General features: G+C 55.4%; 38 protein-coding genes and 14 pseudogenes (1 of these 52 running past the window's edge). 8 read left to right on the top strand and 44 right to left on the bottom strand.

The features are described from left to right. A pseudogene (locus K0F75_RS21820) lies at positions 1 to 213 on the top strand (transposase); the annotation flags it as partial. 156 nt (positions 214 to 369) lie between these two features. Next, positions 370 to 510 (top strand): transposase, encoded by a 141-nt coding sequence (locus K0F75_RS25935; RefSeq protein WP_257604461.1) that lies wholly within the window; start codon positions 370 to 372, stop codon positions 508 to 510. 423 nt (positions 511 to 933) lie between these two features. Here K0F75_RS25935 and K0F75_RS21830 read toward each other — a convergent pair. Together K0F75_RS21830 and tnpB are read right to left on the bottom strand one after the other, a co-directional pair. Next, positions 934 to 1287 (bottom strand): annotated as a pseudogene (locus K0F75_RS21830) (transposase); the annotation flags it as partial. 17 nt (positions 1288 to 1304) lie between these two features. Further along, the gene (gene tnpB / locus K0F75_RS21835; protein WP_257604462.1) at positions 1305 to 1664 is read right to left on the bottom strand and encodes an IS66 family insertion sequence element accessory protein TnpB; all 360 of its coding nucleotides are present in this window, start codon (positions 1662 to 1664) and stop codon (positions 1305 to 1307) included. Between the two features lie 301 nt (positions 1665 to 1965). On the opposite strand from tnpB, the pseudogene K0F75_RS21840 reads away from it, so the two are divergent. Further along, positions 1966 to 2912, top strand: a pseudogene (locus K0F75_RS21840) (IS30 family transposase); the annotation flags it as partial. 48 nt (positions 2913 to 2960) lie between these two features. On the opposite strand, the gene K0F75_RS21845 reads toward K0F75_RS21840, so the two are convergent. The 4 genes and pseudogenes from K0F75_RS21845 to K0F75_RS21860 all read right to left on the bottom strand — a co-directional run bounded on the left by K0F75_RS21845 (position 2961) and on the right by K0F75_RS21860 (position 6033). Continuing rightward, on the bottom strand, positions 2961 to 3434 hold the full coding sequence (locus K0F75_RS21845) for a hypothetical protein (RefSeq protein ID WP_219064055.1): 474 nt from the start codon (positions 3432 to 3434) through the stop codon (positions 2961 to 2963). 375 nt (positions 3435 to 3809) lie between these two features. After that, positions 3810 to 4568: pseudogene (locus K0F75_RS21850) on the bottom strand (transposase); the annotation flags it as partial. A 105-nt stretch (positions 4569 to 4673) separates the two neighbouring features. After that, a pseudogene (locus K0F75_RS21855) lies at positions 4674 to 5457 on the bottom strand (transposase); the annotation flags it as partial. A gap of 378 nt (positions 5458 to 5835) precedes the next feature. Further along, the gene (locus K0F75_RS21860) at positions 5836 to 6033 is read right to left on the bottom strand and encodes a hypothetical protein (protein ID WP_219064056.1); all 198 of its coding nucleotides are present in this window, start codon (positions 6031 to 6033) and stop codon (positions 5836 to 5838) included. Between the two features lie 83 nt (positions 6034 to 6116). Between K0F75_RS21860 and K0F75_RS26345 the strand changes: the two are divergent. Beyond that, positions 6117 to 6350: pseudogene (locus tag K0F75_RS26345) on the top strand (transposase); the annotation flags it as partial. Between the two features lie 17 nt (positions 6351 to 6367). Continuing rightward, the gene (locus tag K0F75_RS25940; RefSeq protein ID WP_257604463.1) at positions 6368 to 6685 is read left to right on the top strand and encodes a hypothetical protein; all 318 of its coding nucleotides are present in this window, start codon (positions 6368 to 6370) and stop codon (positions 6683 to 6685) included. 257 nt (positions 6686 to 6942) lie between these two features. On the opposite strand, the gene K0F75_RS21870 is transcribed toward K0F75_RS25940, so the two are convergent. The 10 genes and pseudogenes from K0F75_RS21870 to K0F75_RS21920 form a co-directional block, all read right to left on the bottom strand. Further along, complete coding sequence (locus tag K0F75_RS21870) at positions 6943 to 8406, bottom strand: mannose-1-phosphate guanylyltransferase/mannose-6-phosphate isomerase (RefSeq protein ID WP_219064058.1); 1464 nt, start codon at positions 8404 to 8406, stop codon at positions 6943 to 6945. Positions 8407 to 8856: 450 nt separating this feature from the next. Next, positions 8857 to 10340: pseudogene (locus K0F75_RS21875) on the bottom strand (MBL fold metallo-hydrolase RNA specificity domain-containing protein). Positions 10341 to 10675: 335 nt separating this feature from the next. After that, positions 10676 to 10918 (bottom strand): lipopolysaccharide assembly protein LapA domain-containing protein, encoded by a 243-nt coding sequence (locus tag K0F75_RS21880; RefSeq protein WP_219064059.1) that lies wholly within the window; start codon positions 10916 to 10918, stop codon positions 10676 to 10678. A 24-nt stretch (positions 10919 to 10942) separates the two neighbouring features. Then, positions 10943 to 11239: an integration host factor subunit beta gene (ihfB, locus tag K0F75_RS21885; RefSeq protein WP_219064060.1), complete on the bottom strand. Its 297-nt coding sequence runs from the start codon at positions 11237 to 11239 to the stop codon at positions 10943 to 10945. 165 nt (positions 11240 to 11404) lie between these two features. Next, on the bottom strand, positions 11405 to 11686 hold the full coding sequence (locus tag K0F75_RS21890) for a hypothetical protein (protein WP_219064061.1): 282 nt from the start codon (positions 11684 to 11686) through the stop codon (positions 11405 to 11407). A gap of 1130 nt (positions 11687 to 12816) precedes the next feature. Beyond that, positions 12817 to 12969, bottom strand: coding sequence for a hypothetical protein (locus tag K0F75_RS21900; RefSeq protein ID WP_219064062.1), 153 nt, complete (start codon positions 12967 to 12969; stop codon positions 12817 to 12819). A 275-nt stretch (positions 12970 to 13244) separates the two neighbouring features. Continuing rightward, complete coding sequence (locus K0F75_RS21905) at positions 13245 to 13781, bottom strand: hypothetical protein (RefSeq protein WP_219064063.1); 537 nt, start codon at positions 13779 to 13781, stop codon at positions 13245 to 13247. A 183-nt stretch (positions 13782 to 13964) separates the two neighbouring features. Continuing rightward, a pseudogene (locus K0F75_RS21910) lies at positions 13965 to 14938 on the bottom strand (IS3 family transposase); the annotation flags it as partial. A gap of 38 nt (positions 14939 to 14976) precedes the next feature. Next, a pseudogene (locus tag K0F75_RS21915) lies at positions 14977 to 16506 on the bottom strand (IS3 family transposase). 79 nt (positions 16507 to 16585) lie between these two features. Beyond that, positions 16586 to 16782, bottom strand: a pseudogene (locus K0F75_RS21920) (IS3 family transposase); the annotation flags it as partial. A 674-nt stretch (positions 16783 to 17456) separates the two neighbouring features. On the opposite strand from K0F75_RS21920, the pseudogene K0F75_RS25945 reads away from it, so the two are divergent. Continuing rightward, positions 17457 to 17787: pseudogene (locus tag K0F75_RS25945) on the top strand (DUF4158 domain-containing protein); the annotation flags it as partial. Between the two features lie 71 nt (positions 17788 to 17858). On the opposite strand, the pseudogene K0F75_RS21925 reads toward K0F75_RS25945, so the two are convergent. The 12 genes and pseudogenes from K0F75_RS21925 to K0F75_RS21980 all read right to left on the bottom strand — a co-directional run. Then, positions 17859 to 18063, bottom strand: a pseudogene (locus K0F75_RS21925) (IS630 family transposase); the annotation flags it as partial. Between the two features lie 76 nt (positions 18064 to 18139). Then, the gene (gene bcsC, locus K0F75_RS21930; protein ID WP_219064064.1) at positions 18140 to 21706 is read right to left on the bottom strand and encodes a cellulose synthase complex outer membrane protein BcsC; all 3567 of its coding nucleotides are present in this window, start codon (positions 21704 to 21706) and stop codon (positions 18140 to 18142) included. Between the two features lie 32 nt (positions 21707 to 21738). Then, complete coding sequence (gene bcsZ / locus K0F75_RS21935; protein WP_219064065.1) at positions 21739 to 22875, bottom strand: cellulose synthase complex periplasmic endoglucanase BcsZ; 1137 nt, start codon at positions 22873 to 22875, stop codon at positions 21739 to 21741. Next, on the bottom strand, positions 22865 to 25174 hold the full coding sequence (gene bcsB, locus K0F75_RS21940; protein WP_219064066.1) for a cellulose biosynthesis cyclic di-GMP-binding regulatory protein BcsB: 2310 nt from the start codon (positions 25172 to 25174) through the stop codon (positions 22865 to 22867). The genes bcsZ and bcsB overlap by 11 nt, the downstream gene beginning before the upstream one ends. A 7-nt stretch (positions 25175 to 25181) precedes the next feature. Continuing rightward, a complete protein-coding gene (gene bcsA, locus K0F75_RS21945; RefSeq protein ID WP_219064067.1) occupies positions 25182 to 27758 on the bottom strand; it encodes a UDP-forming cellulose synthase catalytic subunit in 2577 nt (858 codons plus the stop codon). After that, positions 27755 to 28477 (bottom strand): cellulose biosynthesis protein BcsQ, encoded by a 723-nt coding sequence (bcsQ, locus tag K0F75_RS21950; RefSeq protein ID WP_219064068.1) that lies wholly within the window; start codon positions 28475 to 28477, stop codon positions 27755 to 27757. Before bcsQ ends, bcsA begins: the two co-directional genes overlap by 4 nt. Then, complete coding sequence (gene bcsR, locus K0F75_RS21955; RefSeq protein ID WP_219064069.1) at positions 28474 to 28734, bottom strand: cellulose biosynthesis protein BcsR; 261 nt, start codon at positions 28732 to 28734, stop codon at positions 28474 to 28476. The genes bcsQ and bcsR overlap by 4 nt, the downstream gene beginning before the upstream one ends. Next, positions 28704 to 30350, bottom strand: coding sequence for a cellulose biosynthesis protein BcsG (gene bcsG, locus K0F75_RS21960; protein WP_219064070.1), 1647 nt, complete (start codon positions 30348 to 30350; stop codon positions 28704 to 28706). Before bcsG ends, bcsR begins: the two co-directional genes overlap by 31 nt. Further along, positions 30337 to 30561: a cellulose biosynthesis protein BcsF gene (gene bcsF / locus K0F75_RS21965; RefSeq protein WP_219064071.1), complete on the bottom strand. Its 225-nt coding sequence runs from the start codon at positions 30559 to 30561 to the stop codon at positions 30337 to 30339. Before bcsF ends, bcsG begins: the two co-directional genes overlap by 14 nt. Continuing rightward, entirely contained in the window at positions 30558 to 32108 is a 1551-nt protein-coding gene (bcsE, locus tag K0F75_RS21970; protein ID WP_219064072.1) for a cellulose biosynthesis protein BcsE, read from the bottom strand. The genes bcsF and bcsE overlap by 4 nt, the downstream gene beginning before the upstream one ends. A gap of 648 nt (positions 32109 to 32756) precedes the next feature. Further along, a pseudogene (locus tag K0F75_RS21975) lies at positions 32757 to 33812 on the bottom strand (IS630 family transposase). A 95-nt stretch (positions 33813 to 33907) separates the two neighbouring features. Continuing rightward, positions 33908 to 34982 (bottom strand): annotated as a pseudogene (locus tag K0F75_RS21980) (IS630 family transposase). A gap of 823 nt (positions 34983 to 35805) precedes the next feature. Between K0F75_RS21980 and K0F75_RS21985 the strand changes: the two are divergent. Further along, on the top strand, positions 35806 to 36993 hold the full coding sequence (locus K0F75_RS21985; RefSeq protein ID WP_219064073.1) for a glycosyltransferase family 1 protein: 1188 nt from the start codon (positions 35806 to 35808) through the stop codon (positions 36991 to 36993). Between the two features lie 72 nt (positions 36994 to 37065). Here the strand turns inward: K0F75_RS21985 and K0F75_RS21990 are convergent, their stop codons facing one another. Then, positions 37066 to 37266, bottom strand: coding sequence for a transposase (locus tag K0F75_RS21990; protein WP_374029160.1), 201 nt, complete (start codon positions 37264 to 37266; stop codon positions 37066 to 37068). 356 nt (positions 37267 to 37622) lie between these two features. Here K0F75_RS21990 and K0F75_RS21995 point away from each other — a divergent pair, with 356 nt between their 5' ends. Then, the gene (locus K0F75_RS21995) at positions 37623 to 38702 is read left to right on the top strand and encodes a hypothetical protein (RefSeq protein ID WP_219064074.1); all 1080 of its coding nucleotides are present in this window, start codon (positions 37623 to 37625) and stop codon (positions 38700 to 38702) included. 527 nt (positions 38703 to 39229) lie between these two features. Here K0F75_RS21995 and K0F75_RS22000 read toward each other — a convergent pair. From K0F75_RS22000 to K0F75_RS22070, 15 genes are all read right to left on the bottom strand, one after another. Then, positions 39230 to 41587 (bottom strand): DUF4214 domain-containing protein, encoded by a 2358-nt coding sequence (locus tag K0F75_RS22000; RefSeq protein ID WP_219064075.1) that lies wholly within the window; start codon positions 41585 to 41587, stop codon positions 39230 to 39232. Between the two features lie 197 nt (positions 41588 to 41784). Further along, positions 41785 to 42579, bottom strand: a complete 795-nt coding sequence (locus K0F75_RS22005; RefSeq protein ID WP_219064076.1) for a SapC family protein — start codon at positions 42577 to 42579, stop codon at positions 41785 to 41787. 11 nt (positions 42580 to 42590) lie between these two features. Then, complete coding sequence (locus K0F75_RS22010) at positions 42591 to 42851, bottom strand: DUF6447 family protein (RefSeq protein WP_219064077.1); 261 nt, start codon at positions 42849 to 42851, stop codon at positions 42591 to 42593. Positions 42852 to 43235: 384 nt separating this feature from the next. Continuing rightward, the gene (locus K0F75_RS22015; protein WP_219064078.1) at positions 43236 to 45074 is read right to left on the bottom strand and encodes a hypothetical protein; all 1839 of its coding nucleotides are present in this window, start codon (positions 45072 to 45074) and stop codon (positions 43236 to 43238) included. A 382-nt stretch (positions 45075 to 45456) separates the two neighbouring features. After that, the gene (locus K0F75_RS22020; protein ID WP_219064079.1) at positions 45457 to 46644 is read right to left on the bottom strand and encodes a site-specific integrase; all 1188 of its coding nucleotides are present in this window, start codon (positions 46642 to 46644) and stop codon (positions 45457 to 45459) included. A 275-nt stretch (positions 46645 to 46919) separates the two neighbouring features. Continuing rightward, the gene (locus K0F75_RS22025; protein ID WP_219064080.1) at positions 46920 to 48632 is read right to left on the bottom strand and encodes a bifunctional DNA primase/polymerase; all 1713 of its coding nucleotides are present in this window, start codon (positions 48630 to 48632) and stop codon (positions 46920 to 46922) included. A 604-nt stretch (positions 48633 to 49236) separates the two neighbouring features. Beyond that, complete coding sequence (locus K0F75_RS22030) at positions 49237 to 49416, bottom strand: hypothetical protein (RefSeq protein ID WP_219064081.1); 180 nt, start codon at positions 49414 to 49416, stop codon at positions 49237 to 49239. A 1-nt stretch (position 49417) separates the two neighbouring features. Further along, positions 49418 to 50002 (bottom strand): hypothetical protein, encoded by a 585-nt coding sequence (locus K0F75_RS22035; RefSeq protein ID WP_219064082.1) that lies wholly within the window; start codon positions 50000 to 50002, stop codon positions 49418 to 49420. Between the two features lie 168 nt (positions 50003 to 50170). Continuing rightward, positions 50171 to 50560, bottom strand: a complete 390-nt coding sequence (locus K0F75_RS22040; protein ID WP_219064083.1) for a hypothetical protein — start codon at positions 50558 to 50560, stop codon at positions 50171 to 50173. Positions 50561 to 50794: 234 nt separating this feature from the next. After that, entirely contained in the window at positions 50795 to 52558 is a 1764-nt protein-coding gene (locus tag K0F75_RS22045) for a hypothetical protein (protein ID WP_219064084.1), read from the bottom strand. Positions 52559 to 52816: 258 nt separating this feature from the next. After that, a complete protein-coding gene (locus K0F75_RS22050) occupies positions 52817 to 54004 on the bottom strand; it encodes a site-specific integrase (protein ID WP_219064085.1) in 1188 nt (395 codons plus the stop codon). Between the two features lie 551 nt (positions 54005 to 54555). Further along, positions 54556 to 56067 (bottom strand): virulence-associated E family protein, encoded by a 1512-nt coding sequence (locus K0F75_RS22055; RefSeq protein ID WP_219064086.1) that lies wholly within the window; start codon positions 56065 to 56067, stop codon positions 54556 to 54558. Between the two features lie 575 nt (positions 56068 to 56642). Further along, the gene (locus K0F75_RS22060; RefSeq protein WP_219064081.1) at positions 56643 to 56822 is read right to left on the bottom strand and encodes a hypothetical protein; all 180 of its coding nucleotides are present in this window, start codon (positions 56820 to 56822) and stop codon (positions 56643 to 56645) included. Between the two features lies 1 nt (position 56823). Then, positions 56824 to 57201, bottom strand: coding sequence for a hypothetical protein (locus K0F75_RS22065; protein WP_219064087.1), 378 nt, complete (start codon positions 57199 to 57201; stop codon positions 56824 to 56826). 344 nt (positions 57202 to 57545) lie between these two features. Further along, a protein-coding gene (locus K0F75_RS22070) for a hypothetical protein (RefSeq protein ID WP_219064088.1) crosses the window boundary here: on the bottom strand, positions 57546 to 57671 show its 3' end. The gene runs 264 nt beyond the window's last position; 126 of the gene's 390 nt are visible here — the last part of the coding sequence; the start codon falls outside the window, past its right edge; it ends in the stop codon at positions 57546 to 57548.

Genomic DNA, 57671 nt, shown 5'->3' on the forward strand with positions numbered 1-57671 from the left:
TTCCTCAAGAAAATCAACAAGGAAACGCCCAAACACCTCCAACTGCATCTGATCGTGGATAACTACGCGGCGCACAAACACGCAAAAGTGAAGGCTTGGCTGGCGAAACATCCGCGTTTCCATGTGCACTTCACTCCGACCTCAAGCTCCTGGATGAACATGGTCGAGCGGTTTTTCAGGGACATTACTGTGTTCTTGCGCGACGGTAGTTTCTGCGTAACCGGCCGGTAAAGTCACCTACCTGATCCCAGCCATAAGGGCGATGTTCTGTATCCGTCCGGCCAAGTCATCTAGCCCGCTCAACAAAGCCAAGACATGGTGTGCACTTTAAAATACGTGGACACCATCGCCCTTATCGTCAGGATTGCCATGCGCCAACGAAGCTCTTATTCCAAATCTTTTAAAACCCAGGTCGTTCAGGAATGCCTGCAACCTGGCGTCTCGATCGCCAGCGTAGCCTTGCGGCACGGCATCAACGCCAACCTGGTTCGCAAATGGATAACCGCCTGATTGCGGCACAGCTCGAGAAGAGTTGGGAAGCGGCACTGCGGCGGGTGCAAGACTGCGAGGTGCGATTAGAGAGCATAAACACACCGATGTCAGGCGCCGACACTCCTGACTTTGTCGGACTAGCCAAAGACCTCCAGGCAGCATGGAACGCACCGGGCGTTACCATGCGCGCACGTCAGCAACTGACGCGCACTTTGATAGCCAATATTGTTGCCGATATTGACGAAGAGAATCGCGAAGTCATTTTGACCATTCATTGGCAGGGAGGTCAGCACTCACAGTTGCGAGTACGCAAGCCAAAATCAGGCGAGCATGGCTGTCGCACGCCAGATGAGGCGCTCGCGGTGATCGGCAGTATGGCAGGCCGATGGTCAGATCAAGACATTGCTGCGTCGTTGAACCGTATGGGAATGCGCTCAGGGCAGGCAATTCGTGGATGACTTCGATACGCGGCAGATCAGCAGATAGTGGCTTGCGTTTGCCACGGCGTGGAGCTGGAGCAACGACTTCTTCATCGGCATCCTCGACGGCGGGCATCGGTTCACTTTCGGGCTCGTTGAACAGCGCCAATTGCGGCGTGTTGGGCTCGACCGTTTGTTCGGACTTACGGCCAAATATACGGTCACGCAGCAACTTGATCTGCTCTTTCAGATCAACGATATGGGTCTGGTAAGCTTCTTTGACTTCCTGATCACGTGCACGCGCTTCGTACTTCTCAAGCAGCATCTGCTTGAGAAGCACTGGGTCATCAGGAAGGTTGTCAGGCATGGAAATCATGCCGCGGATTATGACCTTCAGGCGACAAATCTTGGAGTCAAAACCTGATAGGGGCGGTTACCCCACAGATCAAAACCGTCGAGTAACCTGTTCAATTCCTGGACGCTTAACACGATGGCCTCGTCGGTGGCATCGGGTGATGTTTTGAAACGTTCCGACTCTAGGCGCTTGAGCCAAAGGCAAAAGCCATTGCGCTCCCAATAAAGTATTTTCACTCGGTTACGGTGGCGATTCAGAAAGACAAAAAGCACGGGGTCGAACACGGCGACTTTAATATCAAGTTCGACCAAGGCGGCCAGGCCATCAATGGATTTTCGGAAGTCCACAGGCTTGGGGTAGAGGTAGACTTTTTCGACTTTGGCGTCGGGTCGCATCATGACGTGCTGGCTCCTGAGAGAATTCGGGAGTACAGCATCGGAGATCAGATGACGGCTTTGAATGTGGGGTTCATGGATCCCTTACGAACAAAAGATGATGTGAACGGCCAACCGGCCTGACGAAGATCCTGACCCGAAAATCGGCTTTTGAAGCCGCGTCAGTTTTAAGGATCGCCAGGCGCGACTCTCATCGTGGCGCGGGGCAAGCCCCAATTGGACGCCGGATAGATTTAAGCAAGCCAACCACTTCATCCGTTAATCAGTATTGCAAAAAATGGGGTGACCATAGATTTTCGGTCAGCGGCAACACTCTACTATCAGCCGCGAGCTTCGTCGTAATCGGTCCATCAATGGGGGTTACGTTGCCCACGTCGCATAAGCTCACACTCACGAGCACCGTACAGTTTGCCGCCCCGCCAGAAAATTGGTCATGGGCAATGAACGTTTCGAGCTGGTGCTTCATTTGCTTCGAGAACGCTTTTCTCCAGAACAAATCGCGGGCAAGCTGCGCGTCATGAAGATCAATTTCGAAGAAGCCTACGTTTGCCGGGAAACCATCTATAAAGCGATCTATGCGATGCCCGTCGGGGGAGTTGCGCAAGGACCTGGTGCAGTGTCTGCGACAAGGCAAGAGTACACGTGGACCGCGCTGGGGGCGTTGACCGTCGCGGCCAGATTCCCAATATGGTCAGTATTCATCTGCAGCCGCCGGAAGTTGAAGACCGTTTGATGCTGGGGCATTGGGAGGGCGACTTGATCAAGGGGAAAAACAACGCCTCGGCGGTCGGGACGCTCATTGAACGCTCCAGCGGCTATTTGATGCTGGTGAAAATGAATGACGCGACGGCGGCGGTCGAAGGGTTTAGCGCGGCGCTCAATGGCATGCCGCTGGCAGCTCGTAAAAGCATGACGTATGACCAGGGTAAGGAAATGGCCAAACACGCCGAACTCACTCAAAAGACGGGCATCGCTGTTTACTTTGCTGATCCGCACAGCCCCTGGCAGCACGGCACCAACGAGAACACCAACGGCCGTGTCCGCCAGTTTTTGCCTAAGGGAACCGACCTGTCCAAGTACACCCAAGAGGAGTTGGACAAGTTTGCGTATTTGCTGAACATCCGATCACGCAAGCGATTTAGCTGGCTTTGTCCGATCGAGGTATTCACTCAGCTGATGGGCTTGCAACATGAGGCTCCTATAGCCGTGTTGCGCTCAGCTCCTGCAACCGCCCTTCAATCGGGCACTTGAAGTCAACGCGTTTATGATGGCAAAGCTATTTATCCTGCGTGCTTGCCCTCATGTTTGGTGGCCAGTGCTTTCCGCTGTGAAAGCACTATTATGGCAGGAGTCCTCTAAATTAAATTCTGAAATCAGTCGTTCAAGCTCATAGTTTTCGTTTACCCAAGACACAACTACATGCGCGATAATGTGTTTCATGGGAATTCGATGTGTCGATGCTATTTTTTTCAGCGCGCAATGTAAATCAATAGGCAGTCGAAATATAGTTTTTTCCAGTCCGGTGATTTCAATACGGTGGTAGTGGATATTATGGAGAGCCGCTGCAGTACGTTTAGCGCCAATATTTTTTGACAAGGATTTTTTTAAGATCTTAAATTTAAAGCTTCCACCGAGATAGTCGACAAGCGCAACAATAAACTCCGCATTTGCACTGCGGTAATTTAATTTAGCAAGATCTTGCAATGCATCTATAAGCTCTGGCTGCATAATGGCAATAAACGGCTTGACTTTAGGCCCCAACGGACTTTCCACAGGTTAACTCTCCGGAAACTTGTTGTTTATTATACTAATTTTCATGATGCACACACAGAGTGTACTATTTCCTAAATAATTTTTCTGCGGCCTTGTCTACGCTTCTTCTTTCATTCCGCGCTGTGAGGAGCGTAAGTAACCCCCAACATATTGTTCTCAAACCAGAAGAGCAAGCCGTATGCTCGGCTGCGATCATCTGCGGGTGCCAGCGTCAAGAAGCGTCGCCGAGGACGTAACCCCGCCCTTTAGGCCGAAACGATCCGTCGCGTACTCGGCCGTTCACCGAGCCCAGTATTGGCGAACCCCGCTGAAACTGCCAAAGTATGGTCTATGCAGGCGGCGCCTCGCAAGGTAGTTGTTGCATAATCCGTAGTTTTATGCTGCTACTTTCAGTGTTGACAGCTCCCTCTCTGGATTGAGCGTGACGGCCCCGGCGGGCTGCCAGTTGCGCGTCACACCTGACCAACGATGTGGATGTTGATTACGAGCTTGCTGATACAGGGCATGACGCTTGGCCAAGATCTCTTGATCCTCGCCTCGATGACGCTACGCAGGGGTCACGAAACGGATGCGGCTGTGGCGGTGCTGATGGTTGTACCAGCGGATAAAATCACGCATCCAGCGGCGAGCCCCATCCACATTTGCAAAACCATTCGTGGGCCATTGCGGGCAATATCTCAGGGTTCTAAACAGCGATTCTGAGTAGGGATTATCGTTGCTTACCCGTGGTCGTCCGCGTGACGGGGTGATGCCCAAGTCGTACAGTTTGCTCAGCAACGTCACCGACGTTCATCGGCGCGCCGTTGTCCGAATGCAACACCAAGGGTCGCCCGGCGTAACCTTCGGCGAGTACGGTGCGCTGCATCAGTTGCGCCGCCAGCTCGTCGCTTTCTTGCTCGTAAACCTCCCAGCCCACGGCCTTTCGGCTGTAGATGTCCTCGATCAAATACAGGTAGTAGTACTTCCCACGTACCGGCGATGGCAAGTAGGTGATGTCCAAGACCAGACCTGATTGGCGATGGTTGCTCTGTGAGTAGTTGGCGCAGCATGTTTGTGCGGTATATGGCTGCGGCCACGTCGATGCTGCTGATTAGCCTCTTTGATGACTCGGTAAAAGGTCGCCCCTGAAGCTAGTGTGCAGTATCAGAATAAAGTCATTTTTCATCTTGGCTTTTCTTCATAAAAATCAGATGGATATGACCGCCTTGCGGGAACGTTTATTTCGAGATAGCACACTAGGTAACGGCCTTGATCGGCCAATATCGGGACGATCTGACTGGGCGGCAGGCTGACGAGTGGCGAGCTGTTGCAGACATCCAAAATAGCACAATGCTCCTGTTCACTTAGGGCATTGGGCTGTCGTGGGCGTAATGTGGTGGTGCGCACATCGGCCTGCATAACAGGTGTCAGGGCCCAGCGTTGCAGACTAGTCCGATCTCTGCGCTGGCGAGCATTTTGCGCGCACCAGAAGCCACCGCTAGGTTAAAACGCTCAAGGAGTTGTTGCCGTTCTGCCAGCGAGGTCAGACGTCCTCGCTGTCGTTTTCCCAGAAGGCATTCATCTTTTTTCGCAGTACCAGAATCGCGGCGGTTTCCGCCAACGCCTTGTCTTTGCGCCGCAGTTCGCGCTCCAACTCGGCAATACGTTTCTTGTCGGCACGAGCCTGTTCTCGCTCGGACTGACGCTGTGCCTGGGCTGAGAGCTGGCCACTGATGCAGGCCTGCCGCCAAGCGCTGATTTGCTCGGGGTCAAACCCTTGCTGCGACAGTATTCGCTGAGTTCGATCTCGCTCGGCGCGGCCGTGTGCAACACCGCTGCGAACTTGGCGTCGCCCGACCAATTATCGGCGCTGCTTTTATCTCCTGGCACCACTGCGCCTCCTGCTTTGAGCTTGGAACGCCAAGCATACAGGGTGGCTTGGGAGATGCTTATTGACGCGACAACTCGGCTACGGACATGTTTTGAGCGGGCAGTATAATTTGTTGATAAGGGCGGCTTTATGCTCAGGTGAATAGCTCGACATTGCAGGTCTCTTTTACGCCCCCGATCTATCGTTTTGATAAATCAGCTCATGCGACAACTAGCCTGACACCGGGGGACTCCCAAACACCTCCAGCGGCCCACCGGCCTGGTAAAGAACCTGTGTTGAAAATCGGCTTTTGAAGCCGATACACTTTTAAGGATGGCCGGGCGCGACTCCCATCGTGGCGCGGAGCGTGCTCCAACCAGACGCGGGATAGATTTAGGCAAGCCAACTAATCATCACTGATCAGTGTTGCAAAAAAGGAGGTGACCATAGACTTTTCAACTTTGGCGTCTGGACGCATCACGACGGTGCGGCTCCAGAGAGAGAGATCGGGAGCATAGCGTAAGGCTTTAATTGGTAGTTGGAGTGTGGGTTTTATGGCGCGCTTACGTTAAAAACACACAAATCCGTGCATACATAAAATTCTTGGGTGTACGCCACCGGAAGGTCAACAGCATTCCTGCCAAAGCCAATATCGAAGCTGAGAAAAAATTCCATGACGATCAACTGCAGCCCCTGCTGACGCAAGCCAAAGAGGGGAACCGGGATCTGTACTTTGTCGACGCGGCGCACTTCGCGCCTCAGCGCCTTTCTCGGTTACCTGTGGAGCTGTACCCGTATGTTTGTGAAAACACCAAGTGGACGACAACGCTTCAATGTATTGGGGCGTAACATACCATCACCAAAGAGCTCCACACGATCACGAACGATATACTTTCATCACGTCAGTGCAAGTGTGCCAGCTGCTCCGGGAGGTCGCCCAAAAGGCGACGCTCCCTGTCACGCTCGTTCTCGACAACGCACGGTATCAGCGATGTCATTTGGTAATGAATCTTGCGAAGGAGTTGGGCGTCGATTTACTGTTTCTCCCGCCATATTCGCCGAACCTCAATCTCATTGAACGGCTGTGGAAGCTCGTCAAGAAAGAATGCCTGTATTGCGTTTATCACGAAAATTTCACGCTATTTCAAAAAAGCATCACGACATTTCTAACGATCATGAATCATACGCATCAGGAAAAATTGCAGTCGTTTCTTACCCTAAATTTCCAGTTTTTTTCGCCGGAGCAATTTCAACACACCGCCTGATCTATCGCTATAGGATAAAGGGTTCGCATGTCGTCAACGCGGCCTCGAATGTCCCCTCCCATTTCCCGTCTGAAAAAGGGGACAGCGAATGGCGCTCATCGCTGTATGTAAACAACGCCAAACTCCAACTATCTTGATGGAAGTGGCGCAAGCGACATAAGGGAAATAGTCGGTCATCTCCCCCTTTCAATCGTATCCACGTAACAAAATTGGGTTTTTAAACCGTAGACTCCGCTGCATTCGCGGATACCACTCGCGCGTACTCGCGAAAGTCTCCGCCTGCTGGCGGAGAGCATCGTGAATTTGTGGCAGAATCTCGTTCCCACCACTTTGCGGATCGTATACCCAAGGTGCCATGCCCGTGGGCTGGCATAATTGACAACTTAAGGAAACCTCAACTGTGACCGCGCGCGGTATAGCTGTCGACCCGACCATAGACATCTTCAAAACGAACGATATCGTCTTCGCCCAGATAATCACCGCTTTGTACTTCGATCAAAACCAAGTCTATGACACCAGGGTTCTGCAAACGATGCCTGCGTCCTGCACGAATGAACGTCGATTCATTGGTGTTGAGCATTAGCTCTTCCTGGTCGTTTATCACCAAGGCCATCCCGCTGACGACAATCCAGTGCTCACTGCGGTGATGGTGCATCTGCAGGGAGAGAGAAGCCTGCGGCTTGACCACAATACGCTTGATCTTGAACCGCTCACCGTTTTCCAGTGTAGTGTATGTGCCCCACGGGCGATGGACTGTGCGATGCAGCAGATGCGCGGTATGGCTGCTTTCCTTCAACTGCTTGACGATATGCTTCACATCCTGAGCATAATTCTTGTGAGCGATCAGAACAGCATCGGGCGTATCTATGATGAGCAGGTCTTCGACGCCAACCAACGCGGTTAGCCGATCTTCGCTGCTTACGTAGTTGTTTCGCGAGCCGTGTGAAACGACCTCGCCTTCGAAACGGTTGCCATTTTCGTCTGGGGCGGTCAGCTCACTCACCGCATTCCATGAGCCGATGTCACTCCAACCGATGTCGCACGGGATGGTCGCTACCTTGGCGGAGCGCTCCATCAAGGCATAGTCGATTGAAATGTCTGGAACGCCAGCAAAAGCCTCTGGGTCAAGCGCAAGGCAACGGTATTTCTTGGCAGAGGTCAGGCGCGATTTTTCCAATGTATTGGCAACAGCTGCCACCACGTCAGGGGCGTGCTGCCTTAACTCTTCAAGGACAGTACCGACCCGAAAGCAAAACATCCCGGAGTTCCAGTAATAGTTGCCAGCACTGACATAATTCTCGGCAGTTTCAAGATTTGGCTTCTCAACGAAGCGCGCAACCTTCAGTCCACCGTTCAGCCGAGCGCTTTTGTCAGCCTCAATGTAGCCGAAGCCGGTCTCGGGATAAGTCGGTTGAATACCAAACGTGACTAACCAGCCCTCGGAGGCCAGTGCCATCGCCTTGACCACGGCAGCGGCAAAGGCTTTCTCATCCTGGATCAGGTGGTCGGCAGCCAAGACCAGCATGTAGGCGTCGGCACCATAGGTCTCTTCTAATTGAAGAGCAGCAGCGGCAACAGCAGCAGCGGTGTTACGCCCGAAGGGTTCGAGAATGAAACCTTGAGGATGTTTGGCAGCATTCACTGCGCCGTATTCATCCTCAGTTTTGAACAGAAGCTCACGATTAGTCACAGTGAGAACTTCAACCACCCCTTCCAGTCGAGATGCACGCAGGAAGGTTTTTTGAATGAGGTTCTGCCCATCCGGCAAATACATGAACGGCTTGGGATGAGCCTCGCGAGAAACCGGCCACAGCCGGCTACCTACTCCGCCAGACAAAATTACGGGAATCAATTCCATTTCAAAATCCTTGATCCTTCTTCAGGAATGTAAACACCCAAAGAGGTATGAGTTATATAACCGTGATCTAGACGCAGCTTTTACGACACGAAACACACAAAATGCGTATCGTGGAAAACTTTAGCCTGTCAAGAGATTCGCAGCACAGGTATGAGCGCTGATATTTGGGGAAGCATTCTACAGCTAGCGCTAGATTTTACTAATGTCTCGGGAGCGCCTAAAGCTATTTCCCAATGAATTCAGACAGGTAGCACAACATATTGATGCCAAAATAACATCAACCAATGCCTCCATCAATTTTCGGTTTACTAGAATCAGAACAGGACAACATGGCACCTTAGAAAAACCCCTATAGCTGCTGCAATCTTCGAAATGGATTCCACACGACAGGCTTCTCGGAAACCAAACTCCAGCCAGGACCTTTCAGGTAGCCCCGCTGGAGCGTCATCCTCAACTACCCGGTATCACCACCTCGAGGTTACGTTTCGCTAGCAGGTACTTCCTTTGCAAAACATTGCTCAGGGCCTTTTTCGCCTGATCTTCGCCATGCAACAGCCGCACCTCTGCTATTCGCTCATACCGGTGACAAAATCCACCAGCCCTTGCTGATCGGCGTGAGCGGAGTAGCCACCTAGGGTGGTAACGCCTGCGCTGATAGCAAAGCGCTTACTATCAAGCTCGACATATCCAGCCTTTGGACCATGGGCCTGAATCGTTGCGCCTGGCGTGCCTTTGGCCTGATAGCCGACGAACAGCACATTGTGCCTGCTGTCACCGAGCATGGCTTTCAGGTAGTTGACGATTCGACCACCGGAGCACATGCCGCTGCCCGCGATGACAATATCGGGTCGGCCGGTGCTGGCGAGGTAGTTGACCGTTTTCAGGTGCTTTGCGTGACTGTCTATGGTGATAAGTTGGTCGAAGCATAGAGGTAGACGGCAATTGTCTAATCGCTCCGTGGCTTCAGCATCCCAGAACTCATCAAGTTCCTGATAGACCTTGGTAAACCGGCTGACCAACGGTGAGTCGAGGATAATCGGCAGCTGAGGCCAGTTGATCGGCAGTACCCGGCTTTCTGGATATTGCTCAGACGCTGGACTTCCCGCAGCCCTCCCCTCGCTGTCTGAATCCTTACTCAGAAGTGCTTTACGGTGAAGGATGTTTTCGATTTCGTAGAGCAGTTCCTGGGTTCGCCCTATGCTGAACGCCGGTATCAATACGGTGCCATGGTCAGCCAGAGCCTTATCAATGACGTCTTCGAGCCCCGCTTGCCGTGTGCTGCGTTCTTCATGCAAGCGATCACCGTAAGTGCTCTCCAGCACAAGCACGTCTGCCCTTTCGGGTGATTTTTGGCTTGGTAGCAATGGGGTATGAGAGGCACCCAGATCGCCGGAGAAGACCACACGTCTATTGCGATTTTCGGCGGGGTATTCGATGTCGCATTCCACGTAAGCCGAACCGAGGATATGCCCGGCACGTTGCAGACGAACACGACAGGAAAGCTCTGGGGGTTGCGCCAGGCTGAACCACGTGCCGAAGGGAAGCGCGATCGTCCGCTGCTCGATGAGTTTGAGATAACGCTCAACCTGCTTTTCATCGCGGCCATGTTCGAGTTAAAACGCATCCTCCAACACCAGCGGTAACAGCTTGGCCGAAGGCTCGCTGCACAGAATCGGGCCTTTGAAGCCAGCGGCCAGCAGATTCGGGATACGCCCCACGGGATCGGCATGCACGTGGGTGATGATCAGGGCCTTGACGGTTTCTACGGAAAAATCGACAGCCATTGAGTTGGCGGCCACATTCCCTTGTTTATTTTCCTCCCCCTGGGACAAGCCGCAGTCGAAACAGACTGGTCACTGCATCCACTTGCAGCCGATGGCATGAACCGGTGACACCTCAGTGGCGCCGTGATGAATTATTTCCGGGTAGAGCATGAGAGCTCCTCTCGATATTGCTGAGTAAAAGACGATCTCCGCCGTATCCGCCCACAAAAAGCGCGCAAGCATAGCCGGACCCCACGCTTGGACGAGTCTTTAACGTTTTACAAATTCTTTCGGTGGTTATCTGAGGTTTCGCTTATCTGGTGAGAGCTGACGCGCTTAAGTGTCAGCAGGTTTTATGCGTGGGGCGGGAGGACACTGGCGAGCCATGGGAAGGGGACGGCTCGGGGATTTGGATGAGCGTTTTTTAGACGCTAGACATTTTGAAACTGTTCACAGGGGTAATCGCTGCGTATCGCGATTTACGTAGCGATTAAACACCGTCCGACTCAGACAGCTCTGATGGTTTTTTTGCTCTTTTTACTCAGGGACATGACCCAACCCAGAAAGGGGCCGATCATCATCCCGATCAACAAGGCCACAATCACGGGGACAGCTACCGACAGCTCTGGCGCTGACCAGCCGAGAAAGACCAGGGAAACGGTTTTTTGATTTTCCAGCACGAACACCACCGTCGCCAAAACGATCAGCAGGATGATTACAACCAACATTACGCGCTTAAAGTTCCACATCTGCCACTCCTTTTGTTGGAGGCGTTAGAGGCCCTCTTCTTCGTCTTCGTTGACCCGATCACGCAACTCTTTACCCGGTTTGAAGTGAGGGACGAATTTGCCGTCCAAGCTCACGGATTGGCCGGTTTTTGGGTTGCGCCCTACGCGAGGTGAGCGGTAGTGCAAAGAAAAGCTGCCAAAGCCCCGAATCTCGATGCGATCACCGGTGGCGAGGCATTGAGACATTTGCTCAAGCATGGTCTTGATAGCCAGCTCGACATCCTTGGATGAGAGCAGCCCTTGATGGGTAACAATTCGATCGATCAACTCCGACTTCGTCATATTTTTCCCTTCTTTTTCAAGCAGCTAGATAAGCGCTCCGAAGGTTTTAGCATGACTGGAAGGATTTGAACAGTCCGAGTATTGACTTACATGAAGGATGATTGGTGGACCGTGAAGTTCCCTTCATTTATGACATTTTCTGGTGCATATCCAGAGTTCAAACGGTCAATTACAGACCACAAGCATACGCCGGGTGAAATAGCCGGCCGGGTTCCACCCGAATGGATAGTCGTCCGGATCTTCTTTGACGTCGCTGGATTTGCTGAGGACTTTGAAGCCACCGGGGTTGCATACACGGGTCGCGCGGGCGTAGCACCTGTCCCAACTGGAGGTCATCCCGGAGCATTCGACCATCAATCCGCTTTGGCCACGTATTACTTTGGTTTTATGGGAGGTGGCACAGCCTGTGAGGGCGAGTATGGCGAGAACAATGATGATACGGCTCATGTATTTCCTTATGCGGGTCGAGTGCCCTGCGACAACTCGTAGATACGTCAGTCTAGCCGTGACTCGGAGGGCTTGTCTTGTTAGAAGACAGGAGGGGTGATGTGTTAATCGTACGTATCAATACCAGTCCAAAACTGACCCACCCTGCCGAAGTAAATGACCCACCACGACGGGTTTTAATTTGACGCGAAAGCCATGGTGCGTTTCATGGCGAAAACCACCTGCGGCAGGAGGTTGGCCAGGATTGAGGTGCGGCAGGTGGAGAGTGTTGGATGGTCTTCGCAGACGAGTCAGCTTCCACGCCCTCCGGGCAGAATCGAGACCCCGGTTGCAGCGCGACAATGCGTAAGCTGCTGCATATCGTTTATGTTGTGCTTAAGTCAGGGAAGCCGTTTGACCCTAAACTGACGCTTGCTCATTGAGGGTCAAGAGGGTATCTCCGCCCTCCGGGCAGAGGCTGGGACAGTGAGGGCAATGCTTTTGATGTGTATATAGGAGATTCTATGGTGGTGATCAAGCCATAATCGCTTATGTGGACTCATCCTCATTGCAAGCCCCTTCGCTTTGGCGCCCGTGCCGACCGCACACGTATATTCGGCCTCTAAATACGGCATCGTTTCGATGCGGGGCCATGATGGGCTATTCGCGCGACGGCTCCCGATCGCTTTTTCGTGCTTTTCGCACTTGGACATTCGAGGGTTTTGCCGACGCCGGTTCGACCGGTTTGCCATCGTTCAGGTTGCTTCGCAATCGTGGTTAAGAGTTGTTTTTCTCGTAGAACACGTCGGGTAAATAGATCAGGCCGCTGTCTGATTTGGTTGGTAATCAGTGCCTTGACGCAGCATCGCCCAAGCCGTACGTGCAGTTTTGTTGTCCAGCGCAATAGCGGCCACATTGGGATGCGATCGCTCGGCTAAACGAATGGCCCACTGGCTGAGTCGATCCTCTTTGGATTTGGCTGTGGGCAGCGCCGAGCGCTGCACCATGCACCATCAATGTTCGCAGATACGCATCACCGCGCTTGCTGATACCGAGCAGTCGATCCTTAGTGTCTTCACACCTATATTAGTAATTAGTACGACCTCGCCCCAACGGATTCCCCAGCCCATTCCCCAGCTCACGAACGCTCATCAGTAGTCCATCCATTCAGCCTTGAAGACGATACCGGCAACCAGCGCTACCTGCGTGCCAACGTACAACTTGTCGCCAGCTTCAAGACGGATCGGCGTGGACTCGCTGATGTTACTGAATGAAGTTTCAGGAATGGCTGTGGTGGTCGCCATCGTGTAGGCCGGAAGAAGCTCGGAGTCGATCGTCGAATAGACAGATGGAGTTGCCGATTTCGCCAGAAACAGAACCAGCGATGATACTGTGGCAGTTGCCCGAGGCAAGGCCATCAGCTTAGTGACAATGGAGCCATCCGCGCCGCCGTAGCTACAAGGACGGCACCTGTAACCGTACCAGTGCCAATCCCGCCAAGCGCAGCAGTGACTACCGCAGCTAACGACTTTGAAGTTTGTGCGTAGTGTGCGGTGAATGTCTTGGACATGATAACTCCTTAGAAAGAGAGGGCGACTGCGTGCATGGCTGCCAGCTGGGGGGGGGCTGATACCGGCTTGTTTACGTCGCGGGCGTTGTCTACGCTGCCCAGCCCGATATCGCCCTTGATCAGAACGACGACGCCGGTTTTCGCACTGACGCTGGTTACCGGCCCACTTGAAATTGAGGCTGCGGAGTTTGCAACGGAAGTAGCGCTATTGGCTGCGTTAGTTGCACTGGTCGAAGCTGCCGTCGCTTTAGTTGTTGCGGTGGTCGCCTGCGTAGTGCAGTCGATGCACTCGTCGATACCTCTGAAGCCTTGGTAGTTGCAGTGGTTGCCTGCGTATTTGCTGTGGCGGCGCTTGCAGCCAGAGGTTGCGCTTATAGCTGCGGACGCCTTTGAGACATCTGCTGCCATGGCGCTGGAAGATACCGAGAAGATAACGCTATTCATCTCAACCGAGAATGCTGGAAGTTGCGTTCCGAAGAACGTATCGGTATCGGTTTTGAACGTCGCTGCCGTGCGGTCAAGCACTGGTAATGGAGTTACTGGCATTAGCTACTCACCATTGGATAGGCGAGAAAAAATGCTGTCACTGGTGCCGGTGCCCGCCCCGAAAATAAGGCCTCCCGTTGCGTAGCCCGGAACCTTGAGCTCACCGTTTGCGACTGTTGTATCCCGAATGGCTGCTACGATCTGCCGGCGTTTTGCAAGGTAGTTGCCGCGTCAGCTGTGTTTTTATGCGGCTATTTTCAGTGTCGGCAACTCCCTTTCCGGATTGAGTGTGACAACGCCGATGGGCTGCCAATTGCGTGTCGCACCCGACCAGCGGTGTGGATGCTGATTGCGTGCTTGTTGATACAGCGCATGACGCTTGGCTAAGATCTCTTGATACTCGCCTCGATGACGCTGCGCCGGGGTCACGAAGTGGTTGCGACTGTGGCGGTGCTGGTGGTTGTACCAGCGGATAAAATCGCGCCCCCAGCTACGTGCCGCGTCCAAATCTGTAAAACCACCAGTAGGCCATTGCGGGCAATATTTCAGGGTTATATACAGCGATTCTGAGTAGGGATTATCGTTACTCCCCCGTGGTCGCCCTCGTGACCGAGTGATGCCGAGTTCGTACAGTTTGCTCAGCAGCGTCACCGATTTCATCGGTGCGCCGTTGTCCGACTGCAGCACTAAGGGCCGTCCGGCGCAGCGTTCGGTGAGGGCCGTGCGCTGCATCAGTTCGGCCGCCAACTCGCCACATTCTTACTCGTAAACCTCCCAGCCCACAGCCTTTCGGCTGTAGATGTCCTTGATCAAATACAGGTAGTAGTACTTCCCACGCACTGGCGATGGCAAGTAGGTGATGTCCCAAGACCAGACCTTATCGGCTGTGGTTGCGCGGTGAGTAGTCGGCGCAGCATGCTTGTGCGGTGCATGGCTGCGGCCACGTCGGTGCTGCTGATCAGCTGCCCTAAAGACGCGGTAAAAGGTTGCCTCTGAGGCCAGATAACGGCCTTGATCGGCCAGTATCGGGACGATCTTGCTGGGCGGCAGGCTGACGAATGGCGAGCTATTGCAGACCTCAAAATAGCGCAACGCTCCTGTTCACTAAGGGCATTGGGCGGTTGCGGGCGTAATGTGGTGGTGCGCACATCGGCCTGCATAACGGGTGTCAGGGCCCCGCGTTGCAGGTTGCGCAGCGACAGCCCGATCTCCGCACTCGGCGTGTTTCAAGGTACTTGTCGCATCAACCGTCTAACTATGCCGCTCTTTTCTCGTCCTGATCCTCCCGATCCGGGTTCAGCATCACCGTTCCTATTGGCTCCCAGTTTCGCGTCTGACCTGACCAGCGTTCCGGGTTCTTCTCCAGGGCTCGTTCGTACAGGTCATGCCGTCGAGCCAGGATCTGATGATCCACCCCGCGATGGCGCTCTGACGGCGTGACGAAGCGGATACGGCTATGCCTGTGTTCGTTGGTTGTACCAGCGCATGAAATCCCTCACCCAACCTCGTGCAGCGTCCAAACTGGCAAAGCCACCCTGCGGCCATTGCGGGCAGTATTTTAGCGTTCTAAACAGCGATTCCGAGTACGGATTATCGTTGCTCACCCGCGGTCGGCCGCGCGAAGGCGTGATGCCAGTTCGTACATCTTGCTCAACAGCGTCACCGACTTCATCGGCGCGCCATTGTCGGAGTGCAACACCAGCGGCTCGCGTAAACACTGCTCGCCGATCACGCTGCGTTGCAGTAACGCAGCGGCTTTCTCGCCGCTTTATTCTTCGTAGACCTCCCAACCCACGGCCTTGCGGCTGTAGATATCTTCGATCAAATTCAGGTAGTAATACTTGCCGCGTATCGGCGACGGCAGATACGTGATGTCCCACGACCACACCTGATTGGGCGCTTTGGCGGCATGCGTCGTCGGCGCCGCGTGCCGTCTGGGTCGCTGGCCACGGCCTCGATGCTGTTGTTGACCCGCCGCCCGCAAGACGCGATAAAACGTCGCTTCCGACGCCAGATAACGCCCTTGATCGGCCAGGCGCGGCACAATCTGGCTCGGCGGCAGATGGGCGTACTCGGGGCTGTCGCTCAGCCTCGTTCAGCGCATTACGCGGCGTTGGTCGCACGGCTGTTGTTCGAGCATCGGCCTGAACAGTCTGGGCCTCGGTCCAGCGTTGCAGGGTCCGCTGCGATAGACCGACCTCCTCGCAAGCCCTGATTTTCCTCGCCCCGGCGACGATGACTTCGATCAACCACGTCACGAGCAACTGCCGTTGCGGTAAAGACGTCAGTTGTCCTCGTTGTAGGTCCCCCAGTAGTCGTTGAGCTTTTTTCGAAGCACCAACAACGCGGCTGTTTCAGCGAGCGCCTTGTCTTTGCGATGCAGTTCACGCTCAAGGTCCTGGATGCGTTTCTTGTCTTTGCGAGCTTGTTCGCGATCAACCTTTTGCTGGGTCTGAACGGTTTGCTGGCCGGTGATACACGCCTGACGCCAGGCACTGACCTGTTCAGGGTAAAGGCCTTTGCGCCGGCAATACTCGCTCAGCTCGATCTGCGACAAGCTGGCGGTTTCAAGGACAACAGCGAATCTGGCTTCGGCCGACCAGTTCTCGGAGGGTTGCTTGTTTTCTGACACTGCGATTCCTTCAGCACTGACCTTCTTGCGCCAGTTATACAAAGATATCTCGCTAACCCCTTCGCGCCGAGAAACCTCGGCCATCGACAGGTTAAACGGGGGAAGCAGCATCTTCAGCAATGCGGCTTTGCGTTCGGGTGAATAATACGTCACGACCAGACTCTTTCCGCCCCCGATATGCTTTTTCAGGAAATTTCGCAGAGGCGACAACTATCCTGACACCGGGGGCACTGGCAATAGTTTTGCGTGCACCAGAAGCAACGGCTTGGCTAAAACGTTCAACGAGTTGTTGCCGTTCTGGCAGCGAGGTCAGACGTCTTCGCTGTCGTTTCCCCAGAAGGCATTCATCTTTTTTCGCAGCACCAGGATCGCGGCGGTTTCTGCGAGTGCCTTGTCCTTGCGCCGCAGTTCGCGCTCCAACTCGGCCACGGACATGTTTTGATGGGGGCCGCAATTTGTAGATAAGGGCCGCTTTACGCTCAGATGAATAGCTCGACATTACAGCTCTCTTTGAGGTCCCTGATCTATCGTTTTGATAAATCAGCTCAGGCGACAACTAGCCTTACACCGGGGGCCCGTTGGGCCATAACGTTTTTCTATGTTGCGGCACGTAGCGCAAACGACGGGCCCACATACTGCACGTTCGGCGGCTACCCGCAACTTGTGACCCGAAAAGGCGATGGAAAATAGAACGAAAAAGATGAGGAGGATGCACCGGGTAATAAGGTCATCTTGGGTAAGATCATTTCCTGAAACTCCCAGCGCCAGCGCATCTCCGAATGTCGAGCCAGAAGTGATTAGGGAAACAAACAGCCAGCAGCACAGTAGGATGGCTATCAGCGGGATGACTAGTTTGGTGCCGCTCCATAGGTCAACGGCGATACGAATTACGGTTTTCAATTTCGGGCCCGGGTTCTATATGGGTTTCGGAAATGGGATTTTATCTTAACCAAATTGCTGCGCGCGAACCAACCCTTCGAGAGCAAGAAAGCCTACCTCTGTGCGACATCCCGCTTTCCGGTTAAGCCTACTGAACGTCTGTTGCAGGCTGTCTCATGCGCATTATGTCTCTGGCCCTCAAGCATCCGGTGCTCATTTAGTAGGTGGAGCGACAGGTTCAGGCAGCGCCCGAAAGTTGGGCGAAGTACGGTGAGCACGATGTCACCCCCCGTGAACACGCCTAGGAGCTGCGTACCTATCTGGGCTTGCTACCGTTAGGGCTGTCGGACTTTATCGTATTGGTACGCGAGTTCCCCGACCTAGCCAAGCAGACCGACAAAGATCTGTTACTGGCCGCGCAGGCCCTGGAGAACCTGCGTCAGCAGCGGGTGATGGTGATCGAGCCTACTCCGAAACCGTGTCGAGTCTATCGCGCTTTGTAACAAGCCTGATGAGCTGCTGACCACCAAAGCGGGCAGCAACAGCACCTGGTTATGCGCTGGCCGCGGCTGGTGAGATGCCGACGACTCGCGCCCTGGCTTGTAGATCAAACCGTCTAGTTGCTATTCTTGAAAACGCTGACACCAAAGAGTGACCGAGCTCAGAGAGAGAGCCCAACCAAGCAGGCTACTTCACCCGCGAACAACCTTCGGCGGCCAACAGGATCACTCCGGCGCGACGGCCGTCACGCTGACTGATGGTAGCAGACCATGTACGGCGACTTAGCTCAGTGTGTTCTTCGGGACGCGGGACAATATCTTGGGTGCTCATCTGTTCGCCTCCAAGGATGTGATAACCAAGAAGCCGTAGCCAATTCTCCGAAGAATTCATTTTAAATGACCGCCCTCTAACGCATGTCCGCATAGGGCGTGACCGGTTCGATTGGCATTGACAGATTGCCTTGCCATTCATCGAATGTGTAACGCAAGTAGAGCATAGCGCGGCTTGGCGCATAGCCCTCGCTGTGCTGCCAGGCCACGCCACTACCGAGTACAATGTGGTCGGAAAGGCGGCGCTCGATCAAGCCTTGCAAACGCACACCGATGCCGCTGCTGCTACTTCCGACTTTGCTCAGGTTAGTGCTCTCGTCGATCTCCAGACCGGCCGCGCTGATCTGGCTGAGCAACTTTCCGGCCGGGCCATCCAGAGGATAAAGGTCGCTGCCGCGGGTACGGGACCAGGACCAGCCCACCGAGCTTTCCAGTGAGACCGACCAGTTCGGGTTACGCCAGGCATAATTGAGGGGCACGCCGATCGAGTAATACTGCTGCGGGCTGTAATAACCACCCTGCCCCAGGGTGTATTCGCTAAGGTCTTTGTCATAGCCCCAATACATCAGGGTCAGACCGGTACGCATGCGTTCGTCGGCGCGGTCGATAAGCTTATAGTAGTACCCGGCCATAGCCGAGCGACGCTGGTTGTCGACGACATTTTCGCCGCGCAGCCAATGGGCGCCGAAACTGGCCCAGACGCCGTCCACCCCTCCTTCGTCGTGGCTCAGGCTCAGGGTCACGCCGTTGGTAGTGACGCCGCCCCAGCGGACACCGGTCACCGGGGCGACCGCACCGGCGTAGGACACCACCGAGTTTGTCATCGGCCGACGCGATGCGGTCAACGTCCAGCCCAGGGACTTCCAGTCGCTGCTGTAGCTAACGCCACCCAACCAGTTGCCGACTTCGAAACCCTGCGGCGAGTGCCCCAGATCGAACGCCCACAGTGCATTCTTCCAACCCATCGCCAGGCTCGGACCGCTGGTGCTTTGCGAAGTACTGGGACAACCGTTGTGCACCAGCGTTCCGGTGGCGCGATCACGAAGCTGCACGGCGCAGGTGCCAAACGCTTCGCGGTGCAAACCGTCGGCGTCGGTGTCGTAGCGGCTGACCTGCAGATCGACCTGCTCGGCCTGCACAAAGCCCTGCCCCTGAGCGAGCGGCGCGTCAATGCGCAGGATAGTGGTCTGGGTCGTCAGGTCGGAAATCCCCGGCGACGTGTTGTCCGTGCGCCAGGCGAAGTCGTGATAGAGATTCACGGTCGGGTTCTGCTGTTGATACAAAGTATCGACATCGCTGCGCAGGCTACGCGGCATCCAGGTGTCGTTGTCTTTGGCGCGACTGGCCGTGGTCATGGTCATGGTCATGGTCATGGTCATGGTCATGGCAATATTGTCGCGGGGGCTTCCCTGCGCAAGCGTAATTAACCCGGCGGCGACCATGCTGCTGGCGTAATTATCCAGTGCCTGTTGTGGCTGCTCTTTGGCCATCAGGCGTGCGGCATCGCGATAGATCAACGGATCGGTCTGCGGCGTTTGCAGCATTTTCGCGAACAGCGCGCTGGCCTTGTCACGCTCACCCACGGCCGTCCAGGCATTGGCCAGCCGACGTTGCCAGGCGGCGCTCGGCGCTGCGGGCGGGGTGATTTTTTCCAGTACCTGATGCGCCCGTCCGGCATGGCCGCTGGCAATCAGGGTTTCGGCCAGGCCCAGTTGCGCCTCGGCGTTGTCCGGTTCGCGTTTCAAGACTTTGCGGTAGAAGGCTTCGGCCTGGACCTGATCGCCACGCTGGAAAGCCCAATCAGCCAGGGTCGATAGGTCATCGGTGGTCGGGTTGCGCGACAGCAAGGCAATGGCCTCGGGTTCGCGTCCGTTGTCACGCAACTTCCCGGCCTGCGCCAGCAGTTGGCGGCGCTGCACCCGAGCGGCCAGTTCGCGCATGTTGTCGGTCCAGGCTGGCGCCGGAATCTTTGCCAACGTCTGCAAGACATCGCCGTCGCGATTTTCGGTTGCCAGATACAAACCATGGGCATAGCGCGCCTCAGGGTTTTGGCCCTGACGCTCCAGCAGCTGGCGGAAGCTGTCATCGGCGTCCCGGGGCAGACCCAGCATGAGCTGAGCATTGGCCAGACGGTATGTCAGCCATGGATTGTCCGGGTCCAGTACGCGGATTTTTTTCAGCAGCACCACCAACTGCGCCCAATCGGCGCGTTGCGTGGCGGCGTCGGCTTGCAGGTTCAAGCGGGCAAGTTCAATGCTCTGGCGCAACGCGGTAAATTCGACCTGATTGGAGGCTGGCAGGGTATTCAAAAAAGCTTCGGCCTTGTCCGTGGACTGCGCCTGATACAACCGCACCAGCGCCCGCACCACGCTGCCATTGCCCGGCTCGACCATACGCGCCTGTAACAACAGCGGCTCGGCAGCGATATCGTCGGCTTCGGCGAGGGCAACATTGGCCAGCCCGATCAGTGAATCGGCATCCGTGGGCTTGAGCTTGCGCGACTGTTGATAGGCCTGGCGAGCCGCCGGGTAATCCTTGCGCTGCAATGCCTGATCACCTTTTTGCAAGAGCATCCAATTGCGGGTAGCGGCCAGCAAGTCCTGCCATTTGCTGATGAAGTCGGTGTCCTGTTCCTTGGCCAACGCAGTGGTGAACGCGTCGTACGCCTGTGGGTATTTGCTCTGGCGCATCAAGGCCGTGCCCAGCGCGCCATACAGGCTCGGGTCCTGGGGGTAGCGTTTCAACGCCCGGCGCAGCAGGCTTTCGGCGTTTGCGCTGTCGTTGGCGTTGCCCTTCTCCAGCAGCGCCTTGGCTTTTACTCCCGCCTGCCAGGCCGGGTCATCGAGCAATTGCTGCTGACTTTGCAGCTGTTTGTTGGCGTCGTTCTTTAGCGGCGAATAGGGGTAATAACTGGCGAATGTCTTCCAGGCGCGTGCACTGTCTGGCCCCACCGGCAATTTGATCAGGTAGCTGTATTCGCGCTCGGCGGCATTGTTGCTGGCTTGAGAGTCAGCGGCCAATTGATGCAGGACGACCAGCGCCTCGGCGGGACGATTCTCGGCGAACAGCAGCCCGACTAGGGTCTGGCGCAGCGCGGCGTTACCTGGGTATTGGCGGTCCAGGTTGCGCAGTTGTTCGATCACCGCCCCACGTTGCCCAGCAATGTTACTGCGCGCACCCCAATATTCAAGGGCGCTGACCAGGTCCGGCGGCTCGCTGCCGAACAATTGTTCATAAGCCTTGGCCGCTTCCTCGAAGCGCCCGGCAGCGGCCAGCAGTCGCGCTTGTTGCAACTGACGCTGACCGTCCACGCCTTGCAGTTTGATCAGCGCCACTGCCTGACGCAGCGCTGGCGAATCGGCTGACTGCTGGCTCAGTTGGGTCAGCAATTGTTCGGCCCACGGTTGATTTTTCTGGGCCAGAGCCTGACGAATTTCAGCCACCAGCACCTGCGGGTGATTGGGGGCGATCAGTTGCAGGCGCGCCAGAGAATCACGCGTCAGATCATCCCGTGATAGCGCCTCACCAATGCGCATCTGCTCCACCAGCCACTGCTGTTGCTCCGGCTGAGTAAGCGGCTGCGCACCCACCGTGGCCGCCCATAAACAGCTCAACAACGGTCCGCTCAGCAGCATCCACCGCATCGCAAGCCTGTTCCGCACAGTTTTTTGTACGGCTACTTTTTGCATAGACTCATCCAGTTCGGTAGCAGCCGTCCATCCTTGTCGAAGCGGTATCGCTGCTCGTCCCAACCCAGGCCGAACATCAGCAGGGATTGGTTGTAATAGACATCGGCCGGCGGCGACGACTGGTGTACCTTGTCGCGTTGTGCGACCAAGGTCGTGTTGGCCGTGGCATCGCTAGCCAGCAGTGGCAACAACGCCGCAGAGAAACCCACCGTCCCCCTGCCGCTATCAGTGCCCGATGCGGTATCGACATGTTCCGGCACATAACCAAGCCGGGCGGTCGCGTCCAGCATCGGCTTGAAGCGTTTGATTAATACCGCCCGCCCCGGCGCATCGTCGGCCAGCATGCCAAGCCACAAATAGACGCGTATGGCGTCATAGCTGCCATCCGACCCTTTGCGGGTGTCCGGCGCCCAGCCTTGTCCGGCCTGCCACAACAGCCAGTCTGGAGCCAAGCCCTTGGGCAAACCTTCGAGCAACAAACGCTGGGTGTTGTCGGCAAGTTCGGCCCAAATTGGCGCAATCTGCGCGAAGCGCGCCAGCAATTGCGGTGGTAGGTAACTGGGGTTCAGGCGCCAACCTTGCTCTGATTCGAAGCCCGTATCCCCCGGCAGCAGCATCAAGCCCAACCCCGGCAGCTTGCGCAAGGTTTGCGCCGCGCTGCGCCAGAGCAGGTTACGGCCCAGGGTTTCGTAATCGGGCTGATGCCACAGACGCCCGGCTTCCAGCAGGCTGTAGGCCATCCATAGATCGGCATCGCTGGCATTGTTGGCATCAAGCACCTGCCACTGTCCGTCCTTGGCACGGCCCCATTGCCAGGCGGGCAACTGACGATTCAGATCGCCGCCCGCCAGATTGCTTTGGGTCCAGCGCAACAGCCGGGCGAAAGTAGCATGGTCGTTGGCTAGCAAAGCGAAAAACAAGCCGTAGCTCTGGCCTTCAGAGGTGGTGATCGACTGCGTGGAGGACCGGTCGATCACCCGACCGTCCTCGCTCACCAGCGTCTGTTTGTAGTTATCCCAGGCAGGCCAGGCGCATTGAGGCGCGGCCTCTGCCGTACCCGACATATTGGCCAGGATGACCGTCAGAGTCAGCGCCAAAGCTGTTTTCACCCGCTTATTGCTCATAAGCCAGGCGACGATGTGCCGCCCAACGTAGGGCACGCCACAATAGGAACCCACCGAGCAACACGCCTGATACTGCCATCAGCGCAAGCCAGAACGGATGTTCAGACAGCTTGTACCAGAGCAACAGCCACCATGGCAGGTTGCCGACAAAATAGTGCTCGCCGACCATTTGGCCGTTGACGCCGCTGCTGCGGATCAGCACCACAGACCCCGCCACAGCGTCCAGTTTTCCGCTGTCGTTGAAGACTTCGCGTAGCAATTGAAAGTCAGCGTCTTCGCTGGCGAGCAAAGCGACGATGCTGCGTTGGTCATGGGACGGCGATTTCATGCCGATAATCGCTGCAATCGGGCCTTTGGCCGAGACTTCGACCCGATTAGCGGCCTGATCATCTTTATCATTGACGTTTGCGCTACGTATCACATCCCGGTTTAGCTGGGTATTGGCGGCTTGGCGCAGCCAGTCGCGTGAGCGATCGAGTAACAGATTCATATCGCGGTTATCACGCATGTCCGGTTCGAAGGTGCCAAGCACCAACAGGTCGGCGTCAAGCTTCGATGCCTGACTCCAGTCGTCACTCACGCGCAGGCTCATGCCCGGGTAGCCTGTGCGGGCGGCAATCCCGGCGACCGCTTCCAGGTAGGTACTGATCTGGATCGCGCTCGGTTTAGGCGGTAAAACCACCACGGTTTCTGAGAGGTCGGCCATGCGACTGTACGGGAAGCCGCTACGAACGAAGGCGCTCAGGTTCGGCATGGCGATGTAATGGTGATAGCCGGACATATCAATGGTCGACTGATCGTCGATCACAGCCTGGGTATCGACCGGCAGCGAGGTCTGGCAGTGGTCGCGCTGTGCGCTGCCATAGGTGGTGGTGAAGTTGAAGTTGAAGCGCAGGTTGTTGCGATCACCTATTTTCAGCGCTGGCACCAACAGCCGTTCACTAGTATTGGCCGATTCATTGGAGAGGACTGCCAGACGCAACTCTTCCAGACGGCTATTGCTGCTTGGCAGCAACGGCAGACTGGTGATGAACTGGTTGTTGAGGCTGATGTTCATGCGCGAACCGTCGTTGGTAATCGGTGGCGTGTAGCGGTATTTGGTTTGCAGCGGGATGCCCTGGTTACGCCAGACGAACAGGTCTGGCGGCAGGTTGATTTCCAGATTGATCGGCAAGGGTTGCAGGCCTGTAGTCTGCAATTGCTCTGGGTATTTGATCAGCTCGGCGAAACGTACCGGGCGGTCAGTGCGCATCCAGTTCGGCGCGTCGTAAGGCACCCGCGGCTGCAACTGCTGGACCTTATCCACAATCACCCGTGTGCCGCGAAACAGATCGCCGCCCAAGGCCAGGGCGCGGGCAGCCATAACCAGATCGTCTTCATTGCGGCCCAGCACCAGCAACACTTTACCGTAGCGGTCGTTGGGGTTGTCGATCAACTGCACGACCGGCGCTTCAACGGCCGGAAACTCCTCCATGTCCGCCAGAAATTGTGGCCTGTGCTCATTGGTGGCAAAGACGATGGACGAGGTTGCCAAGTTGTCAGCCGTGGTCGCAGGCAACTGGTCGAGCAGCACCGGGAACCGGGTCCCGCGCCAAGCTGCCAGGGCGCCAAAATAGGACGCCAGAATGCCCGCAGCCCGTTGTTCGCCAACGGTCGGCGAAGCCGCGAACACCATACTCAGCACCGACTTGTCATAACCCCGCGCATCAAAGAATGGTATCGGGAAATAGGCCAGATCGTTCTTCAGGGCCAGCGCCTGTTCCTTTATAGACACCTGGCTGGTACGGCTGATATTGACCCACAACGCACTGTTGGACGGGTCTTCGCAGATATCGGTGTAATGACCAACGAACTCCACACGCACCCGATTAAAGTCAGTGATCAGACGCGGATCAAGGGCCACCTGTTGCGTGTTTTTTTTGCCCAGTTGATCTTTATCGATAGGCAGCACACTCATCAGCACGTCATTGAGATAGATCCGCAGGTGCGACAGCGTTGGCAGCAGAGCCGGAGACGGCGTGTATTCGAGTTGCAGCTTCGCATCGCTGGCGATGCGATCGCGACGCATAGTGAATTCGAACTGGTCGGTATTGTGGCTGCCCAGCAGGAGACTGTCGGCGGGACGGCCCAGTTGTTCGAAATTACGCGCTACATCCCAGCCTGGCACGCTGCTGGCCAATGGCGCTAAAGCCGCCATAACCACCGGTTTGGGTTTCTGGGTTGGGGTCTGCCCTTGGGCGCCACCAATGGCAATAAGCACCAGGCTCGCTAACAGAGAGTTTATGAAATAGCGGCTCATGATGTGCTCACCGGTCAAAAGAAGAGGAAGAAGCAGCCGGGAAGCGCGGCAGATAACTGCCCACCCAGCCAAATACCCGCGCTACTGGACTGACCAGTACGTGCGTCCAAGCAGGCAGGTATTGATAGAGGCGTACGTAACCGGTGGTCCCCAGTTGGAGCACGCCGAAAAAGCTGTGCAGCGGCCGGTCTGGCACGAATTGTTCGTTCCAATTCAACCATGCATCAGCGCGGGCGAACGTGCATTGCACGTAGTCGATTTTTTGCTGTGCAGACAGCTCGTTGAAGCGCACACCGATAAAGTTGTGCTTGCTACGAATGACGATGCCAGGGAACAGAAATTCGCGCTGGCCGCGCTGCATCATCAAATAAATCTGCGTACCTATTGGCAGAGACAGGGCAACATTGAGTTCAACGCCTACGCCGCCATCGGAATAGTCGATCAGCATGCCAGGGTAGAAATGCCCGTTTGCCAGTTGCACAGCCGAAGGCAATTTGGCCTGTACCCGTTGAGTTTGGCGTATTTGGCGCACCTCGGCGGCAATCGCAACAGCCGTGCCTATGATCAGCAGATTGTAGATAACCCACAGGCTGCTGACCAGGATCGTTCCGATCTCGTTGCTCGGCCCATAGAGCAGACGCCATACCGCAAAACCCAAGCCCGCGATGTTCAGGGTGGCCAGCACCAGATACGGCTGGGCAATTTTCCAGTCGAACTCGTTCTGTTCCACCAAACCGCCCTTGGCTGTCACGTTGAACTTGCCCTTTTTCGGATTGAACAGGGCCACCGTGGTCGGCCGGGCGATGTACCAGGCCAGCACCGTTTCGTAGACCTCGCCCCAGAACGTCAGGCGATATTCGCCCTGCATCCGTGAGTTGGTCAGGCTAGCGTGGACCATGTGCGGCAGTACATACAAAACGATCATCAGCGCCGGAGCGTAGATGATATAGGCGTGTATCAACAAGAAGGCCAAGGGCGCCGTGAGAAACACCAACCGTGGCAGGCCTGAGAGAAAGTGCAGCATCGCGTTGGCATAGCAAATGCGTTGGAATATCGACAGGCCTTTGCCCAAAATCGGATTATCCACTCGAAAAATCTGCGCCATGCCCCTGGCCCAGCGAATCCGCTGGCCGATGTGCGCCGACAGGCTTTCGGTCGCAAGACCGGCTGCTTGGGGGATGCGCACATAGGCTGAGTTCCAGCCGCGACGATGCAGTCGCAGCGCAGTGTGGGCGTCCTCGGTAACGGTTTCCACAGCAAAGCCGCCGATATCGTCCACCGCCACACGCCGCAAAACGGCACAAGAGCCGCAAAAGAACGCGGCGTTCCACATGTCGTTGCCGTCCTGCACCAGCCCGTAAAAAAGTTCGCCTTCATTTGGACGCAGACGGAAGGTGCCTAGGTTGCGTTCGAAAGGGTCTGGGGACAGGAAGTGATGCGGTGTCTGCACCAGAGCCAGCTTCGAATCACGCAGGAACCAGCCCACCGTGACTTGCAGGAATGAACGCACCGGCACGTGGTCGCAATCGAAAATCGCCACCAACTCGCCATCGAGCTGAGTCAGCGCATAATTAAGGTTGCCAGCCTTGGCGTGCAGGTTATTGCTGCGGGTGATGTAGTTGACCCCGACCTGCTCGGCGAACAGGCGAAATTCTTCGCGCTTGCCGTCATCCAGGATCGAGATACGCAGCTTGTCGTGCGGCCAGTCGATGCCCAGTGCGGCGTAAACCGTACAGCGCACGATGGAGATGTCTTCGTTATAGGTCGGGATCAGTAGATCGACTGTCGGCCACAAACGGGTATCGTCAGGCAATTGCGCCGGTGGACGCTCCAGCGGCCAACAAGTCTGGATGTAACCCAGCAGCAATACCAACCAGGAAAAGGTTTCAGCAACCAGCAATAGCACGCCTAAGGAAAATTCCAGAGGGTAGTCCCAATTCAGCGTCGCGGTATAGCGCCACCACAGATAACGACAGGAGACGATCATTGACAGCACGACGAGCAGCAGCGTCGAGAAGCGGCCCGGCACACGACGCAATAACATCGCGACCGCCCACAGCAGCAACACGAACGTCAACTGCGCCAAATAACTGAATGGTTCGGTGATGGACACCACCACCAGCCCAAGCCCCACCGCACCGCAAATACCGTTCAGCCAGCGCTGCTGGTATAGCGTCAGGCTGCGCCACCAGCGCGCGCCCGCACGCAACCGGGGGCTATCGCGCGTCTGAGCTGGTAGTTTATGCAAGACCGTATCCACTCGCGCCCAGAGCTTTCGGTTAGAGCGGCCAGCATCGAGCAGCCAGTTTGGCACGGCTCGACGTTGCCGTTTTGGCAATGGCCGAACCAGCATCAACCACAGGCTTTGCAGGGTATAGCGCAACGGATCGCCCAGGCTCGGCACCTTATTCGCCAGCTGCGGATACCAGCGTTGCGGCTGAGCTAGCAGCGCTTGCCAAGCTGGTGACTCCAGACGTAAAAACAGCCCGGCCAGAGCTGTGAACGAGGCCAGGAGCAGCGCCGTCAGCGGGTGGCAATGGTCGTGATGACGAAGCTGCTTATAAGGGAAAAAGCGCAAGATCATGCCGCCTCCCGGCGTCGACTCAAGCACAAAGTCGCTAGGCTCAGCACATCCTGAGCCCCCAGACTGGCCGCAGCATAGAGCCCCGCCGGCTTTTTGCACGCCAGGGCTTCGCGCATCGCTTCATCGTTGTGCACCGTCAGCGGCAGCATTCGCGAGGAGTAATGCTGGCGCCAGATCAGCAGCAAGTCGCGCTGCAACTGGCTGCCCGGATCAAAGCGATTGACCAGCACCAGCCCGTCGGCGTCTTCCTGCTCTTGCAGCAAGACATGGCACGCGGCATCTGCTTCCACTACTCGAATCTGAAAATGACAAGGGCCGACAGCGGCATGCCCTGGCAAGCGCTGTGGCAAGTCGAACAGCAACCAGTCATAATTCACGGCCAGGCTTGCCTGACGATCGGCCCACAGGTCGGGCTGCGAGTCCAACTGCTGTTCGATTTTCCGGTACTCGCGATGGCTCAGGCTACCGTAGGGCAACAGGTCCAGGGTCGGGGTCAGACTCCATGCCTGCTTGTACCAGTCCTGGCCGTCGAGCATGGCGCGCGCCCAACCGCCCGGCTCCACAGCCATCAGATTAAAATGCAAACGCAACAAGTTTTCCGGGCACATATCGATCATCAACACCCGTTCGCCCAAGCTGTGCAATGCATAGCCGACAGCTGCCAGCAAGGAGCTGTTGCCCACACCACCACGCAAGCCTTGCAGACTCAGCGATGTCACTTGCTCACCCCAAACCGGGTCAGCTGTACCGGCCGATCAACAGGCAGCGGGGGCTTTTCAGATTCAGCAGCAAAACCATATTCGGCCAGCAATGGCCAACGTTCCATGGCTCGCGCCAACTCCACCTGCGCTGAAATATCCACATACTCCAAGCTCGGCAATTGCAGCTCGACTTTGAGCCGCGCGATGTCATCGGCCCACTCGGTACGCGTAAGCATCTGCCCCTTTACTGGAATCTTTGCGGGTAAGGTAGCCATGCGCCGTTCTCCTTGATCCGAACATAGGGTTTACCGGCGTAGTCGAGTACGACGGTTCCGGCGTTTTCCGAGACCATAGGGGTCTGCGGCAAATTGGCCAGTAGCGCTTTCCAGTCAGGTCCCTGGCCTTGGGTCTGAGGAGGCGCGGCGTACAAACGCGCAATGATTTCCGAAAGGGCCAGATAACTGCTCGGCTCGCTAACATGCAGCGGCTCGGCACGCGAGTTGCTGCCCATGCCCACCAGCTTGATGCCCACCGGTACGTGAGTGATCGAGGGGCTCGGGATCTCGCGCATACCTGCGATCTGCATGCGATCACCGTGCAATGCCGCGCCATGCTCGGGCACGATTACCACAGCCACGCGACGGCCGCTTTTTTCCAGTTCCTTGATAAACCCGCTCAGGTCATCGAGCAGCATCTGTGCGCGCGACTTGTAGTCGGCGCTCTTGGTGCCGCCGTCGGCGCTCAGGCTGCGGTTGCCGTCATGCAAGGTCGTGGTGTTGTAGAACAACGCCACCCGCGAATTGCTCTGGTCTTCACGGTGTGTCCACCATTTATCCAGCACCTCGCGGTCACGCCAGATCGGCGAACCATCGAAGCCCACCAGCGCACGTTGCAAATTGGTGGTTTTGACCTCAGGCCCCGGCAACGAGCCCTGGCTACGCACTTCATCGATGAAGCCTTCGAACTGACCGGTGTGGTTGAGCATCACTTCACTGGCGAAACCCAGCTTGCGCAGGTCATCCATCAACAAGCACTGCTCCGGCGCGGCACCATACAGCTTGCTGTGCGGTTGCTGGCCACAACTGGCGCGCAACAGTCGGATCGCCGCTGGCCCGCTGTAGGCGGTGGCCGAGTTGAAGTTATCGAACACCATGTCCATTTGTTGAAACAACACATTCTCATGCAGGCCCACAGCATCCAGATCATCCCAGGCCATGGAACAGATATTGATCAGCAGCAGGTCGAAGGGCTGGACATCGGAGCCCGAGGGTTTGAACTCGACATGGCGCGCCGCCTCGGTGGTGTAGAACTTTTGCAGGTAGGCATCCAGCGTCGGGCTGTCCGGCTCGGCGGCGCTGACGGTCTGCACGCCCCCAAGCACTGTCGATTGGGCCAACACCTGCTGCTGAGCCCCGTGCATCGCCAACAGGCCCGCGCCGCCCAACCAAGCAAAACCGACCAGGGTCAGGGTGGTCAGGCGTATCCACTGACACACGAACAGGTACGCCATTACCATCAATAGCAACGCGCCGCACAGGCCCCAGTCGATAAACCGCCCGGCCAGTTCCAGTATGTAGGCACCGGTAAAATCCAGCACACCGGGCTGTGCCAGCAAACGACTGAATGGTGGTAACCAGGTGTCCTGATACAACAAGGCTACACCTACCGGCACAGCGATCAGGGTACGCAGAAGCGCCACATAGCAACTGCGCAGCGGCACTAGCAACACAGCAGCGAACACCAGATTAGGCAACACCTGAAGGTTCAGATAGCCAGCCCAGAACAGTGCCAACTTGATCAGGAAATATAGGTTCCACAATCCAAGCCCCGGCCAGCTTCGGACGGTTTGCGGTGCGGCTTGCAATGCGTCGGGGATTTCAGGACGGTTCATGAGCTTCACTTTTTACCGCCGCCGGGGGGGCACTTTCGATCACCGCCGCAGGCGCTCGCCGACGCACGCCATAGGGTTTGAGGTAACGCGGTGGCAGATATCGCTGGAACCACAGCGCCAGGCGCCGATAGCCACTGCTCAGCACCAGAACCAAAGCCAGAGTAAACAGGCAGCTCACGGCGATGACTTGCAACAACTGGGTGTACATCATGCGCAGTGCTCCGACAGCGACAAGGTGATGCGTTGGGGGGTATAGCCGTTACTGGCGATGGCCTGCGACAGATCAGCCGCCACTTGCTCGCCAGCCAGATGGAAAAATCCAGGCAACTGCGGCGCATCTAGAAAAGTCTGGCGCGGCAATGCATCAATCGTTTCCAGCGTCTTACACTCACTGAAAATGTCGAGCCATGGCAGGCGGCAGATGTTACCCAGCGCAGGCTCCAGCCCATCGGCGCGGCAAGCGAACAGAAACAGGTAGAACGTGCCTTCCACCACACAGGCGATATCACCAAAACGGCGCAGGCTAATCTGGTTCAGGTATTGCTCGATGTTCAGTCCGCCACGGGGGGTCAATTGCAATAACTGATGGCTGACCTCACCCGAAGCACCGCCATACACCTGATCCAGGGTCTCGATAAAGTGCCTAGGGGCCAGCAGCCCACGCTGAGCGGGGGGACGAAGACGATCGAACAGCGACTGAAAGTCCAGGGCCTGGCGATAACGCCAGATTTGCCCCTGAACGCTATCCACCAAACTGAGAAAGTGCGCCATCGATGTCTGGAATGGCACGATCAGGTTGGCGCCGCACGTCAGCAACAAACGCTCGTCGCGATAGCGCAGGCAGGGCTCCATCTCGCGCACGATGATTTTCAAGGCGGTACCACAGTGTTCGCGCAACTCGTACAGGCGTCGGGCCAGACCTTCGACCTCCCTGTTGCTTTCAAGCGCGATGATCACGCTGGCCGCCCGCGCATGAGCCGCGTGTTGCAGCACATCGTCACGGTGCTCGAAAAGACGCCACTGCTCGGATAAAGGCGGAGCACCTTCGAGCACGGAGCGTTGGGTCAGATAGATGCGCTGGTCGTCGGTACGCGCCGGCTGTGGTGCGGACAGCTGCGCCTGACTCAGGCTAAAAGCACCCTGCTTCAGCTCAAGCTCCAAGGCCTGCGTGGCAGAAACACCCAACTCGCTGTGCCAGAAATTCAGCTGATAGCAAATACCGCTATCACGACGATATAACTGCGCTAGGCCGGAAATTCGCTCGTTAAGTTGCAGCAGGCTTTCATGCATCTGCGGCGCCTGACCATAGCACAACACCAATAGCGTGCAATCACGAGCCTGCAACCATCTGTGCGTATTTGTACACCAGCGCTGCAAGTATTCGGTGTCCAGGTTCTCCAGATCGATAGCCGAGACCATCAACAAAATCTGGCTGCCGCGGCCTACATTGACCCGGTGAAGGTCCGAGGTAAGGAATTTGAAAGAGGCACAAACATGCGCAGCATCAAGCATGGCGAACAAGCGCAACGCCGCAGGCCCACACTTGGCATCCATCGGAGCGAGCAAGGCATCAGCCTCGCGCCCCAGACACACCAACATAGCAAGTTGCTGCTCAGGCATCGCAGACAAAAACTGTCGGGCCAAAATGTCTGCATCGCTGGCCCGATCGATGGCCACCCAATACAAACCGCCTACGCGCAACAACATCTGCTCATCCTGAAAATGCCGGATGGCCAAGGTGACATGACTCGCAATCATTACCCAATCCATCCGAATACATAAGAAGCGTCAGACCGAGCCGTCCACGCTTACAGAACTACCAGAATCACAACAGCCGTTTTTTTTACACTTGAGTCGAACGCCCGCGTTTTCAAACCAAGCAAATAAAGCGGTACTCCTGGGCAAGTGATGAGCAGCAATACAACCGGCGACCACGACTCACAAAGACAGCGTTATTGCAAAAGTTTTTCCAGACATCCGCCCCGTGACTGCCAGTCATCAATGTTGGATGGCAGCACACCTTGATATCATAATGACAGTGTCAATATTTTGCAATAATCCTGATTTTCAACAATAAAAATGGTTATCTTGAGATAGGCCGCCATTTAATTGACAATGCAAACCTGACACAGCTAACGATACAGCTCACTTAAACCACACGGACACCCGCTCCTGCGGCCGCAACAGGCCGGGCTCGCTCGCCCACAACGAGCCGCTGTTATGCAGCCTTAGCCCCCAAAGACTCATTCTTGCGGAGGATCAGTTGCCCTTCTCAGTAACCAAGGTCAGAGTTATCGGCGCAGCTGCCGTCTTCTCAGCAAGCTTGTAACCCATTGGCCAAGCGCAGGACGCGCTTGGTTTTATTGATTTGACATAGCTAGTGTGCTGTCTCACAAATAAAGCTCCTCATGCCTGTGAGGCCATTACCTCGCGGGCTCGCTGTATTTTGTTCAAAATATCTTCCCCCTTGGCGCTCCAGACGTAGCGAGTCGGCTGCGTATTTCGCAGTGCCAGGAACGTGGTGATCGAGCTTTCGAGTTCGCGAACCGAACTGAAACTGCCGTCACGCAGGTACACCGTGATATCGCGAAAGAAGCGTTCAACCATGTTCATCCACGAGCTGGATGTCGGGGTGAAGTGCATGTGGAAGCGCTTATGCTTCTCAAGCCATGCCTTCACTTTCGGGTGTTTATGCGTGGCGTAATTGTCCACGATCAGATGCAATTGGAGCTGCTTGGGCATTTCTCGATTGATCTTCTTGAGAAACTCCAGCCATTCCTGATGCCGGTGTTAGCGCTCGATGGAACTGATCAAGCGTCCCTGAAGGTAATCCAGAGCGGTGAATAAGGTGACGGTGCCATGGCGGACGTAATCGTGCGATTGCGTGCGGATATGCCCGATCCCCAAAGGCAGTCCNCGTTCCAGGGCTGACCATACATTTTCATCGCAACACAGCACCAATGCCTTATCCGGTGGATCCAGATACAGTCCAATGACGTACCAGAATTTCTCTTGGAAGTTTGGATCGTTGGACAGTTTGAAGGTGCGTGTCAGGTGAGGTTTTATGTCGTTGGCGGCCCATATGCGCTGGACGCTGGCCGGTGAAATACCGGCGACTCGCGCCATGCTTCGACAGCTCCAGCGAGGTTGACCGATACGCGGTTGAACCACTTGCTCAATGACTCGCTTAAACGCTTCGGCCGGCAAGGATGGCTTGCGACCTCGTCCGGGCAGATCCACCAGACCTTGCAGACGCAGCTCTTGAAAACGCTTGCACCAGCGTGTAACTGAAACAACCGAGAGACCGGTCAACTGGGCAATCTCGTTACGAGAACAACCTTGAGCGGCCAGCAAAATCACTCGCGCCCGACGACCGTCGCGCTGACTGATCGTGGCTGATCTTATGCGCCGACTCAGTTCAATTTGTTCGTATTCACTGAGCACGATGTCCTGAAAGTTCATGTGATCACTCCAAGCACTGACTGACCACATAAGCATAGCTAGGGTTAGAAACTTATTTCAGAGACAGCACACTAGTGTGCTGTTTTCGAAATATCTTACCCTTCCATCTGCGCGTCCATCACATCGCGTGCTCGCCGGATCTTGCTCAAAATCTCCTCTCCCTTTGCGTTCCAAATGTACCGGGTCGGTTGCGCGTTTCGTAATGCTAGGAAGGTGGTAATCGAGCTTTCCAGCTCACGTACCGAGCAAAAACTACCGTCGCGCAAGAACACAGTAATGTCCCTGAAAAACCGCTCGACCATGTTCATCCAGGAGCTTGAGGTCGGAGTGAAGTGCACATGGAAACGCGGATGTTTCGCCAGCCAAGCCTTCACTTTTGCATGTTTGTGCGTCGCGTAGTTATCCACGATCAGATGCAGCTGGAGGTGTTTAGGCGTTTCCTTGTTGATTTTCTTGAGGAACGCCAACCACTCCTGATGGCGGTGCTGGCGCTCGATGCTACTAATCAGTTTGCCCTGGAGATAATCCAGCGCCGCGAACAGCGTGACCGTGCCGTGGCGAGTGTAGTCATGGGATTTTGTTTGGATATGACCGATCCCCAACGGCAGCCCAGGCTGGGTTGCGCTCCAAGGCTTGAACCTGACTTTTTTCGTCGCAGCAGAGCACCAACGCCTTGTCTGGCGGGGCCAGATACAGCCCGATGACATCCCAGAATTTCTCCTCGAACTGCGGGTCGTTGGACACCTTGAAGGTACGTGTCAGATGAGGCTTCAAGTCATTGGCAGCCCATAACTTGTGGACGGTGGTCGCCGATATGCCGGCGGCACGGGCCATGCTTCGGCAGCTCCAGCGGGGTTCGCCAATACGGGGCTTGGTGACCTGTTCGAGTACGCGACGGACCGTGTCGGGAGGAAGGGAGGATTTGCGTCCGCGGCCAGGCTTGTCGAGCAGGCCTTATAGACGCAGCGTCTGAAAACGCTGGCACCAACAGGTGATCGTGGGGAGTGAGAAACCGGTCGAGCGAGCGATGTCCACCCTTGAACAACCTTGGGCTGCCAGCAGGATCACTCGGGCGCGACGGCCGTCGCGCTGACTGATGGTGGCTGAGCGTACACGACGGTTCAGTTCGGTCTGTTCTTCTGGACTAAGGACAATCTCTTGGGCGTTCACTTGCGTTCCCCCGAGTGCTGAATGACAGGGAAAGTGTAGCCAAAGATGCAGAAAAGTTATTTCGAAAACAGCACACTAGCGACGACCTCCTGAATCGAACGCTCCCCCGATAATGGAATTGGATCATTTTCAACACCGATTCCGCAGCCACTCTAGTGGATCATAACCCCGGTGTAACTACCGCCACGCCACCTGGAGCAACGCTTGCACTGACCATCACTGCCATTGAAACCGCAGTCGATATCCTGGCAGCCCAAGGTGTCGCCTATTCAGTGTTCGACGGCAACACTTATGCGGCAGCCCATCTCCAGCAATCCGGCGGGCACGAACACCATCATCATTCAGATCAGCAGCGTGCATACCATTCAGGCCGCGACCACCGCTGCTTATGTGCTAATCGCGTCCTGACCGTAGGTTTCCAAGCAGGAGACGATGCGCCCTGACGTCGTTGCTGCCGGAACTCCAGTAAAGCTGGCATCTGTCGTTTGCCAGCTGGTTGCGCGACTACCTGTACATCGCGCTGGGCGGTAACCGCAACGGTGCATCACACCGTCATGAAAGTCGATCGATGATTATTTGATCCAGCTCATAAGTGCCCGAATAAATGTTTTCATATGTTTAAAATCACGGCACATCACGCCGGATCCCTTGCGTAGCGGGCGTTTCGCGAAAAATCACGGATGGAAAATACGCGAAAACTTTTCTTCGATCACTTAATATAGGCACAAATATTCAGTGTTTGGCGGCCGTACGGCGACAATCATAAAAATACAACTTTCAATGATTTGCTCGCCGACTGGCGCAGCCAGGTAAGTCCGACTTCATGAAGCTACTGATCAATATCGAATCACTCATCCCTCCGCTAACCGGCATCGGCAACTACACCTTTAACCTGATCGAACAACTGCAAGACGAAGAGATCGAGACCATTGAATGCTTCATCGGCTCGACTTACTACTCAGCCGAACAAGCCCTGACCAACTGCATCTCGGCCAGCACTCAGTACATGCACAGGGATGAGGACACTACAACGCCGTCAACGCCTTCGCAGCTGCGCGCCTTGCTGCGCAGCTGGACTTTCGCATACCGCGTACGAGAAATGCTGCGCGCTACCCAGCTACGCATGGACGCCAACCGGTTTCGCAATCACGTCTATCACGAGACTAATTTCATGCTCAAGGCCTATGCAAGCCCCAGCGTGGCGACCATTCATGATCTGTCGTTCATTCATTACCCACAGTTCCACCCGCAAAAGCGAGTGGAATGGCTCAGTGCACAACTGCCCAAGACCCTCAGACGTGCAGACTACCTAATCACAGATTCAGACATTATCCGCGACGAGCTGATCGACGATTTCGGCGTCAGTGCCGACCGGGTGCGAACCGTCTACCTTGGGGCCTCCGAGACCTATCGCCCGCAAACTGCTGAGCAAACCCGCCTAACATTAGAGCTGTACGGCCTGCAACATGGGCGTTATATATTGTTCGTCGGTACGCTGGAGCCACGCAAGGGCGTAGACACTCTGCTGGATGCCTGGTGTCGCTTACCCCCGGTGCTACGCAAACGATACCCACTGGTTCTGGCGGGCGCACCTGGCTGGCAAAACAAAGACCTAGGGGATCGCATCAAAGCCCTGGAAGTCAGCCACGGCCTACGCCAGTTGCGTTTCGTACCTGGCAGCGACCTGCCGGCCTTGTATGCGGGCGCGACCGTATTCGCCTATCCGTCGCTGTATGAAGGCTTTGGTTTGCCGGTGCTCGAAGCCATGCAGTGCGGCGTGCCTGTCATCTGCACCGCCGACACCTCCATGTCCGAGTTCACTCAAGGCAGTACGCTGCTTGTCGAGCGCGGCAACGACGAACAACTGACCTCTCAACTGACCGACCTACTGAGCAACGAGCAACTGCGTCAGAGCGTTGCCGATACTGGGCTACTGCGCTCCAGCATATTTTCATGGAAACGCTGCGCACAAGAGACGCTGGAGATTTATCGCAAGGTCAGCCCGCACTGAGCCCACTCCCCGCAGAGTGCTCAACCGAGATCAAGGTATGGGAGCGAGTTGATCCCGTGCGCGGCAAACCCCCTACTTCAGGGCGGGGAAGGATAGCACGGATGGCGTAGCCATCCTGCTTCTGACTTCAATGCGGCGTTTGTTGTTGCTCAATGTATTGCCAATCACCTCAATCAGCGCAACGCCACAACTTCCAGCAAAGTAGCTTCGCGTCCAAAGAGCGCCACCCCATAGCTTTTTCTTAATGGCAGGGTAATTCTTACGGCGAATCATCCGACTCGATACTATGAAAACAATGCCGATGTGGTCGGCGCGATCAATGTTTTAGAGCGCGGACAGCGCTTGTTAGCCGATGGAGAATTGGCGCAGACCGTTCTGCGAAGCAGGAACTCGCCGAAGCGGGCATAGGCGCAAGCCTAGACGCAGTAGGAATTCCCTTCCTTCCCGCTCTTAAGAGCGGCTCGCCTTAGGCGATAGGTGGGGGAGGATGTCAATAATGAATTCGCTTTCAGCTGCTCGCAAAGGCCTCATTCCGGCAACTCTCCAGCCAGTAGCAGTTCGCCATATATCTGCCCACTATCGTCCATAAAGCGCAGATAAGCTGCCCATAAGAAAATCGAGGATAAGCTATGCCCATCGTAATCCCCCTTACCACCGGTACAGACACCCTCACAGGCACCAGCAGCAACGACACGTTCACCTCCATCGGCTCTACTTTAAACTCTGGCGATAGAATCATTGGTGGCGGCGGCAGCGATGAGCTACGACTGAGCGGTGGCGGCACCTTTGATTTGAGCGGCGTGACCCTGACCAACGTTCAAAAAATCACCCTCGTAACCACCGCCACCAATACACTGAACGTGACCAACGCCGCGCTCGTAAACGTGACTAGTATCAATGGCAGTAGCGGTACTGACACGATGACTACCAGCGAAGCCTCGCTGGACCTTAGCCGCACCAGTGTGACCAACTGGGAGCGGATTACCACCACCAATACCACTGGTACCTCCTTCATCATCGGTGCAGGATCACAACTGGTGTTCGGTGCTAGCGGCAACGATACGTTTCACCTGTCGACGCAGCCAGGGAGCAATAAATCGATTGATGGCAGCACAGGAACCAATACTCTGGCGCTGGACAGCGCAAACACTTACGACCTGACAGCGATGAGCAGCTTCACCAACGTGCAAAACGTCACCGGCAGCATCGGCAACGATACGCTTATCGTCGATGCAACCATGCTCAACGGATTCGCCTCGGTCGACCTAGGGCTTGGCAGCAACACACTGCAATCAAACAGCACAACCTTCGACATCAGCGCCAAGACCATGACCAATGTTCAGGCGCTGAACAACACTTCTGCCAGTACGACCTTCACCCTGTCCAGTGCACAGTTGGCGAGTAACGGCGGCTGGCTCACCTACATTACTGGCTTTGGCACCGGCAACAACGTCACCACCTCCGGCACCAACCTGGATATGTCTAGCACCTCGCTGAGCAACATTCAGCAATTACTTAGCACCAGCACCGTCGGTACCAACTTCAAAATCGGCACAACCGGGGGTTCAGCACTGACACTCACCGGTGGTGCTGGCGCCGACACTTTCCACCTAACCGCGGCACAAATGGCGGCGGCCAGTACCCTATCCATCAATGGAGGCTCTGGCACGAACAGCCTGGTGCTGGACACCGGCGGTAGGCGGCGATGAAGGCTTCCAATGCCGCGGCGATCTTGGGTGCGCCATCGTCGTCAGCCAACAGCTCACGCCAACTGGCAGCCAGCTTGACCAGTCGCAGGTGTTCCTTATCGGAGTATGGCGAGTGCAGCAGCTTCTCCAGCGTATTGATGTGGCTGGATAGGCGGCTATGTTCCCGGTTGACCAAGATGGCGACCAGGACTGGATCTGGCTGAGTGATGATCTGGCTCCTATTATTTTTTCCTGAAAGACCCTTCACCGCGTCGACTTGCGAACGAACCATAGGCCATCGGTGCCGAAAGTCGAGGATAGGCTGTGCCCGAAAGAGCCGCTGCTCACCAGATATTCCCGGAGTCAGCGTTCCTCCTGATCGACTTCCAAGGAAAGCAGTCATAGAGGCCGAAAAATAGCTTCATGACATAGGGAGAGATCACCTGCAAAAAAGCCAGCCAACAGTTGGAAAGATTAATTTGCCATTACAATCGCTGCATCCGGTACGCCGAAGACAGTAATGATTGCGGCCCTGTTCAGTTTGTTTATCAAAACCATATCGGATCGACCTCATGCATCACCACATTCCCACCCGTCAAGCCCAGTTGAATGTTCTTGTTGTTGGTGATGCCCACAATCTCGATGATCAGGTCGCTGCTCGTAATCTGATTATTGTTGTCCGTGTCGATCACCAGAAAACGGCCCTTGGCGTTGTTGCCAATACTGATATACATCGCGTCTATGCCAGCCGATGGTCCGGCAGATTGGTAATAACTGTTGAGCTGGGTAAGCAGTGCATTACCGTTAGCTTGCGGCGTTTGTCCAACGTAGTATTGGGCCGTACGCACCGCAGACACATCCACTGCAAAGTCAAAAATATCCCCGGAGGTTATTTGCACCGTGTCAAAGCCTGTGGCGGCGGAGGCAACGTTGTTAATGGTTGATTCGCTGGCTGTCGCGTATCGGTACGTGTCGTCGCCGACGCCACCGTCAATCACGTCAGCCCCCGCGCCGCCAGTGATCGTGTCGTTGTTGCTGCCAGTCCGTATGGTGTCTGACCCGCTTGTCCCCGTGATGTGGTACTCCACCTGAGCATTTGCGCTATCAGCACTGTAGCTACCTACTCCGAGTCTCAAATTTCCGGGCGCAGCTTGATCAACTTCTCCGTTACCTGAAACCGCCTTGATCATCAAAAGATTTTGGCCGGCCCATCTGTCGGTCAGAATGGAACTGGGATCACCATTGACCAAGGAAGCGTCAAACAGATTCACATTGCTCAGATTCATGACAATGACATCCCCAGCACCGAGATCCAGGATTGAATCGACACCCGTAATCAAGTTGCTGTCACTCGAAGCACCAAAGATAGCATTAAAGACGAAGCGATCATTTCCAAGCCCACCGGTCAGCACATCAGCCCCCGCGCCGCCAGTGATGATATCGGCACCTGCCCCGCCATTAATGGCATTTACACCGCTGCCGCCAGAGATGGTGAGTGCATGGCTCACACCCGAAAAGTTTAAAACCTGGTCCGCATTCGTACCGGTGTAAGTAATGCTACCAGTTGGACTTGCCGCGCCGATCATATTGATATCAGAGACTGTCAATGCGCCGCTCAAAGTTGAATTGAAGCCAACAGCTTTAGTAATACCGGCTGCGCCCGCAACGCTTGCCACTTCGGCTGAAGTGCCGCTGATCGTCGAGACCGTTGAAGCATTCACAGCAACAGTGGTCTTGGCGTCAAGCGAGGTCAGAACCGTCGCGGCGACCGGATCCACGTCGGTTACGGTCAGGGTATAGGCGTTATTGGTTGACGCCGGCGCCAACAGATTAAGGCTGTCAGCTGTCCCTGTGACCTTGGCGTCCACCACCCCAGTTGTCCGGCCATCAATGACATTGAGATCGTCTACCGACGCGGAAAGATCGGTGACCGATACCGGTATTGAGGGAGACAGCGTGATGCCTGCAGACATCAATGCCGTCTTGACATCGGCTGCCGAACCGACCGTACCGACGATGCTCGTCGAGAGAACGCCGGTCGTCAGGGCATCAATGCTATTGAGCTTAGACGCCGCCAACGACACCTGGTCAGTCAGCGCGACTGTGCCGGTCCCTGTAAAGGTTTTTCCCATCGCTGATAGGCTGTAGATTTTCAGCGTGGAGCCGGTCGGTACTTCAACGCCAGTGACGGTGCTGCTGATCGTCACGCTACCCGCGTACGCGCCATTGCTGGTGAAGGTAAAACCAGTACCCACTGGAAAGGTTTCAATCGTGCTGCCTGCGTTGGCGAAGGTGACCACATTGCTGACATCTTTGGTGGCAGTAAAGACAACCGGACTCACTGGAGTAACCGGCGTCACCACTGCAGTGCCCGTGGCAGTCGCCACCGAAGTAACAGAATCAACCGCCACGTTGGCGATCGATGCATAGGTTGCATCGGCTTTGGACAAGTACGTGCGTGCTAGGGCCGCTGCGGCATTACCATTATAGCCCGCCACTTCAGCGGCGGTGTCGATCTGCGCGGTAAAGGCTTTGGCAGCAATCAGCTTGTTATTCACAGCACTGGCATCGCTAGGGCCGGCTGCTTGCTGGATGGTCCACGAAGCCTCGGCGTGGGATACCTTGCCAGAATCAAGTAGCGCGACCCAGTAGGCCAGGCCTGTGGCTTCAGGAGCACGATTGAACGCATTTTGGTAGATAGCGGTAACTTTCTGCGTCGTGGTCGAGTTGCCGAATAGGGCAGCCGACTCGGCAGAAGCCGAGAAACCAGCAATGACGGATGCAATGCTGCCATTGGCTGCGTCGATCTGAGTGGCCCAATAGGCCTGGCCTACAGGATCAGCCGGACGGCCAAAGTAAGCGATATAGAGCTGTTGAACCTGATCAAAATACGTCAAGGCAGCCATTTTATTCCTTAAATCCATTATTTAAATAATCTCGACTATGCAACACGTCCAAGTCGCGGCCGCCCTCCTTAAAAGGAACGAACTAACTCTATACCTCCTACACAGCCAGTTTTGCATTTTTCAGTAAAGGAGTGGGGAGTGCTGCATCAGTTTTCTTTCATGACAGGGTGAAGCGAGAAATCTAGTAATGACTTTATTTACTGGCCGAAACTGAACGTACCGCTGTCATTCATTAAGCCCAGGTGCAGTTCACTATTCCGAGCCAATGATTCTTGCGCCAGTCGGGCTTTTTCCGCCTCGGCATGGGCTTGTGCCAAGGTGCCCAGAGTCGACAGGTGCTGCATGCTGAGTAATTGGCAGTAGGCAACAGTCAGTCCACCGGCATTACGAACCTCAGTCAACGACTCTGCCGTCAGGGCATTCAGGGCGGCTTCGTCGATGCGGAACAGACCTTCGACCTTTTGCTCGCCATGCTCCCCCTGCACCGTGATCGGCCACGGCTGGATCAGACCATGCTGCTGCAGGACCGCACATATGTTGAGCGTGAGTTGACGGTTGGCTTCGATCTGGTTGAAGAACTCCAGAATCTCCAACACTGACTTGCCGGGCGTACCGTCCTCATTAAAAAAAGACTCACCCGCGCTCTCGGAGAGCAGGCCACTGGCTTCGTCGATGCACAGCACGTGCTCGCCCTGCTCGGTGGGGGCCATACGGAATGGGTAGCCGCGATAGGGGGCTGGGATGTACGGGGCCAACCAACGACCATCGAGAGCCACCAGCAGGTTCTGTCCCGCTGCCAATCCTTGCACTGCGACGGGCACAAAATGGTCACCCTCAGCCATAAAGCCGATCGGCATGGAGAGAACGGCTTTGGGCAGCTCTTGGGCCACCAGTGGGCACAGTGCGTCACCTGTCGCGAAGGTATAGGTACTGTGCTTTAGCCAACGTTGCGAACCGTGACGCTCACGGGTGATGACTTGAAAATCAGTCATGGGGACCTCGTTTAGGGTTTTGCTGGTTTGGCTTTGCCGGATTTCTTGGCCGGTGTGACAGGAGCACTTGGAGCCTCGGCGGGTTCCACCGTTGCCATCAGCGCCGCTACGTAGGCATTGCGAGCGGTCTGAGCAATGGCCAACTGTTGTTGCAGGCGGCTTATTTCCGCATCTACAACTTGAATATTGGTCACCTGGGCACGGGCGGCGTCGGACAACTGGTTAACGTCGTAGTCTTTGCCATTCAGGGTTAGGATCGGTATGTCACTCATGGGGCTCTCTCGCAAAAAAAGGGGAGCACAACATAACAAAACCCCGTCGCCTTGTGGGAAGCAGGTTTCATTCGCCACCAAAGGGGCAGTGGATTAGTGGATTGACGGCGTTAGGGGATTATATCTTTCACGCACTAAGTGTTCCACTGCCAGCGACCCAATCAGCGGACATAAAAAAACCCCACTGACCTTTCGGACAGCGGGGCTTTCTTGCTTCCACCTACACCCCTTACCGAAGAAAAGAGTGCTACTTTTAGGCGAAATTAAACTGCCAGATACAAGCCAATAACAGTCTCCTTGTGAGAGACAGGTGTTCGCTTACAGCCTTAGAAGTTCAGAAGTGGGGGCAGAAACCTACCCCCACCCTCATGTTTCCTTGGTTGCTTATGCAGCGAGGAAGTGAACGTCGGAAGCATCCAGCACACCAGTAACACCGGTGATTTTGATCAGGTTATCGGTAGCCGCGGCATAAGCATGGGCACCACCAGCAGTACCGTTAGCCACGACGTAAGTATCGGTGCCGTAGGTGAACTGAGCAACGTTGTTGACAGCAGTGGCGATCGCCAGTACTGCGTCTACAGCAGCGCTCAAGCTAGCAGCTGCAGTCACAGTAGTCTGCTGAGCAGCAGTCAGGGCAACAACTGTTGCAGCAGCCGAAGCAGTAGCGTTGAACCACAGGGAGTCAACAGCACCGCCAGCTACGTTAGTACCCAAGTTCAGGTCAGTGATGCTGCTTACGTTTGCAACAGCGCCGTGGGCGATAACGAACGAATCGTTACCGGCACCACCAGTCAGTACGTCAGCAGCGGCGGCAACAGTAGTGGCTATAGCTGTAACTACCCCAGATGTTAGGGTTACAGTAGTGCCGTTAACCAGAACGTCGTTACCAGCGCCACCGTTGATCAAGTCAGCTTGAGCGGTACCGGTCAAGACATCGTTACCAGCACCACCTTTAATGGACAAACCAGTAACCGTAGCGCCAGAAGCGTCGATGGTCACTGCGCCAGTCGCGGCGGTGGCATCGATCACCGAGTTGGCAGCAAAGCTAACTACACCGGTAGTCAGGCCGATAGTACCCGCACCATCCAGCTTAACGCTGGTCAGAGAAGTAGCAGCAGTCAGAGAGCTAACGGTGACGTTGTCATTCGCGGTCAGTTGCAGAGTTTCTACACCAGTCAGAACTGGGGTAGTCAGGGCGATTGGGCCAGTAGCCAAGCCAGCAACGCCGTCATCAGCGGTGATGTGCACGGTGTCCAAGTTACCGACTACCGAGGCGTCTTTCACGCCAACAGTGTAAGTACCGCTGCTAACCACTTGAACGTTGGCAGCTTGGGCAGCCGAAACGTTTGTGACACCAGCTACTGCGCCATCCAGAACCAGCTTGGTAATGGCCGAGCCAGTGAAAGCGGTGACGTCTTGGCTAACGCCGTTCTTGATTTGCAGCTCTTCAAAGCCTGTGTACAGAGCAGCAGAAGCTTTGTTGGCGACTGCTGTTGCAGCGGTAGCTACGTCGATAGCGGTAGTCAATACCAGACGGTCAGCGGTACCAGCACCGGCATTAACCGAAGCACCAGCAGCCAGCAGCAGGCCATTGGAGGTGATCACGTCGTTACCAGCACCACCGGTGAACTTAACGCTAGTAGGCGAGTTCAGCAGGGAAGCGGTAACGCCACCGAGGTTAGCCGAAGCGTCGACGGTAGCAACGTTGGCAACCAGAGCACCGATGTTAGCAGTACCTGCACCTTTAACGGTGATGGCAGCGTTAGCAGCTACGCCCGTGATGCTGCCAGTATTGATGTTGGAAGTAGCATCGATAGTTACAGCGGTAACAGCTGCGCCTACTGCAACGCCACCCAGGGTGTTAGCGCCAACGGTGCTGTTGATAGCAACGGAAGTCAGACCTGTACCAGCGAGGGTAACAGCGCCAGCGGTAGCGGCGTTAGTCACGTTCAGAGTGGCAGTAGTAGCTGCAGGTGCGTAAGTAGCGGAAATGGCGCCACCGGTGGTGCCGTCGATGCCGATAGATGCACCTTGAGCCAAACCGCCGGTAACAGTCACATCACCCGAGCCACGCACTGCGTTCACAGCAGTCAGGCCAGCGGCGCTAGTCAGCGTAGCGGCTGTACCTGCAGCGTTGGTGTTGCGAATGCTCACAACTTCAATACCGGAGATATCAGCACCGTTCGTTACGTTAGCAGCACCGTTCACCACGGTAACGGCCAAGGTATCAACGCCTGCACCGCCAGCAATTTTATCTGCTGCGCTCAGAGTGCTCAGAGTTGCAGTAGTGCCATCGATCAAGCCATTGATGGTGTCAGCGCTAGCTGCACCAACGATGTTGTCCGCACCAGTAGTGAGCGAACCTGTGAAGCAAGGTCAGCGGCCCAGTGTATTCAAGGGGTTGCGACCATTTCTGGATCACCCGTTTCCCCTCACCCAGCGATCACCCAACTGCAAAAAGTATGCATTGGCCCCAATTGCCATACGAGGTTACCTTGCTCAAATCAATCGCCATAATGATCCCCACCGACCACCCAACCCAACGAGTCAGCCCCGCCCTGGTCAAGTGGACGGCGGGATTTTCCCCGGGCGGTCCTTTGGGATTTTAACCAGCTTTGACCGCTTGCGCTGAAGACCAGTTGGTGCCCGTCGCATTGGCCGCCGCATCCACCGCCGCGATCAGGGTCTCCTGTGACAAGTGGCTGTAGCGCTGGCTGGTTTTCAGTTGCGTATGCCCCAGCACCTTGGCTACCTCATAGATCGAACGACCCGAGTTCACCATGTTGCTGGCCATGCTATGGCGCAGGTCATGCATCCTCACCTCGGGCAATCCAGCATGCTTGCGAGCTGTGTTCCAGCTGCAGAACACCGAGACGAACGGCTCCCGACTTTTCGGATTGGGCACCAGATAAGGACACCCCGGCCACCTTGGCAACTGTGCCAACACCTCCAGAACGGTGGTGGATAACGGCACATACCGCGCTTTGCCTGACTTCGACATGGGGATACGCCAGCTACGACGTTCCAGATCAAAGTGCTCCCATTGGGCCTCCAACAGCTCCCGTTTACGCGCCCCGGTCATTAGCAACAAGGGCACGATGTATTGCAGTTGTGTGTTGTCACTTCTCACCAATGCCATCTTCAAACGCTGGGTTTCCTCGGCGGTCAGGTAACGCTCCCGTGCATTGTTGGCCTCGTACATGGGCACGCCAATGGTGGGATTAAAATCGGCACCGGGGACTTTCCATTTCTTGGCCAGATTGAACATGTAACGCATCAGTACAAGCATTCGGTTGCAGGTGGCCAAGGCATACCCTTTTGCCCGCATGGCATGGTGAAACTCGACCACCTCCTGCTGACTGACCTGATCCAGATGGTGACTGCCAAACCGGGGCAACACATGGTTACGCAGGTAACTGTCGTCTGAATCCCAACTCTTCTTGTACCCCTTTACGAACGGCATGTAGCGCTCTTCGGCAAACTCGGCCACGGTCGGTATCGCCCGCTTGATCTTACGTTCCTCGGCTGGACTGTCACCCAGCACCACACGCGAACGCAAAACCTGAGCGGCTTGACGCGCCTTGTCGAATGACAGGGACTTACTGTCGCCAATCTTGTGCTGACGCTGCTTGCCATGAGGGTCACGGTAACGCAGGTGAAACGTCTTGCCGCCTGAGGCACGGACTTCAAGAATGAAGCCAGTGATGGCGGTATCGTAATAGTCCACTTTGCTTTTACCTTCAGGGCAGACGGCATTGCGAACAAAGTGGGCGTCCAGGTTAGCGTGAGGCATGGGCATATTTCCTTATTGCAGGTTAGACACAGGATTGAGGGGATGAGCGGGTACACAGCAAGCAGAAGCGGTATGCGGATAGCAGATGAAACTCCTATTCATTGATCAAAAAACTTTGTATTTCAAAGGTATAGGAGATCGTCAATCACAAGCACGGGGCTGGACTGAGAAACGATGGGATGGCGAAACGGGGCGGGCATCGGGGGGGGGCAGACTCAGGCGCGGAGCTGGGAAGCTGCCAACCTGAAAACCTGAAAACTGCCCCCTCAGGACGCTTAGGTCACAACAGGTGGAGGCTCATCTGTGGAACCACAAGGAGGTGCCAGCAGCATGAACACCTTGGCCCCACGTTCTTTAACAGTGAAGCTCCATTGGTGAATCGCAGGATCATTGCCTGTGTATTTATCGACAACCTTGAGGGCTGATCGCTTGCTGCACCCTGCCCGTTGAGCGGCGGCTTCGGCCAACTTCATCTTCGAATCAATACCGTCACGGATGCACCCCGCAATGCTCTCGATAATCTGCGCATCCGTCTGAACCTCAGTCGCACGTTTGACGGACGTCAGTTGATTCGGGTTGACCTCTTGAACCGACAGCAACAGTTCGTTGTAGGGGATATCACGGTCCAGGGTGTAACTGTAGGCTGCGGTCTGGGCCACATTGCCGCGACGTTTGATATTGCTGAATTCCACTACCTTCTGAGTCGGGTCAGACTGGGGAATTGTGTTCAGCATGTAGACACAATCAACGTCGTCAACGAAGTCACTCGTTCCCGAATACATGGCTCGACCATCGGCACCGGGATGCTTATTGGCATGTGCCAAGCCAATGAAGGTCCCACCCTTGAGTGAAAACCGGCGGATAAGCTTGGTGAAGTCCGAGCTTTTACTCTTGTCCATGAGATTCACGAACTTTTTTAGCGTGTCCACAATGACAATCGCGTCACGAGCGGTACCGTCGGCAATCATTTCCTCCAGGGCTACTCGAAGTTTCCCCGCCTCAAACCCGTTGTGACCATCGACAAGCGTCTCGAATCCATACTCCTCAGCCAACTGAAGCTTATCCACCACGCCACTGCCGGTGTCGTCCATGTTGATGTAAAAGAGCCGAGAGGGATCGATGATTCCTTGTTTGATGGATTGAATGATCATATGCAGGATGAACAGCGTCTTGCCCGTGTTAGGCGGTGCATAAAAGAGCACGACCTGGCTCAACAGCACCAATTTGCCCAGAATCGGTATCTGTTCCGCCGTTTGTGCTTCCAGCTTCGCCAGCTGTCCGCGCAGTGAGAAGGCCGCCAACGGGGAATCCCTGTGCGACTCACTTCGCTGAACCGGTGCCGGTGATGGGCTGATCACCTCATATTCACATGGTTCCAAATCACCGTTCTGGGTGCCTACTACGACAGTAACGGGGTGAGTGTCGACGGCATCGAGCGCCTTGGGGAGCGCACGATTGTGATTAAGCAGCGCGTCGATGAATGCCTGATCAACCTGCATGAGCTGATCGAGGCTGGGTGCATAACTGGATAGAACTTCTGTGTCGGTACTGGGCGGCAAGACGATCAGATCACCGTGGATCTTGAGGCCGATCGGGTAAGGGCAGGCTGGGGATGGGGTCTCAATCGTTAGGGAGGTGTCTTGAACCACCCGAAAATAGTGATGATGGCTACCGTGGCTCTTGATGATGAGCATTGGCGCAGCACCATATTGCTGCTCAATCACACTCAAACCCTTTTCGGATTCATCACCGTCAGTGACCACCACCAGTAGACGATCACAGGCAATACAGGCCAATTCGTGGGAAGGATTGTGTAACCAGTGCTGCGTAATGGTGTCCGCTGACAACCCTGCCAGCCAAGGTTCAAGCGGCAAAGCAGGTTGCAGGGTTTGGGGCAGAATGGGGACCACCTTCAGGCCAAATTGCAACCACTCAATGGCGACGATCGCTGTGTCAGAAAGGGTGTCCGTAACATCAATGGTAGGCATGGTGTCGCTCTGCAAAGGTGCTTAATCAGCGCTTGCAAAAGGACCGTCCACAAAAAAGCCGTCCTACAGGCAAACGCACGCTTGGGATGAATCTGTCCAGTGGAAGGTCTGGACCCAAAGGCACTTGCTATAGAGACGGCTATCGAAATAGATGATGGACATCACCACCGAGGTGGGATTCACATACTTGTGTCATGGAATTTACACAGTGTTCACGAAGCGGTCAACCCTGTCTGGGTTACACAGCCAGATTGTGTCCCATCAGCCCATGACCACCCTCCAGATTCTCAGGATTGCAGCGTCTTACTCTCCAGACTGCAGGTTTCAGGTTTTCAGGTTCCCAGTCCCCCGCTACTTCCACCAAACGCCAGGCACACGAAATCCTCCGCACGAAACGGATGGCCCGCAGAGGCCGGAAGGTGTGACGGATGCAGGGTCGGGGGTAGCGAGGGGTAACGGCAGGGTCGAGGCGGTGCGACCGTTAGGGGGCGGCCAAACAGTGGCCCTAGCGACACCTTAGAAGTAACTTCGGCATGACCGGGCAATATTGAACCGAGGCAGCAGAATCAGCCGTCTAGACGGTCAATCCCTGTCCCCCTACCCCTCATTTTCGGACCCGAAAGTAATAGAACGACCAGGACACGATCGTCACCAGGACCACCCCCAGCCATGGATAGAAGAAGCACAACGCAGCCGCGCTGGTAATGGCCATCCACCGTGTTGCCGGGAACCACAATCCCAGGACTGCCCCACAGATCAGCGCCGAGGTTATCGACCACATCATCTCAACCTTCCTTGTGTTTACGTTTGCCGGTGGGCTTGGAGACGACCACCTGCTGCGTCTCATCCGCCTGCACCATGGCCTCTATTGCCACCTGTTCAAAAGTCATCTCCGGCACCTGCTGATGCCAACGACTGTTCTGTGGATTGGTCTGGATCAACCCCAACGCCTTGATGACCGCCATGACAAAGCCCCCAGTGTTGACGGACTTGTTGGGATAGATGGCCTTGAACGAGGTGGAGGTAAGCTCAGCCGATCCGTTGATCAATTGCTCAATCACGGAGCACGCCACCCATTCCTTGCTGAAGAAACCACTGCCGGTGTTGCTGATCAATTTCAGGTACAGCTCGGACTCGTCCTTGAGGCCCAGTTGATAACCCAAGGTGGAACGACCGGTCAGCGACGGGCAGCTGCCACTTTTCAACACACGGATTAATGCATCGGGGTTTTCGGAAGAGCTTTCAGGTGACGCACCAGGGTTTTCAGGAACGACATCGGGGGTTTCCCTAGTAGCGGCGTTATCTTCGATGATCGATGCTATTTCACCATCAATCACAACTGGCGTTTCAGGTACACATTCAATGGACATAGTGATGCCTCTCAAGGGTGAGATACGTTTTCGGATGGGTATGGGTTTGGGTGTTACGAGGCTTGAAGGGCTTTGGAGCCTTTCATATAAGGTGGCTGATTAGCCGTAATGCGCGGGAATGAGGGTCAAACGGGTGTCATGAGAACAACGGGCGACAGTTGTAGCGGGTTACTCGGGGGTGTAGTGCTGGAGCATCTCAATCAGTTCAGCATCAGCGTCTTTGGGCACGAAGATGACAATGCCAAAGCCATCATCCCCCAGCACATAGACCACTTCATACCAGTAGCGGTGGGCCTCGATGACTTCCCAGAATGGCAGGAAATCAGCGTCACCGTAGCGGCAGCCACTGAAGCGATTGACCCTGACCGAGAAGCCTAACGCCGCCTCCAACTCAATGACCGTATCGCTGCCAGCCATCACAATGAACTGCACCAACTGGCCCAGCTCATAGCCATCGTAATCACCGAGACGTTCGACATAACCCGTGATTAATCGAGTGAGTTCTGCCTGGGTATCAAGGGCCTCCTGGATCGAAGTTGAATCACACAGTATCTGCATACGGTTTTCCTTTTCAGTGGGCAAAAAAAAACGCCCAAGGAAGATTCCAAGGGCGTCGAGGGGAGTGTCGTTGGTAGCGTCAGAGGGTTACGTCTTTCCACACGCTGAGTAGTCCATTGCCAGCGACCTCAAACAGCGGACATAAAAAAACCCCACTGACCTTTCGGACAGCGGGGCTTTCTTGCTTCCACCAATCCCTCTCACCGAAGCAAGAGGGGTATTTCCGTGAGGAAATTAGGCGAAGGTCAGGGCGTGAGTAGTACCGTTGAGCACAGAAGTAGACAGGTCAACGGTGCCAGCCAGCTTCACGACTACATCACCAGTAGCGAAGGGCGCAGTACCGTCGTTCTGAACAACATAAGTGTTACCGCCGAAGACACCCCAGTTCACAGCACCTGCTGTAGTGCTAGAAGACAGTGCTGTCAATGCAGCAGCAACGCTCGCTGAAGTAGAGATATCCACTTTGGCGATGGCAGAACCAACCACACTAGTACCGAACTGAATCAGATCACCCTTGGTGAAGTCAGTGATAGCAACGATACCAGCTGTGGCAGAAGTAGTTGCACCAGTTGCAACAGATACGTCGAAAGTATCGTTGCCGCCGTTACCGGTCAGGGTACCGCCGTTCACCGAAGCTTTCAGTACGTCAGCCTTGCTACCACCGATCAGGGTATCGCCCAGCGAGCTGCCTGCAGCGAAGGTAGTAGTGTTACCAGTCAGGTTCAGCACGCCAGTAGCAGCGGAGCCATCAACCTTGCTACCCACAGCAGCAGCTTTGAGAGCCAGAGTCAGGTCAGCGGAGCCAGTTACAGTGATGCTGGAGTTGTCGGCGTTGTTCAAGGTACCGATGGTGTTGATCGAGCCAGCTTTACCTGTCGAAGCCAAGGCCACGTTAGTGACGCCGGTCAGTGTCAGGGTATTCACTGCGTGAGTGACAGTGTCCTGGTTATCGATAGTGATCGAGGTGCCAGTTTCGCCAACCTTGTTCGCGATCGACACAGTGCCGCTAATGCCGGCGGTGTTGTCGATGGTGAACTTGCTAGTGGACAGGGCGTTGGTGAAGGTAGCCGCCATCGTGCCAGGGGTTTGACCTTGGCCAACTGCGAACTGGTTGATGCCGTTGGTGATCTGGGAAGCATCAACAGTAGCGCCAGTGGTGTTCAGACCCAGTACTTCGAAGTTTTTAGCTGCGTTGATGGCAGCATAAACCGGAGCGGTATCGTTGATGACCAAGGTGTCGATACCAGCGCCGCCATCCAGAACGTCACCAGTAGTGCCAGCTGTCAGGTAGGTAGCCTTGAAGATCACCTTATCGTTGCCTGCACCGCCAGTGAAAGTCAGCTGGTTGTCAGCACCAATAGCGGATTGGTCGATAGTGACGTTACCGGTTGCGGTAGAAGCGTTGATGGTTTTCAGGCCAACCAGCGTCTCAGCAACAGTAATAGCTTTATCACCGCTGATGTTCAAGGTGGCGAGTTTAGTGCCAGCCGAGTTAGTCAGGCTTATGTTGTTGGCAGCAGTACCAGTCGAGTTCGAGGTGAGGTTCAGGGTGGTCAAAGCCGCGCCTTGAACGTCAAGAGTAGCAGCAGTACCAACTTTGCCGACACCGTTCAGAACAACGCTAGCAGCTGCGTCAGTTGCGCCGTAGATCACGGTCTCAGTACGAATGGTCGCGCCATTGTCATTGGAGAACTTGGCAGTCTGAGCACCAGTCAGGGTCAGAGCCAAGTTAGCGCCTTGGGCATCGAACTCAACGTTGGTCAATCCAGCGATGGTCGAAACGTCGGCAGTAGCAATCACGCCACCATTGACATAAAGGTTTTCAATGCTAGTCAGCTGAGGCAGGGTCACGCTAGTAGCAGCAGCAGCCGAGTACAGTTTGAAGGTGTCAGTGCCTGCGCCGCCGTTGATTTGATCACCGGAAGTAGCAGTCGCAGCAGTACCCGAGTTATCACCGATGAAGACGTTGTTGCCACCGTCGCCAACCAGGTTATCCACACCAGTAGTGAGCGAACCTGTGAAGCAAGGTCAGCAGCCCAGTTTATTCAAGGGGTTGCGACCATTTCTGGATCACCCGTTTCCCCTCACCCAGCGATCACCTAACTGCAAAAAGTATGCATTGGCCCCAATTGCCATACGAGGTTTCTTTGCTCAAATCAATCGCCATAATGGCCCCCACCAACCACCCAACCCAACGAGTCAGCCCCGTCCAGGTCAAGTGGACGGCGGGATTTCCCCGGTCGGTCCTTTGGGATTTTAACCAGCTTTGACCGCTGCCGCTGAAGACCAGTTGGTGCCAGTCGCATTGGCCGCTGCATCCACCGCCGCGATCAGGGTCTCCTGTGACAAGTGGCTGTAGCGCTGGCTGGTTTTCAGTTGCGTATGCCCCAACACCTTGGCTACCTCATAGATCGAGCGACCCGAGTTCACCATGTTGCTGGCCATGCTATGGCGCAGGTCATGCATCCTCACCTCGGGCAATCCCGCATGCTTGCGAGCTGTGTTCCAGCTGCAGAACACCGAGACGAACGGCTCCCGACTTTTTGGATTGGGCACCAGATAAGGACACCCCGGCCACCGTGGCAACTGTGCCAACACCTCCAGAACGGTGGCGGATAACGGCACATACCGCGCTTTGCCTGACTTCGACATCGGGATACGCCAGCTACGACGCTCCAGATCAAAGTGCTCCCATTGGGCCTCCAACAGCTCCCGTTTACGCGCCCCGGTCATCAGCAACAAGGGCACGATGTATTGCAGCTGGGTGTTGTCACTTCTCACCAATGCCGCCTTCAGACGCTGGGTTTCCTCGGCGGTCAGGTAACGCTCCCGTGCATTGTTGGCCTCGTACATCGGCACCCCCATGGTCGGATTGAAATCGGCACCGGGGACTTTCCATTTCTTGGCCAGATTGAACATGTAACGCATCAGTACGAGCATTCGGTTGCAGGTGGCCAACGCATACCCTTTCGCCCGCATGGCATGGTGAAACTCGACCACCTCCTGCTGACTGACCTGATCCAGATGGTGACTGCCAAACCTGGGCAACACATGGTTACGCAGGTAGCTATCGTCTGAATCCCAACTCTTCTTGTACCCCTTCACAAACGGCATGTAGCGCTCTTCGGCAAACTCGGCCATGGTCGGTATCGCCCGCTTGATCTTACGTTCCTCGGCTGGGCTTTCACCCAACACCACACGCGAACGCAAAACCTGAGCGGCTTGACGCGCCTTGTCGAATGACAGGGACTTGCTGTCGCCAATCTTGTGCTGACGCTGCTTGCCATGAGGGTCACGGTAGCGCAGGTGAAACGTCTTGCCGCCTGAGGCACGGACTTCAAGAATGAAGCCTGTGATGGCGGTATCGTAATAGTCCACTTTGCTTTTACCCTCAGGGCAGATGGCATTGCGAACAAACTGGGCGTCCAGATTAGCGTGAGGCATGGGCATATTTCCTTATTGCAGGTTAGACACAGGATTGAGGGGACGAGCGGGTATACGACAGGCAGAAGCGGTATGCGGATAGCAGATGAAACTCCTATTCATTGATAAAAAAATCATGTGTTTCAAGGCGATAGGATGCCGAAGACCACAAGCGAAGCGCCGGGCCGGGAATGGTGGAACACAGGGGATGTGATGCCGTAGGGCACCCAATCATCAAATCAATCAGGTGTCCAAAAGCATCAAAAAGCCATCAAGGGGGCAGCAAGTGGGGGCAAAAAAAGAGCCAATGCCTACTGAGAAAAAGACAGAGCGACCATTCTTATATCCATTAATTAAAATCATAAAAATCTGCTACCCCCTGGCGCCCCCTGGCCCGAGGCCATACCAACCATGGGCTGCGCCGAATTGTCTCGGTCGACGTTAGTGGGGGCAGCATTGGAAACGTCCGGTAATGGGATTCCAAAAATCGACAGGGCGACGATTTTTAAATCCTGTGACAAGCCATTTATTGTGTCATCCCGAATACCCATTCAGGGGTTCCCGCGACGTCCCTAATAATCAGCCTCATTGGTGGATGCATGGGACTTCGGCAGCACACATGAGTAGCGGTCCTTGAGCGGAACCCTCCACTTTATTAGGCCTTTAATCTTCTTCGGGGCACCCAATAGCTCACGTAATATTGATCCACATTCCTTACATTGCGCATTGGACGGGCGTTGAATTCCCACGATTTCGAGCAGCGTTGTCGGGTTCATGGCCGCATCCCCGGAATTAACTTTCCGCTCTAGATTCAGCGCATCCATGACCTTTTCTCGTACAACACTTTGTGTTTGGTGCTCAGTATTGGTCGCCGCCAATTCCGCATCTTCAGGGCCGGTCAGCCACCATTCATCGCCTTCATTAAACCGAACGGCTAATTGGGCAAACAGTTGCTGCATATCGATGCCGTGCTGATAGTTGATGCGTTTCAAAGGAATCGTCCACCAACGGGTGTTACCGGTCGAATCGACTAGAAAGTTGTGATCGTTCACGGTGGCGAAGAATACGGTTTTGCGCGGGTACTCAGATTCAGTCCGACCGTATGGCCGCCGAACCTTGTCACTGTCACTGGTGAGAAACCCTTTCAAGCGTGCTACGTCCTTCTTGAAGGAGCTGTCCAACTCGCCAATTTCAACCAGCCAATGGACGATGGCACCAAGCACAGAGTCTTTGTTGCTGGGATCCAGGTGATGATCCACCTTCACGACCTTATCGCGCAGCGCTACGTTGGGCACCAGAGACTTGAGCCAACTTGTTTTGCCAATCCCCTGCGGGCCTTGGAAGGTCAATACACCGCGTCCGTAAAAGCCTACAGGCTTAAGCGCTGCCGCGACGGCACCCAGTAACCACTTGCGGACCAGCGTCTGTTTAAGCGTTTCGGGGAAATCATCAGCCGTTACCAAAGTTTGGTAGATGGCAGGCAGTCGATCATCACCGTCCCACGGTAGGCTCTCGATCCATTCCGCGACAGGGTTGTAGGGCTTATTGTCGGCGATGGCTTCGATGTAAGACCAGACCTGACCGATAGCAATAGCATTGTAGGTAGCCAGACTGATGATCTGGGTCACCGCCGTGCTGTCGCCACGATCAAGCATTCCTGACTGGCCGGGCATGGTGATCTGGAGCCGCTTGGTGATGACGTTGCTTTTCACGTGAATGTCATACGAGGTGAGAAGGTGCTTGATGTTGGGAATGGTGGCCGGTGGAGAACTTGTCCCTTCACGGGGTGGGTTGGGGAACGACATAGGGTCAAGCCGCTGAACTTCATCCAGGTTCGAGACAGGCGTTTCGACTGTGTCGGCAGGAATATCAGACACGGAGGTGGTCGAGGGAGCATCTAGGGTTGTGTGTTCTGTATCGGGAGGGGTGATTGGCTCTGGCGATGCCGCCACAGCAGCAGGGGCATCGACTGCAACAAGTGCAGGCACGGTAAATTGGGCAGCCGAAGACACAGGCTGGATCACCGCAGGAAGAAGGGTATCTGGAACGGTCGACACGGCGGTCGTAGGGATGTCAGTAGACATGCATATTTCCACAGCAGGTGCGAGTCAGAAGCACCGATCAAGGATCGATACTCATAAAAGACGTTTGGCACTTGCCGTAGGAACATTCATAGACACAATGGTTTGTCAGCGCAGGTGGTTGCACGTCTAAACAACCCGCTGACTTGGCTAATATGCGATAAATTCATGGAATTCACCAATAGAACCTTCCTATGTGGAGTGTTGAAGACGTCTATCAGGTGCCGCAACGCCTGCACTCGACAGACGATTGATTACGTATTGCTACCCCCTGCTGCCCCCACGGGTCAGCGACGAGCAAAGATACTGGATGTGTAACCCCCTGCTACCCCCACCAAACGCCAGGCACACGAATTCCTCCGCACGAAACGGATGGCCCGGTGGGGCTGGAAAGTGTGACGGATGCAGGGTCGGGGGTAGCGAGGGGTAACGGGAGGGTCAAGGTGGTGCGACGGTCAGGGGACGGCCAAACAGTGGCTCTAGCGACGACTCAGAAGTGACTTCGGCATGACCGGGCAATGTTGAACCGAGGTGCCAGAATCAGCCGTCTAGACGGTCAATCCCTGCCCCCCTACCCCTCATTTACGGACCCTAAAGTAATAGAATGACCAGGACACGATCGTCACCAGTACCACCCCCAGCCATGGATAGAAGAAGCACAACGCAGCCGCGCTGGTAATGGCCATCCACCGTGTTGCCGGGAACCACAATCCCAGGACTGCCCCACAGATCAGCGCCGAGGTTATCGACCACATCATCTCAACCCTCCTTGTGTTTACGTTTGCCGGTGGCCTTGGGGACGACTACCTGCTGCGTCTCATCCGCCTGCACCATGGCCTCTATTGCCACCTGTTCAAAAGTCATCTCCGGCACCTGCTGATGCCAACGACTGTTCTGTGGATTGGTCTGGATCAACCCCAACGCCTTGATGACCGCCATGACAAAGCCTCCAGTGTTGACGGACTTGTTGGGAAAGATGGCCTTGAACGAGGTAGAGGTAAGCTCAGCCGATCCGTTGATCAATTGCTCAATCACCGAGCACGCCACCCATTCCTTGCTGAAGAAACCACTGCCGGTGTTGCTGATCAATTTCAGGTACAGCTCGGACTCGTCCTTGAGGCCCAGTTGATAACCCAAGGTGGAACGACNTGGAACGACTGGTCAGCGACGGGCAGCTGCCGCTTTTCAATACACGGATTAATGCATCAGGGTTTTCAGGAACGACATCGGGGATTTCCCTAGTAGCAGCGTTATCTTTGATGATCGATGCTATTTCACCATCAATCACAACAGGCGTTTCAGGTACACATTCAATGGACATAGTGATGCCTCTCAAGGGTGAGATACGTTTTCGATGGGTATGGGTGTTACGAGGTCTGAATGGCTTTGAACCCATTCATATAAGGTGGCTGATTAGCCGTAATGCGCGGGGTGATGGTCAAACGGGTGTCATGAGAACAACGGGCGACAGTTGAAGCGGGTTACTCGGGGGTGTAGTGCTGGAGCATCTCAATCAATTCAGCATGAGCGTCTTTGGGCACGAAGATGACGATACCAAAACCGTCATCCCCCAGCACATAGACCACTTCATACCAGTAGCGGTGGGC

Source organism: Pseudomonas sp. UMAB-08 (genome assembly GCF_900095225.1).
Classification (GTDB): Bacteria; Pseudomonadota; Gammaproteobacteria; order Pseudomonadales; family Pseudomonadaceae; genus Aquipseudomonas.

Excerpts from the sequence above, each read along its gene's own strand:
- bcsC (WP_219064064.1), bottom strand. The coding sequence starts at position 21,706 with ATGCGGTGGATGCTGCTGAGCGGACCGTTGTTGAGCTGTTTATGGGCG.
- K0F75_RS22050 (WP_219064085.1), bottom strand. The coding sequence starts at position 54,004 with ATGCCTCACGCTAATCTGGACGCCCAGTTTGTTCGCAATGCCATCTGC.
- K0F75_RS21880 (WP_219064059.1), bottom strand. The coding sequence starts at position 10,918 with ATGTGGAACTTTAAGCGCGTAATGTTGGTTGTAATCATCCTGCTGATC.
- K0F75_RS21990 (WP_374029160.1), bottom strand. The coding sequence starts at position 37,266 with ATGATTCGCCGTAAGAATTACCCTGCCATTAAGAAAAAGCTATGGGGT.
- K0F75_RS22000 (WP_219064075.1), bottom strand. The coding sequence starts at position 41,587 with ATGGCTGCCTTGACGTATTTTGATCAGGTTCAACAGCTCTATATCGCT.
- K0F75_RS21995 (WP_219064074.1), top strand. The coding sequence starts at position 37,623 with ATGCCCATCGTAATCCCCCTTACCACCGGTACAGACACCCTCACAGGC.
- K0F75_RS21985 (WP_219064073.1), top strand. The coding sequence starts at position 35,806 with ATGAAGCTACTGATCAATATCGAATCACTCATCCCTCCGCTAACCGGC.
- K0F75_RS22020 (WP_219064079.1), bottom strand. The coding sequence starts at position 46,644 with ATGCCTCACGCTAACCTGGACGCCCACTTTGTTCGCAATGCCGTCTGC.
- K0F75_RS21890 (WP_219064061.1), bottom strand. The coding sequence starts at position 11,686 with ATGAGCCGTATCATCATTGTTCTCGCCATACTCGCCCTCACAGGCTGT.
- tnpB (WP_257604462.1), bottom strand. The coding sequence starts at position 1,664 with ATGATGCGACCCGACGCCAAAGTCGAAAAAGTCTACCTCTACCCCAAG.
- bcsR (WP_219064069.1), bottom strand. The coding sequence starts at position 28,734 with ATGGCTACCTTACCCGCAAAGATTCCAGTAAAGGGGCAGATGCTTACG.
- bcsG (WP_219064070.1), bottom strand. The coding sequence starts at position 30,350 with ATGAACCGTCCTGAAATCCCCGACGCATTGCAAGCCGCACCGCAAACC.
- K0F75_RS22025 (WP_219064080.1), bottom strand. The coding sequence starts at position 48,632 with ATGCCTACCATTGATGTTACGGACACCCTTTCTGACACAGCGATCGTC.
- bcsA (WP_219064067.1), bottom strand. The coding sequence starts at position 27,758 with ATGATCTTGCGCTTTTTCCCTTATAAGCAGCTTCGTCATCACGACCAT.
- K0F75_RS22035 (WP_219064082.1), bottom strand. The coding sequence starts at position 50,002 with ATGTCCATTGAATGTGTACCTGAAACGCCAGTTGTGATTGATGGTGAA.
- ihfB (WP_219064060.1), bottom strand. The coding sequence starts at position 11,239 with ATGACGAAGTCGGAGTTGATCGATCGAATTGTTACCCATCAAGGGCTG.
- K0F75_RS21870 (WP_219064058.1), bottom strand. The coding sequence starts at position 8,406 with ATGGAATTGATTCCCGTAATTTTGTCTGGCGGAGTAGGTAGCCGGCTG.
- K0F75_RS22005 (WP_219064076.1), bottom strand. The coding sequence starts at position 42,579 with ATGACTGATTTTCAAGTCATCACCCGTGAGCGTCACGGTTCGCAACGT.
- K0F75_RS22055 (WP_219064086.1), bottom strand. The coding sequence starts at position 56,067 with ATGTCTACTGACATCCCTACGACCGCCGTGTCGACCGTTCCAGATACC.
- K0F75_RS21900 (WP_219064062.1), bottom strand. The coding sequence starts at position 12,969 with ATGGCGACCACCACAGCCATTCCTGAAACTTCATTCAGTAACATCAGC.
- K0F75_RS22040 (WP_219064083.1), bottom strand. The coding sequence starts at position 50,560 with ATGCAGATACTGTGTGATTCAACTTCGATCCAGGAGGCCCTTGATACC.
- K0F75_RS22060 (WP_219064081.1), bottom strand. The coding sequence starts at position 56,822 with ATGATGTGGTCGATAACCTCGGCGCTGATCTGTGGGGCAGTCCTGGGA.
- K0F75_RS21905 (WP_219064063.1), bottom strand. The coding sequence starts at position 13,781 with ATGCCAGTAACTCCATTACCAGTGCTTGACCGCACGGCAGCGACGTTC.
- K0F75_RS22030 (WP_219064081.1), bottom strand. The coding sequence starts at position 49,416 with ATGATGTGGTCGATAACCTCGGCGCTGATCTGTGGGGCAGTCCTGGGA.
- bcsF (WP_219064071.1), bottom strand. The coding sequence starts at position 30,561 with ATGATGTACACCCAGTTGTTGCAAGTCATCGCCGTGAGCTGCCTGTTT.
- bcsZ (WP_219064065.1), bottom strand. The coding sequence starts at position 22,875 with ATGAGCAATAAGCGGGTGAAAACAGCTTTGGCGCTGACTCTGACGGTC.
- bcsE (WP_219064072.1), bottom strand. The coding sequence starts at position 32,108 with ATGATTGCGAGTCATGTCACCTTGGCCATCCGGCATTTTCAGGATGAG.
- bcsB (WP_219064066.1), bottom strand. The coding sequence starts at position 25,174 with ATGAGCCGCTATTTCATAAACTCTCTGTTAGCGAGCCTGGTGCTTATT.
- K0F75_RS25935 (WP_257604461.1), top strand. The coding sequence starts at position 370 with ATGCGCCAACGAAGCTCTTATTCCAAATCTTTTAAAACCCAGGTCGTT.
- K0F75_RS22010 (WP_219064077.1), bottom strand. The coding sequence starts at position 42,851 with ATGAGTGACATACCGATCCTAACCCTGAATGGCAAAGACTACGACGTT.